General features: G+C 73.3%; 53 protein-coding genes (1 of these 53 cut by a window edge). 31 read left to right on the top strand and 22 right to left on the bottom strand.

Going from position 1 to position 55,829, the window contains the following annotated elements; translation table 11 throughout:
• Both ACIQOW_RS04345 and ACIQOW_RS04340 read right to left on the bottom strand, forming a co-directional pair.
• Positions 1-2,245: the 5' portion of an FtsX-like permease family protein gene (locus ACIQOW_RS04345; RefSeq protein WP_401079602.1), read on the bottom strand. It extends 149 nt beyond the left edge of the window; only the first 2,245 of its 2,394 coding nucleotides appear in the window; the start codon lies at positions 2,243-2,245; the stop codon falls past the left edge of the window.
• The gene (locus tag ACIQOW_RS04340; RefSeq protein WP_401079600.1) at positions 2,242-2,955 is read right to left on the bottom strand and encodes an ABC transporter ATP-binding protein; all 714 of its coding nucleotides are present in this window, start codon (positions 2,953-2,955) and stop codon (positions 2,242-2,244) included. Before ACIQOW_RS04340 ends, ACIQOW_RS04345 begins: the two co-directional genes overlap by 4 nt.
• A 276-nt stretch (positions 2,956-3,231) precedes the next feature.
• Between ACIQOW_RS04340 and ACIQOW_RS04335 the strand changes: the two genes are divergently transcribed.
• The 5 genes from ACIQOW_RS04335 to ACIQOW_RS04315 all read left to right on the top strand — a co-directional run bounded on the left by ACIQOW_RS04335 (position 3,232) and on the right by ACIQOW_RS04315 (position 8,769).
• Positions 3,232-4,683 (top strand): histidine kinase, encoded by a 1,452-nt coding sequence (locus tag ACIQOW_RS04335; RefSeq protein WP_401079598.1) that lies wholly within the window; start codon positions 3,232-3,234, stop codon positions 4,681-4,683.
• Positions 4,635-5,285, top strand: coding sequence for a response regulator transcription factor (locus ACIQOW_RS04330; RefSeq protein WP_188297832.1), 651 nt, complete (start codon positions 4,635-4,637; stop codon positions 5,283-5,285). Before ACIQOW_RS04335 ends, ACIQOW_RS04330 begins: the two co-directional genes overlap by 49 nt.
• Positions 5,286-5,664: 379 nt before the next feature.
• Positions 5,665-6,708 (top strand): isopenicillin N synthase family oxygenase, encoded by a 1,044-nt coding sequence (locus ACIQOW_RS04325; RefSeq protein ID WP_223244547.1) that lies wholly within the window; start codon positions 5,665-5,667, stop codon positions 6,706-6,708.
• Between the two features lie 86 nt (positions 6,709-6,794).
• Complete coding sequence (locus tag ACIQOW_RS04320) at positions 6,795-7,811, top strand: hypothetical protein (RefSeq protein ID WP_401079595.1); 1,017 nt, start codon at positions 6,795-6,797, stop codon at positions 7,809-7,811.
• A 148-nt stretch (positions 7,812-7,959) separates the two neighbouring features.
• Positions 7,960-8,769 (top strand): MerR family transcriptional regulator, encoded by an 810-nt coding sequence (locus tag ACIQOW_RS04315; RefSeq protein WP_401079813.1) that lies wholly within the window; start codon positions 7,960-7,962, stop codon positions 8,767-8,769.
• Between the two features lie 44 nt (positions 8,770-8,813).
• Here the strand turns inward: ACIQOW_RS04315 and ACIQOW_RS04310 are convergent, their stop codons facing one another.
• From ACIQOW_RS04310 to ACIQOW_RS04295, 4 genes are all read right to left on the bottom strand, one after another.
• Entirely contained in the window at positions 8,814-11,009 is a 2,196-nt protein-coding gene (locus ACIQOW_RS04310) for a 3-hydroxyacyl-CoA dehydrogenase NAD-binding domain-containing protein (protein WP_401079593.1), read from the bottom strand.
• A gap of 29 nt (positions 11,010-11,038) precedes the next feature.
• Positions 11,039-12,253 (bottom strand): acetyl-CoA C-acetyltransferase, encoded by a 1,215-nt coding sequence (locus tag ACIQOW_RS04305; RefSeq protein WP_401079591.1) that lies wholly within the window; start codon positions 12,251-12,253, stop codon positions 11,039-11,041.
• Between the two features lie 104 nt (positions 12,254-12,357).
• A complete protein-coding gene (locus tag ACIQOW_RS04300; protein WP_401079589.1) occupies positions 12,358-13,500 on the bottom strand; it encodes an acyl-CoA dehydrogenase family protein in 1,143 nt (380 codons plus the stop codon).
• 2 nt (positions 13,501-13,502) lie between these two features.
• Entirely contained in the window at positions 13,503-14,615 is a 1,113-nt protein-coding gene (locus ACIQOW_RS04295) for a CaiB/BaiF CoA transferase family protein (RefSeq protein ID WP_401079811.1), read from the bottom strand.
• A gap of 309 nt (positions 14,616-14,924) precedes the next feature.
• On the opposite strand from ACIQOW_RS04295, the gene ACIQOW_RS04290 reads away from it, so the two are divergent.
• The 10 genes from ACIQOW_RS04290 to ACIQOW_RS04245 all read left to right on the top strand — a co-directional run bounded on the left by ACIQOW_RS04290 (position 14,925) and on the right by ACIQOW_RS04245 (position 26,012).
• Positions 14,925-15,395 (top strand): hypothetical protein, encoded by a 471-nt coding sequence (locus tag ACIQOW_RS04290; RefSeq protein WP_401079587.1) that lies wholly within the window; start codon positions 14,925-14,927, stop codon positions 15,393-15,395.
• 19 nt (positions 15,396-15,414) lie between these two features.
• The gene (locus ACIQOW_RS04285; RefSeq protein ID WP_401079585.1) at positions 15,415-17,562 is read left to right on the top strand and encodes a hypothetical protein; all 2,148 of its coding nucleotides are present in this window, start codon (positions 15,415-15,417) and stop codon (positions 17,560-17,562) included.
• Between the two features lie 5 nt (positions 17,563-17,567).
• Positions 17,568-18,578 carry a hypothetical protein gene (locus tag ACIQOW_RS04280; protein WP_401079583.1) on the top strand — a complete coding sequence of 337 codons (1,011 nt, stop codon included), beginning with the start codon at positions 17,568-17,570 and terminating at the stop codon, positions 18,576-18,578.
• Between the two features lie 54 nt (positions 18,579-18,632).
• Positions 18,633-19,697: a hypothetical protein gene (locus tag ACIQOW_RS04275; protein ID WP_401079581.1), complete on the top strand. Its 1,065-nt coding sequence runs from the start codon at positions 18,633-18,635 to the stop codon at positions 19,695-19,697.
• A gap of 103 nt (positions 19,698-19,800) precedes the next feature.
• Complete coding sequence (locus ACIQOW_RS04270; protein ID WP_401079579.1) at positions 19,801-20,352, top strand: GNAT family N-acetyltransferase; 552 nt, start codon at positions 19,801-19,803, stop codon at positions 20,350-20,352.
• A gap of 81 nt (positions 20,353-20,433) precedes the next feature.
• Positions 20,434-21,396 carry a hypothetical protein gene (locus ACIQOW_RS04265; protein WP_401079577.1) on the top strand — a complete coding sequence of 321 codons (963 nt, stop codon included), beginning with the start codon at positions 20,434-20,436 and terminating at the stop codon, positions 21,394-21,396.
• A gap of 10 nt (positions 21,397-21,406) precedes the next feature.
• A complete protein-coding gene (locus ACIQOW_RS04260; RefSeq protein WP_401079575.1) occupies positions 21,407-22,705 on the top strand; it encodes a sensor histidine kinase in 1,299 nt (432 codons plus the stop codon).
• A 32-nt stretch (positions 22,706-22,737) separates the two neighbouring features.
• Entirely contained in the window at positions 22,738-23,454 is a 717-nt protein-coding gene (locus ACIQOW_RS04255) for a response regulator (protein WP_401079809.1), read from the top strand.
• Positions 23,455-23,593: 139 nt separating this feature from the next.
• Positions 23,594-24,250 carry a Pr6Pr family membrane protein gene (locus ACIQOW_RS04250; protein WP_401079573.1) on the top strand — a complete coding sequence of 219 codons (657 nt, stop codon included), beginning with the start codon at positions 23,594-23,596 and terminating at the stop codon, positions 24,248-24,250.
• 280 nt (positions 24,251-24,530) lie between these two features.
• On the top strand, positions 24,531-26,012 hold the full coding sequence (locus tag ACIQOW_RS04245; protein ID WP_401079571.1) for a S41 family peptidase: 1,482 nt from the start codon (positions 24,531-24,533) through the stop codon (positions 26,010-26,012).
• Between the two features lie 3 nt (positions 26,013-26,015).
• Here the strand turns inward: ACIQOW_RS04245 and ACIQOW_RS04240 are convergent, their stop codons facing one another.
• Positions 26,016-27,629: an ABC-F family ATP-binding cassette domain-containing protein gene (locus ACIQOW_RS04240; RefSeq protein ID WP_401079569.1), complete on the bottom strand. Its 1,614-nt coding sequence runs from the start codon at positions 27,627-27,629 to the stop codon at positions 26,016-26,018.
• Positions 27,630-28,191: 562 nt separating this feature from the next.
• Between ACIQOW_RS04240 and ACIQOW_RS04235 the strand changes: the two genes are divergently transcribed.
• The 4 genes from ACIQOW_RS04235 (at position 28,192) to ACIQOW_RS04220 (ending at position 32,608) form a co-directional block, all read left to right on the top strand.
• Entirely contained in the window at positions 28,192-29,403 is a 1,212-nt protein-coding gene (locus ACIQOW_RS04235) for a trypsin-like serine peptidase (RefSeq protein ID WP_401079567.1), read from the top strand.
• Positions 29,404-29,497: 94 nt separating this feature from the next.
• The gene (locus ACIQOW_RS04230; protein ID WP_401079565.1) at positions 29,498-31,135 is read left to right on the top strand and encodes an ABC-F family ATP-binding cassette domain-containing protein; all 1,638 of its coding nucleotides are present in this window, start codon (positions 29,498-29,500) and stop codon (positions 31,133-31,135) included.
• 104 nt (positions 31,136-31,239) lie between these two features.
• Positions 31,240-31,923, top strand: a complete 684-nt coding sequence (locus ACIQOW_RS04225) for a nitroreductase family protein (RefSeq protein WP_401079563.1) — start codon at positions 31,240-31,242, stop codon at positions 31,921-31,923.
• An 82-nt stretch (positions 31,924-32,005) separates the two neighbouring features.
• Entirely contained in the window at positions 32,006-32,608 is a 603-nt protein-coding gene (locus tag ACIQOW_RS04220; protein WP_188297815.1) for a GNAT family N-acetyltransferase, read from the top strand.
• Between the two features lie 47 nt (positions 32,609-32,655).
• Here ACIQOW_RS04220 and ACIQOW_RS04215 read toward each other — a convergent pair whose 3' ends face one another.
• Complete coding sequence (locus ACIQOW_RS04215; protein WP_401079560.1) at positions 32,656-33,609, bottom strand: aldo/keto reductase; 954 nt, start codon at positions 33,607-33,609, stop codon at positions 32,656-32,658.
• A gap of 581 nt (positions 33,610-34,190) precedes the next feature.
• On the opposite strand from ACIQOW_RS04215, the gene ACIQOW_RS04210 reads away from it, so the two are divergent.
• Together ACIQOW_RS04210 and ACIQOW_RS04205 are read left to right on the top strand one after the other, a co-directional pair.
• Entirely contained in the window at positions 34,191-35,702 is a 1,512-nt protein-coding gene (locus tag ACIQOW_RS04210) for a carbohydrate binding domain-containing protein (RefSeq protein WP_401079558.1), read from the top strand.
• Between the two features lie 152 nt (positions 35,703-35,854).
• Positions 35,855-37,258 (top strand): SDR family oxidoreductase, encoded by a 1,404-nt coding sequence (locus tag ACIQOW_RS04205; RefSeq protein ID WP_401079556.1) that lies wholly within the window; start codon positions 35,855-35,857, stop codon positions 37,256-37,258.
• A gap of 74 nt (positions 37,259-37,332) precedes the next feature.
• Here the strand turns inward: ACIQOW_RS04205 and ACIQOW_RS04200 are convergent, their stop codons facing one another.
• Genes ACIQOW_RS04200 through ACIQOW_RS04190 form a run of 3 tightly spaced genes read right to left on the bottom strand, consistent with a single transcriptional unit; the run spans position 37,333 to position 38,652 of the window.
• The gene (locus ACIQOW_RS04200; protein ID WP_401079554.1) at positions 37,333-37,761 is read right to left on the bottom strand and encodes a hypothetical protein; all 429 of its coding nucleotides are present in this window, start codon (positions 37,759-37,761) and stop codon (positions 37,333-37,335) included.
• The gene (locus tag ACIQOW_RS04195) at positions 37,743-38,048 is read right to left on the bottom strand and encodes a hypothetical protein (RefSeq protein WP_401079552.1); all 306 of its coding nucleotides are present in this window, start codon (positions 38,046-38,048) and stop codon (positions 37,743-37,745) included. The genes ACIQOW_RS04200 and ACIQOW_RS04195 overlap by 19 nt, the downstream gene beginning before the upstream one ends.
• A gap of 22 nt (positions 38,049-38,070) precedes the next feature.
• Positions 38,071-38,652: a TetR/AcrR family transcriptional regulator gene (locus ACIQOW_RS04190; RefSeq protein WP_401079550.1), complete on the bottom strand. Its 582-nt coding sequence runs from the start codon at positions 38,650-38,652 to the stop codon at positions 38,071-38,073.
• 130 nt (positions 38,653-38,782) lie between these two features.
• Between ACIQOW_RS04190 and ACIQOW_RS04185 the strand changes: the two genes are divergently transcribed.
• Positions 38,783-39,802: a hypothetical protein gene (locus ACIQOW_RS04185; RefSeq protein WP_401079548.1), complete on the top strand. Its 1,020-nt coding sequence runs from the start codon at positions 38,783-38,785 to the stop codon at positions 39,800-39,802.
• A 66-nt stretch (positions 39,803-39,868) separates the two neighbouring features.
• On the opposite strand, the gene ACIQOW_RS04180 is transcribed toward ACIQOW_RS04185, so the two are convergent.
• From ACIQOW_RS04180 to ACIQOW_RS04165, 4 genes are all read right to left on the bottom strand, one after another.
• Complete coding sequence (locus tag ACIQOW_RS04180; RefSeq protein ID WP_401079546.1) at positions 39,869-40,396, bottom strand: hypothetical protein; 528 nt, start codon at positions 40,394-40,396, stop codon at positions 39,869-39,871.
• 168 nt (positions 40,397-40,564) lie between these two features.
• A complete protein-coding gene (locus ACIQOW_RS04175; RefSeq protein WP_188297806.1) occupies positions 40,565-40,768 on the bottom strand; it encodes a hypothetical protein in 204 nt (67 codons plus the stop codon).
• A gap of 302 nt (positions 40,769-41,070) precedes the next feature.
• A complete protein-coding gene (locus ACIQOW_RS04170) occupies positions 41,071-41,406 on the bottom strand; it encodes a hypothetical protein (protein WP_401079543.1) in 336 nt (111 codons plus the stop codon).
• A gap of 240 nt (positions 41,407-41,646) precedes the next feature.
• The gene (locus tag ACIQOW_RS04165) at positions 41,647-42,183 is read right to left on the bottom strand and encodes an ATP-binding protein (RefSeq protein ID WP_401079541.1); all 537 of its coding nucleotides are present in this window, start codon (positions 42,181-42,183) and stop codon (positions 41,647-41,649) included.
• A 173-nt stretch (positions 42,184-42,356) separates the two neighbouring features.
• Between ACIQOW_RS04165 and ACIQOW_RS04160 the strand changes: the two genes are divergently transcribed.
• Positions 42,357-43,136, top strand: a complete 780-nt coding sequence (locus ACIQOW_RS04160) for a helix-turn-helix transcriptional regulator (protein WP_401079807.1) — start codon at positions 42,357-42,359, stop codon at positions 43,134-43,136.
• Positions 43,133-43,324, top strand: coding sequence for a DUF397 domain-containing protein (locus ACIQOW_RS04155; RefSeq protein WP_401079539.1), 192 nt, complete (start codon positions 43,133-43,135; stop codon positions 43,322-43,324). Before ACIQOW_RS04160 ends, ACIQOW_RS04155 begins: the two co-directional genes overlap by 4 nt.
• Positions 43,325-43,365: 41 nt before the next feature.
• On the opposite strand, the gene ACIQOW_RS04150 is transcribed toward ACIQOW_RS04155, so the two are convergent.
• The 3 genes from ACIQOW_RS04150 to def are packed head-to-tail and all read right to left on the bottom strand — an operon-like array spanning position 43,366 to position 44,776.
• Complete coding sequence (locus ACIQOW_RS04150) at positions 43,366-43,503, bottom strand: hypothetical protein (RefSeq protein WP_401079537.1); 138 nt, start codon at positions 43,501-43,503, stop codon at positions 43,366-43,368.
• A 23-nt stretch (positions 43,504-43,526) separates the two neighbouring features.
• Positions 43,527-44,195, bottom strand: a complete 669-nt coding sequence (locus tag ACIQOW_RS04145) for a class I SAM-dependent methyltransferase (protein ID WP_401079535.1) — start codon at positions 44,193-44,195, stop codon at positions 43,527-43,529.
• On the bottom strand, positions 44,192-44,776 hold the full coding sequence (def, locus tag ACIQOW_RS04140; protein ID WP_401079532.1) for a peptide deformylase: 585 nt from the start codon (positions 44,774-44,776) through the stop codon (positions 44,192-44,194). Before def ends, ACIQOW_RS04145 begins: the two co-directional genes overlap by 4 nt.
• Before the next feature lie 60 nt (positions 44,777-44,836).
• Between def and ACIQOW_RS04135 the strand changes: the two genes are divergently transcribed.
• On the top strand, positions 44,837-45,370 hold the full coding sequence (locus ACIQOW_RS04135) for a winged helix-turn-helix domain-containing protein (RefSeq protein ID WP_401079530.1): 534 nt from the start codon (positions 44,837-44,839) through the stop codon (positions 45,368-45,370).
• Positions 45,371-45,406: 36 nt separating this feature from the next.
• On the opposite strand, the gene ACIQOW_RS04130 is transcribed toward ACIQOW_RS04135, so the two are convergent.
• The 4 genes from ACIQOW_RS04130 to ACIQOW_RS04115 form a co-directional block, all read right to left on the bottom strand.
• Entirely contained in the window at positions 45,407-45,940 is a 534-nt protein-coding gene (locus ACIQOW_RS04130; protein WP_401079528.1) for a hypothetical protein, read from the bottom strand.
• Positions 45,941-46,063: 123 nt separating this feature from the next.
• Positions 46,064-46,999 carry a hydroxymethylbilane synthase gene (gene hemC, locus ACIQOW_RS04125; protein ID WP_401079526.1) on the bottom strand — a complete coding sequence of 312 codons (936 nt, stop codon included), beginning with the start codon at positions 46,997-46,999 and terminating at the stop codon, positions 46,064-46,066.
• 146 nt (positions 47,000-47,145) lie between these two features.
• Positions 47,146-49,452, bottom strand: coding sequence for an FtsX-like permease family protein (locus ACIQOW_RS04120; RefSeq protein WP_401079524.1), 2,307 nt, complete (start codon positions 49,450-49,452; stop codon positions 47,146-47,148).
• On the bottom strand, positions 49,449-50,174 hold the full coding sequence (locus tag ACIQOW_RS04115; protein ID WP_401079522.1) for an ABC transporter ATP-binding protein: 726 nt from the start codon (positions 50,172-50,174) through the stop codon (positions 49,449-49,451). The genes ACIQOW_RS04120 and ACIQOW_RS04115 overlap by 4 nt, the downstream gene beginning before the upstream one ends.
• 138 nt (positions 50,175-50,312) lie before the next feature.
• On the opposite strand from ACIQOW_RS04115, the gene ACIQOW_RS04110 reads away from it, so the two are divergent.
• The 6 genes from ACIQOW_RS04110 (at position 50,313) to ACIQOW_RS04085 (ending at position 55,643) form a co-directional block, all read left to right on the top strand.
• Positions 50,313-51,143, top strand: a complete 831-nt coding sequence (locus ACIQOW_RS04110) for a sensor histidine kinase (protein ID WP_401079520.1) — start codon at positions 50,313-50,315, stop codon at positions 51,141-51,143.
• Positions 51,144-51,154: 11 nt separating this feature from the next.
• Positions 51,155-51,856, top strand: coding sequence for a response regulator (locus ACIQOW_RS04105; protein WP_401079517.1), 702 nt, complete (start codon positions 51,155-51,157; stop codon positions 51,854-51,856).
• A 188-nt stretch (positions 51,857-52,044) separates the two neighbouring features.
• A complete protein-coding gene (locus ACIQOW_RS04100; protein ID WP_401079515.1) occupies positions 52,045-53,250 on the top strand; it encodes a cytochrome P450 in 1,206 nt (401 codons plus the stop codon).
• A 102-nt stretch (positions 53,251-53,352) separates the two neighbouring features.
• Entirely contained in the window at positions 53,353-54,510 is a 1,158-nt protein-coding gene (locus ACIQOW_RS04095) for a type III polyketide synthase (RefSeq protein WP_401079513.1), read from the top strand.
• Positions 54,510-55,094 (top strand): NUDIX hydrolase, encoded by a 585-nt coding sequence (locus ACIQOW_RS04090; protein WP_401079511.1) that lies wholly within the window; start codon positions 54,510-54,512, stop codon positions 55,092-55,094. Before ACIQOW_RS04095 ends, ACIQOW_RS04090 begins: the two co-directional genes overlap by 1 nt.
• 99 nt (positions 55,095-55,193) lie before the next feature.
• Positions 55,194-55,643, top strand: coding sequence for an SHOCT domain-containing protein (locus ACIQOW_RS04085; protein ID WP_401079509.1), 450 nt, complete (start codon positions 55,194-55,196; stop codon positions 55,641-55,643).
• Positions 55,644-55,829: the final 186 nt, after the last annotated feature.

Below are 55,829 nucleotides of genomic sequence, written 5' to 3'. Positions count from 1 at the left end.
CGAGCCCGGCGGCCCGGGCCATCGCGGGCATCACCTGGTGGTGCACCAGGACGCCGATCGGGACCCCGATCAGCCCGGCCACCAGTCCGCTGCCGCAGACCGAGGTGAGCACCATGCCGACGGTCTGCCGGGGCGACATCCCGAGCGCCTTGAGCACTCCGAGGTCGTGCACTCGCTCCCGGGTGTCCAGCAGGACGGTGTTGAGCACGCCGAGCCCCGCCACCACGGAGAGCAGCAGGGTGAGCGTGCCCGCCAGGGTGTTCATCGCCAGGACCACGATGTTGATGTGCTCCCCGCCGGGCTCGGCGCCGAGGCCCAACGGCTGCACGGCCTGGTCCAGCCCGTCGGTGTAGGCCTTCGTGTCGGTGCCCGGCGTGAGGTCGATGTGGAAGGAGAGCGCCTCGGCCTGGATCGTGCCGCCGAGCGGCGCCAGCGTGGCCCGGTCCGTGAACACCAGGTCATTGGTGGTCAGGACCTCTCCGGTGATCTTCGCCGGGGTGCTGCGGCCGTGGTCGGTGAGGGTGACGGTGTCACCGACCTTCGCCTGGTTGGCCCGTAGGTAGGCGGCGGCCACCACCACCTCGCCGGGGCCGTGGAACCAGCGGCCGGAGACCAGTTGGAAGCCGCTCCACGAAGCGTCGCCACTCAGTGCGACCACCTCCGAGCGCCCGGTGTTCCCGGCCAGGGCGACCGGGGTGGGGACGCTGCTGTACCAGGCCCGGGTGCCGGGACGGGAGTCGATGGCCTTGCCCACGGCCGCCTCGTCCACGTGGTCGACGGGTTTCGCGGCGCCCTCGATCGGGACCTGGACCAGCACCTTGCCCGCGCGGTCGGCCGTCAGGCCCTCCTGGAGCGAACCCAGCGAGAGCGTCAGGCCCACGCAGAGGGTAGCCCCGACCGTGCCGAGCACCACGGCGGCGGCGGTGGTCGCCGAGCGGCCGGGCCGGTTGAGCGGGGAGGCCAGGCCGAGGCTGAACGCCCGCGGCACCGGCAGCCGGCCGAACAGCTCCCGCGCCCGGTTCAACGGGCCCACCCCCGCCCCTACCCCCGTGCCCGGGCCGGCGGCCGCCCGCTTGGCCCCCGGGGCCGAGCGGCCGACCGCGAGTGCCTCCACCGTCCGCAGCCGTCCGGCCCGCAGCGCGGGTACCAGCGCGGTGCCCGTCACCGCTCCCAGCGCCACCACCGCGACCACGAGGTCCACCCAGACCGGGATGCCGAGCAGCCCGCCGCGCAGGGCCTTGCGAGCCAGCCCCAGGACCGGCACGGACAGCAGGTTGCCGAGGAACACCCCGAGCGCCGTGCCCACCCCGGCGGGGATCAGCGCCTGGCCGACGTAGGCGCGCGCCACCTGGGCCGGGGTGAAGCCCAGGGACTTGAGGATGCCGATCCGCCGGGTGGCGGCGCTGACCGCGCCGCTCACCACCACACCGATGATCAGCACCGACATGGCCAGACCGAGCAGCCCGAAGGCCGTGACGAACGGGACGAAGGTGGCGGCCGTCCGGTTCGCCTCCTCCTGGACGGGCCGGTAGGAGGTGGCCTCGGCGAGTGCCCCGGCCGGAACCGCGGCGGCCAGCGCGGCACGGCCGGCCTCCACCTCGGCGTCGCTGCCGGCGCGGGCGAAGCGGTAGAGGTACTGGGCGGCGGGCGTCGTGCCGGGCGCCGTCAGCCCGGCCACCTGTTCGGGGGCGACCCAGCCGGCCGCGCTCCAGGAGACCGAGGCCGCCAGGCCGACGACCCTGAGCGTCGGCCGCCCGGGCAGCTCCGGGAACTCCATGCTCTCGCCGACCGCCAGCGGGGAGTGCCCGTCCAGGAACACCACCTCGCCGGGGCCCGCGATCCAGCGCCCGTCGGTGATCCGCAGGTCGTCCAGCGGGCCGCTCGCGGCGCGGCCGACCAGCGTCATCGGCGGCAGCGGGCTGCCGGCCGGCGGGATCTCGTTGCCGGGGCCGGAGCGCGGCCGGACGGTGACCGCCTGATAGGGACCGGCCGAGGCCGCCACACCGGGCGCGTGGGCCGTCGCGGCGAGCTGCTCCGGGCTCGCCCTGGTCCGGTCGTACAGCACGTTGAGGTGGGCGCCGTGCTGGTCGGCGAAGGAGTGCCGGTACGGGCCCCGGGCGGCGACCAGCAACCCGAGCGCGAGGATGCACGCCGTCACGGACATCATCGTGGTGAGCACCATGACCACGGTCTGCACCCGCCTGCGGCCGACCCCGGCGCGCACCACCCTGCCGAGCGCGCTCATCGGCCACCGCCCGCCGCCGGCACGGCCGCCGTGTCCCGGACCAGCCGGCCGTCGAGCAGTTCGATCGTCCGGTCCGCGCAGGCCTCGGCGAGCGCGGTGTCATGGGTGACCAGCAGGATCGTCTGGCCCTCCGCGTTGAGCCCGCGCAGCAGGTCGCGGACGTCGGCGGCCGAGGCGGTGTCCAGCGCCCCGGTGGGCTCGTCGGCCAGCAGCAGCGGCGGACGGTTCATCAACGCCCGTGCCACCGCGACCCGTTGGCGCTCGCCACCGGAGAGCCGGCCGGGGAACGCCCTGGCGTGCCCGGCCACCCCCAGCCGCTCCAGCAGCTCCTCCGCCCGGGCGCGGGCCTGCTCCCGCCGCATCCCGGCCAGCTGGGCCGGGAGCATCACGTTGTCCGCCACGTTCAGGTCCTCCAGCAGGTTGAAGAACTGGAACACCATGCCGATCCGCCTCCGCCGGTACTCGGCCAGCCCGGCCTCGCCGAGCCGGTGGACGGGCACGCCGTCCACCTCCACCTCGCCCGCACTCGGGCGGTCGAGCCCGGCGATCAGGTTCAGCAGGGTGGACTTGCCGCTGCCCGAGCGGCCGAGCACGGCGAGCGCCTCGCCGGCCCCGACCTCCAGGTCGAGCCCGGCCAGGGCGGGGCGGGCGGCATCGGACCGGTCGTACGTCTTGCTGACGCCGCGGATCCGGATGATCGGCGCGTTCACAGGCCCTCCACGGTTCGGGGTCCGGCGCCGGGAAGCCCCGGGCCGGCTGACGGGACATCACGCTACGAATCGGCGGCGGGGTGTCGACAGCCGTCTGGACGGCCTCTGTGGGGTGTATCCAGATACACCCCGAACTGGGTGTTCAGGCCTAGAGCGCCGGGCGTCCCGGCGAGGCAGACTGACCCATCGAAAGACCGGAACCGGGGCCTCGGCAGGGCCTCGGCGCCGCGGTTCGAGGCCTCCGGACGGGGGCCGTGGAAGGGAAGGGGGAGCGTCGTGAACGTGGGAGTGCTGAACGGAATGGCCCTGCGGTTCGGCCGGGCCTGCGTGGACGGGGTGCGTGCCTGGTACGCGGTGACGCTGGCCGTGACGGGCCTCCTCGCGCTGCTGGCCGGGCCGGTCCTGCTGGCCACCGCGCTGTTCGGCCCGGACGAGCCCCGGCCGTTCTTCCACCCGGGCGGGCCGCTGATCCTGGCGGTGCCGATGGCGCCGGTCGCGCTCTGGGCGCTCTGCTGGGCCACCGGGGGCGGCGGCCGGGCGCTCGGCGCCGCGCTGTTCACCCCGGGCACGGTGGCGCTGCTGGCGACGCAGCTCTACGGCGGTGCGGCGCCCGGCGGCCGGTCCGTCTCGCTCTGGCTGGCGCCCTCGCTCCTGATACTCGGGCTGTTCGGCGCCCGCTGGAGCGCGACGGAGGGCAGGCGGATCGTCGGGAAGTGGAGCGGGCGGCCGATCCCGGTGCCGTACCGCCGTCAGCCCGGAGCCGGGCCCTGGCAGCGACTGCGGGCCGGCGGCTGGCTCGCCGACCCCGCGACCTGGCGGGACTTCGCCTGGACGCTGCTCACCGGTGCCGCCGTGCTGCTCACCGCCGCGGTCGTCCTGCTGAGCCCGGTCGTCTTCGAGATCTTCGGCCGGGACGGACGGTTCTTCGCACTGGGCGTCGTCTACGGGATGGGCCTGAGCGTCGCTCCGGCGGCCGCTCTGTGGGCCGCCCCGCCGGTCCTGCGGATCCACGAGAAGGCCGCCCGGGCCCTGCTCGGGCCCTCCCGGCGGACCGAACTCGCCCGCCGGGTCAGCCACCTCTCGCGGACCAGGGCGGACACCATCGACGCCGGGGCGGCCGAGCTGCGCCGGATCGAACGGGACCTGCACGACGGGGCGCAGGCCCGGCTGGTCGCACTGGGCATGCTGCTGACCGTGGCCGAACAGCTGAAGGAGGACCCGGACGCCCTCGGGCCGCTGCTGGCCGAGGCCCGGCTGTCCTCGGTGAAGGCGCTCGGCGAGCTGCGGGACCTGGTCCGCGGCATCCACCCCCCGGTGCTCGCCGACCGCGGCCTGGCCGACGCGGTGCAGGCGACGGCGCTGGACTTTCCGCTGCCGGTCAGCTTCAGCGGTGCCCTGCCGGGGCGGGCGCCCGCCCCGGTGGAGTCGGCCGCCTACTTCGCGGTGTCGGAGCTGCTGGCCAACGTGGTGAAGCACGCCGGTGCCTCGCACGTGTGGATCGAGATAGGGCACAGTGACGGGCTGCTGCGGATATCGGTCACCGACGACGGGCGCGGAGGCGCCGCCCCGTCCCGGGGAACCGGCCTCAGCGGAACCGAACGCCGACTGGCCGCCTTCGACGGGGTGCTCGCGATCAGCAGTCCGTCCGGCGGGCCGACCATCGTGAACCTGGAGATCCCGTGCGCGTTGTCATCGCCGAAGACCTCTTCCTCCTCCGGGACGGCCTGACCAGGCTGTTGGAGGCCAACGGCATGGAGGTCACCGCGGCGGTGGAGGACGGCGAGCAGCTGCTCGCCGCGGTGGCCGCAGACCGGCCCGACATCGCCGTGGTCGACGTCCGGCTGCCCCCGGGCTTCACCGACGAGGGCCTGCGGGCCGCGCTGGCGGCCCGTCAGGCCCACCCGGGCCTGCCTGTCCTGGTGCTGTCGCAGTTCGTGGAGCAGCTGTACGCCCGCGAACTGCTGGCCGGCAGCGGCACCGGCGGAATCGGCTACCTACTCAAGGACCGGGTGATGGACGGCACCCAGTTCATCGACGCCGTACGGCGGGTCGCCCAGGGCGGCACCGCCATGGATCCTGAGGTGATCACCCGGCTGCTCACCCACAACTCCTCGGCCGGCCCGGTCTCCACCCTCTCCCCGCGCGAGCGCCAGGTGCTGGGGCTGATGGCGGAGGGCCGGTCCAACGCGGCGATCGCCCAGCAGCTGGTGATCACCGAGCGGGCCGTCGCCAAGCACACCGCGTCGATCTTCGTCCGGCTCGACCTCCAGCCCTCCGACGACGACAACCGCCGCGTCCTGGCCGTCCTGGCCTACCTCAACAACCCCTGAGCGGGTCCACACCTCGGGGGGGAGCCACCAGCGCCCGGACCCCGCACCCACACCCACACCATTGCCCCACAAACCGGTGGATCACCGACAAATAGCGAGTGGCCTTCCGCTGCACGGGGCTCGCCCACCGCGGAACGGGTCAATTAGGCTGGTGGAGTGCTCATCCTTGTTCGCCGCCGCCACGTGGACCTGCTCCGCGTGACGACCATGTCCTGTCGACGCTCCGGCTGAACCTCGCGCCACCCACCCTCAGCGGCGGCCCCTGCCCGGCCGCCACCACCTCCCGGCTCCCGGAGCACCCGCCGCACCAGGCGGCTGCCCCGTCCCTCCCCGGTCGACCACCGGGCCCAGCCGGGACGAGACCCAGCGGATGTCACACATGACGCAGCAGTCCACGCCCATATCCGAAACCGGTACCGGCTCCACCCCGGCGGACGCCCTCCCGGTGATCGACCTCTCGCTCGCCGACGGCGGCCAGGACGACCGCCGCCGCCTGCACGACGAGCTCCGCGCCGCAGCCACCGGCGTCGGCTTCTTCCAGCTCGTCGGCCACGGCGTCACCCCGCAGGAGACGGCCGCGCTCGCCCGGACCACCCGTGCCTTCTTCGCCCTCCCCGAGGCCGACCGGCTCGCCGTGAGCAACCTCAACTCCCCCCACTTCCGGGGCTACACCCGTACCGGGGACGAGCGCACCGGCGGCAGCCAGGACTGGCGCGACCAGCTGGACATCGGCGCCGAGCTGCCCCCGCACGTCCCCGGCAGCGGCGAGCCCCCGTACTGGTGGCTGGAGGGGCCCAACCAGTGGCCCGAGGCACTCCCCGAGCTGCGCACCGCCGCGCTCGGCTGGATCGACCACCTCGGCCTGGTCGCCCGCCGTCTGCTGCACGAACTCCTCATCGCGATCGGCGCCCGCCCCGACTTCTACGACGACGCCTTCGCGGGCCACCCCCACCTGCGCCTCAAGCTGGTCCGCTACCCGGGCAGCGCCCCGGACGGCGCCGGACAGGGCGTCGGCGCCCACAAGGACTACGGCTTCATCACCCTGCTGCTCCAGGACACCGTCGGCGGCCTCCAGGTCGAACGCGCGGACGGCACCTTCCTGGACGTCCCGCCGCTCGACGGCGCCTTCGTCGTCAACCTCGGCGAACTGCTGGAAGTGGCCACGGACGGTTACCTCAAGGCCACCAGCCACCGCGTGGTCAGCCCGCCCGGCGCCCGCGAGCGCTTCTCCGTGCCGTTCTTCTACAACCCCCGCCTCGACGCCCACATCGAGCCGCTGGACTTCCCGCTCGCCCATCACGCCCCCGGCGCCACCGAGGACCCGGACAACCCGCTCTTCGCCGATTTCGGCCTCAACGAGTGGAAGGGCTACACCAGGGCCCACCCCGAGGTCACCCGCCGCCATCACGCCGCCCTCGCCTGATCCGAGCGGCACCTACCTGCCCCCCGCATCCATCCCACCCATCGCATCCGAGCGAGAAACACGACCGGCGCGCCCCCTGAACCCAGGTGGCGCGCCGGTTCGATGAGCCGAACCATCCTCACCCCCGGCAGCACCTGGTACCCGAGCGGATCGCCTTCCCCCTGGTCATCCACGCCTCCGTGGTGCTGCTGCTCCTCTCGGTGTCCCTCGGTTCGGCCCGGCTGCATCCACTGACCACAGCGGCGGTCGCATTCCTGCTCCCGCTCCTCCTGGGTACGCCGGCTCTCCTCCTGACCGCCCGCGACGGAGCCCCGCCCTCTCGTCGGAGCCTCCTGACGCGCGCGGCCTGCGGCTGGCTCCTCGGCTTCGGGCTCACCCTCCTCGGATTGCTGATGGAGTGGCGAACACCGAACGGCCTCGCGCTCTCCTGGGCGATGTTCGCCGCCTACCTCACCGGCAACGGGCTCCGTCTGCTGTTCCGCAACCTGTCGTGGAAGGTGACGGCCGTCTGGCTCCTCCCGGCACTGATCCCGCTGGCACTCTCCGTCCTGCCGGTCCCCGGGATCTCGCTGTACACCTACTACCTCGACCATTTCGGCTTCAGCCGGGAAGAGGTCTTCATCGCCGGGAGCTGGCAGTTCATCGCCATGACGAAGGCTCTCGTCGTCGCCGCGGGCCCCGTCGTCGTCCTGGGCCTCCTGGGGTACGCGCGGCACTTCCACGCGTTCCGGACCACGGCCGGGCTCTCGGTCGGCGTGTCCCTGTTGTCCATGGCCCTGGTGTTCACCATCGGTCTGCTCTGGGGCCAGGTTCTGAATCCGGCCACCCGCGCGGCCGTCACGGCCGAGACCGAAGTGACCGCCGGCCGGCAACCGACTCCGTACTTCGGTCTCGCACCGCGCCGGGTCTGTCTCCGTCCGGCCGATTCCCCCGCTCTGCCGTTCCAGGGGACGGCCGTCGAGGTCGCGCACCCGTTCGTCGCCTTCCCCGCGTCGGGCGACTGGATCAGACTCTGGGACTCCACCGACCGGCACACGGTCGTCGTGAAGCGGGAGCACTGGCAGCTCACCGAGTCCACCAACCGGATCTGCCCCGCGCAGTAACTGCGGTAACGGCGGTATGCGGTAGCGGCGGTAACCGCGGAAGCCGGTGCACGGCGCCGGGCTGCCCCTCCCCGTGGACCGGGGTCGCGCCGCGCTGTCACACTGCTGCTGTCACAGCAGGAGTGTGCCAGTGCGCGGGAGGCTGCAGATGGGGGAGCACGGCGGGGCGGGGGGCGGGATGCGGCTGACGGTGGACGAGTTGGCGGCGCGGGCCGGGGTGACGGTGCGGACGGTGCGGTTCTACGGGACGAAGGGGCTGCTGCCGCCGCCGGAGCTGGGGCCGCGGCGGGTGGGGCTGTACGGCGAGGCGCACCTGGACCGGCTGGGGCTGATCGAGGAGTTGCAGCGGCAGGGGCTGACCCTGGCCGCGATCGAGCGCTACCTGGCGCGGCTGCCGGAGGACAGCACGCCGCTGGACCTGGCGATCCACCGCGCGTTGGTGGCGTCCTGGACGCCGGAGACCCCCGAGGACGCCACCAGGGCCCAGGTGGAGCGGCGGGCCGGGCGGGGGCTGACGGAGGAGCAGGTCGAGCGGCTCGTCGCGATGGGGGCGGTGGAGCGGACGGCGGACCCTGAGGTGTTCCGGGTGGATCCCGGCCTGCTGCCGCTGGGCGTACGGATCCTGGACGTGCCGATTCCGCTGGGGACGCTGCTGGCCGCCCGGGCGGTGGTGCTGGAGCACAGCCGGGCGACGGCACGGGAGTTGCAGCGGCTGTTCCGCGAGACCGTGTGGAAGCCGTACCGGGAGAGCGAGCCCACGCCGGAGGAGCTGACCCGGATGCGGGCGCTGACGGACCACATCCAGCCGATGGTGGCCCAGGCGCTGGTCACGGCCTTCCAGCGCTCGCTCCGGGAGGAACTGGGCGAGGAACTCCGGGAGGAACCCGCCGAGGACCCGGGACAGGACGGCGAGGAGGGTGGGGCCGTACGGCGCACGGCCCCACCCCGGTCCGCGTAGTCCGCGGGTCAGGCCGCGGGTCAGTCCGCGGGTCAGGCCGCGGGTCAGTCCGCGGGTCGGTCCGTGAACGTCCGCCCCTCGGCCGCCACCCGCTCCAGCAGCGCCGGCGGCGCGAACCGCTCGCCGTACGCGGCGGCGAGTTCGCGGGCGCGGGCCACGAAGCCGGCCGGGCCGCCCTCGTACCCGTTGATGTACTGGAACACGCCGCCCGTCCAGGCCGGGAAGCCGATGCCGAGGATCGAGCCCACGTTGGCGTCGGCGACCGAGGTCAGCACGCCCTCCTCCAGGCAGCGCACCGAGTCCAGTGCCTCGCTGAACAGCATCCGCTCCTTGAGGTCCTCGAAGGGGACCTCGCCGCAGCCGTCGGCAGGAGCCCCGGAGAAGTGCTCCAGCAGCCCCGGCCAGAGCCGCCCGCGCGCGCCGTCCTCGCCGTACTCGTAGAAACCGGCGCCGCCGCTGCGTCCCGGGCGGCCGAACTCGTCGACCATCCGGTCGACCACCGCGTCCGCCGGGTGGGGCGTCCAGGTGCCGCCGACGGCCTCCACCGAGCGCCGGTACTCGTCGCGGATCTTGCGTGGCAGGGTGAGGGTGAGCTCGTCCATCAGGGAGAGCACCTTGGCGGGGTAGCCGGCCTGGGCGGCGGCCTGCTCGACGCTGGCCGGGTGGATGCCCTCGCCGACCATGGCGACGCCCTCGTTGAGGAACTGGCCGATCACCCGCGAGGTGAAGAAGCCGCGCGAGTCGTTGACCACGATCGGCGTCCTGTCGATCTGCCGGACCAGGTCGAAGGCGCGGGCCAGGGCCCCGGCACCGGTCCGCGGACCGCGGATGATCTCCACCAGCCGCATCTTGTCGACCGGCGAGAAGAAGTGCAGCCCGATGAAGTCGTCCTGGCGCCGGACGCCTTCGGCGAGCAGCCCGATCGGCAGGGTGGAGGTGTTGGAGCAGAGCAGCGCGTCGGGGCCGACCACGTCCTCGATCTCCTGGAACACCTTGTGCTTGAGCTCGGTGTTCTCGAAGACCGCCTCGATCACCGCGTCGCAGCCGGCCAGGTCGGCGACCTCGGCGGTGGGGGTGATCCGGGCCAGCAGTTCGTCGCGCTTCGCCACGGTGGAGCGCCCGCGCTCGACGGCCTTGTCCAGCAGCCCCGCGGAGTAGGCCTTTCCGCGCTCGGCGGCCTCGGCGCTCACGTCCTTGAGCACGACCTCGATGCCGGCCTTGGCGCAGGTGTAGGCGATGCCCGCGCCCATCATCCCGGCGCCGAGCACCGCGACCTTGCGGACCAGCCGCTTCTCGACGTCCTTCGGGCGCCCGGCACCGGAGTTGACCGCCTGCATGTCGAAGAACAGTGCCTGGATCATGTTCTTGCTGGTCTGCCCGCAGGCCAGCTCGGTGAAGTAGCGGGCCTCGACGGTCATCGCGGTGTCGACGTCCACCTGGGCGCTCTCCACGGCGGCGGCCAGGATGTTGCGCGGGGCCGGGTAGGGCGCGCCGTTGAGCTGCTTGCGCAGGTTGGCCGGGAAGGCGGGCAGGTTCGCCGCGAAGGCCGGGGTGGCCGAGGTGCCGCCGGGGATCTTGTACCCCTTGACGTCCCAGGGCTGGACGGCGGCCGGGTTGGCCTCGATCCAGGCGCGTGCCCGGGCGGTCAGCTCCTCGGGGGTGTCGGCCAGTTCGTGCACCAGCCCGTGCTCCAGCGCCTGCGCCGGGCGGTACTGGCGCCCCTGGAGCAGGAACTTCAGCAGGGCGTCGGTAATGCCGAACAGCCGTACCGTACGGACCACTCCGCCGCCACCGGGCAGCAGGCCGAGGGTGACTTCGGGCAGGCCGAACCGGCCGGCGGGGGTGTCGAGCGCGATCCGGTGGTGACAGGCGAGGGCGATCTCCAGGCCGCCGCCGAGCGCGCTGCCGTTGAGGGCGGCGACGACCGGCTTGCCGAGGGTCTCCAGGGTGCGCAGCGCGCGCTTGATCCGCAGCGACTTCTCGAAGACGGTGCCGGCGTCCTCGGGCCGGGCGGCGGAGAGGATCCGGAGGTCTCCGCCGGCGAAGAAGGTCTTCTTGCCGGAGGTGACCACCACGCCGCGCAGCGCGTCCCCGAGGTTCGCCAGCCGCTCGACGACGGCCTCGAAGTCGGCGGTGAAGGCCTCGTTCATGGTGTTGACGGACTGGGTGGGGTCGTCGAGGACGAGGGTGACCACGCCGTCCTGGTCCTGCTCCCAGCGGATGGTGGTGGTGTCGCTCATGGGGTTCTCCAGATCTGCGGGGAGGGACGTCAGATGCGCTCGACGACGGTGGCGATGCCCATGCCGCCGCCCACGCAGAGGGTGACCAGGCCGTAGCGCAGGTCGCGCCGCTCCAGTTCGTCGATCACGGTGCCGAGCAGCATCGCGCCGGTGGCGCCGAGCGGGTGGCCGAGCGCGATCGCGCCGCCGTTGACGTTCACCTGGTCGTGGCGGAAGCCGAGTTCGCGGATGAAGCGGAGCGCGACCGCGGCGAAGGCCTCGTTGATCTCGACCAGGTCGATGTCGGCGACGGTGAGCCCGGCCTTGGCGAGCGCCTTGTGGGTGGCCGGGGCGGGGCCGGTGAGCATGATGGTCGGCTCGGAGCCGGAGACGGCGGCGGAGACGATCCGGGCGCGCGGGCGCAGCCCGTACCGCTCGCCGACCTCGCGGTTGCCGATGGCCACCAGCGCGGCGCCGTCCACGATGCCGGAGGAGTTGCCCGCGTGGTGGACGTGGTCGATGGCCTCGACCCAGTGGTACTTCTGGAGGGCGACGGCGTCGAAGCCGCCGGCCTCGCCGATGGCGGCGAAGGAGGGCTTGAGGCCGGCCAGGGTCTCGACGGTGGTGCCGGGGCGGATGAACTCGTCGCGCTCCAGCACGATCAGGCCGTTGCGGTCGCGCACCGGGACGACCGAGCGGTCGAACAGGCCGTCCGCCTGGGCCTTGGCGGCGCGGGCCTGGGACTCCGCGGCGAAGGCGTCCACGTCGGTGCGGGAGAAGCCCTCGATGGTGGCGATGAGGTCGGCGCCGATGCCCTGCGGGGCGAAGTCGGTCTCGTACGCGGTCATCGGGTCGGCGAACCAGGCGCCGCCGTCCGAGGCCATCTTCACCCGGGACATCGACTCCACGCCGCCGGCCAGGACGAGGTCCTCCCAGCCGGAACGGACCTTGGCGGCGGCCAGGTTGACGGCTTCCAGACCGGAGGCGCAGAAGCGGTTCTCCTGCACGCCGGCGACGGTGTCGGGCAGGCCGGCCGCGATGGCGGCGATCCGGGCGATGTCGGAGCCCTGGTCGCCGACCGGGCTGACCACGCCGAGCACGATGTCGTCGATCGCGGCCGGGTCCAGCTCGGGGTGGCGGTCGCGCAGTTCGCGGATCAGTCCGACGACCAGGTCGATCGGCTTGGTGCCGTGCAGCGAGCCGGAGGCCTTGCCCCGGCCGCGCGGGGTGCGGATCGCGTCGTAGACGTACGCTTCGGTGGTCACGGTGGAACGCCTTTCAGCGGGTTTTCGGGGCAGCGGGCTTGAGTGGCGGGGGGCCTGCGGAGCAGGAGGCTTGCGGGGGGTCGCGAGGGGTCGTCGGGAACCGCTCAGCCGAGGATGGAGCGGCCGACGATCTCCTTCATGATCTCGGTGGTGCCGCCGTAGATGGTCTGGATGCGGCCGTCGGTGAACGCCCTGGCGACCGGGAACTCACTCATGTAGCCGTACCCGCCGTGCAGTTGGAGGCATCGGTCGGCGGTGCGCTTCTGCAGCTCGGTGGCCCACCACTTGGCCATCGAGGCGTCCGCCGGGGTGAGCGCGTAGCGGTTGTGCTCGGTGATGCAGCGGTCCACGAAGGCCCGGGTGACGGCGCACTCGGTGGCCAGTTCGGCGATCTCGAAGCGGACGTGCTGGAGTTTGGCGAGCGGCCGGCCGAACGCCTCGCGCTGCTTGACGTAGTCGGTGGTGATCTCGACCAGGTACTCGGCGCCGGCGATCGCCGACGCGGCGATGGTGAGCCGTTCCTGGGCGAGGTTCTGCATCAGGTGGACGAAGCCGCCATGCGGTTCGCCGACCAGGTTCTCCTTCGGCACCCGGACGTCCTCGAAGAACAGCTCGGCGGTGTCCTGGGCCTTCTGGCCGATCTTGTCGAGGTTGCGGCCCCGCTCGAAGCCGGGCGTGCCGCGCTCGACGGCCAGCAGGCTGAGCCCGTGCGCGCCGCCCTCCGGGGTGGTGCGGGCGACCACGAGCACCAGGTCGGCGAGGATGCCGTTGGAGATGAAGGTCTTGGCGCCGTTGAGCAGGAAGTGGTCGCCCCGGTCGACGGCCTGGGTGCGGATGCCCTGGAGGTCGGATCCGGTGCCCGGCTCGGTCATCGCGATCGCGGTGATCAGCTCGCCCGAGCAGAAGCCGGGCAGCCAGCGGCGCTTCTGCTCCTCGGTGGCGAGCGAGGTGAGGTACGGGCCGATGATGTCGTTGTGCAGGCCGATCGCCAGGCCGGAGGCACCGGCCCGGGCGAACTCCTCGGCCAGCACGGCGGCGTAGCGGAAGTCCGGGGTGCCGCCACCGCCGTACTCCTCGGGGACGGCGGTGCCGAGCAGGCCCTGCCGGCCGGCCGCGAGCCAGGCGGAGCGGTCGACGATGCCGGCTTTCTCCCAGCGGTCGTAGTGCGGCAGTACCTCCTTGGCGAGGAAGGCCCGCACGGTGCCCCGGAAGTCGTCGTGCTGCTCGGTGAAGATCTCGCGCTGCAACGCTATTCTCCTTGCTCTGCCGCGGGGTTGAGAGAGGGGACGCCCCAGTCGGCGGCCACCTCGGCGGTGTCCGCGCCCGGCCGGGCCGGCGGGCGGCGCAGGGCGCCCGGGGTGGCGGAGAAGCGCGGGGCGGGGGCCGGCTGGGTGACGCCGTCCGCCTCGACGTACGTCCCGCGCGCCGACAGGTGCCCGTCGGCGGCTGCCTGACGCATCGTCAGGACCGGTTCCACGCAGGCGTCGGAGCCGGCGAAGACGGCCTCCCACTCGGACCTGGTCCTGGTGGCGAAGCGGGCGGCGATCAGGGCGCGCAGTTCGGGCCGGCGGGCGAGGTCGTACTGGCCGGGCGCGTCCGGGCCGAGCTCCAGCAGCCGGGCGAACTCCGCGTAGAAGCGCGGCTCCAGCGCGCCGACGGCCAGGTGCCCGCCGTCGGCCGCCCGGTAGACGGCGTAGAACGGTGCGCCGCCGTCCAGCAGGTTGACGCCCCTGCGGTCCTGCCAGTGGCCGGCCGCGAGCAGGCCCCACAGCATGCTGCCGAGGTGCGCGGCGCCGTCCACGATCGCGGCGTCGACCACCTGGCCGGTGCCGGTGGCGCGGGCGTGGTGCAGCCCGGCGAGCAGGCCGACGACCAGGTAGAGCGAGCCGCCCGCGTAGTCGCCGAGCAGGTTGGCCGGGATGCCGGGCGCCTCCTCGGCACCTCCCGGCGCGGCCACCATCCCCAGCACCCCGGCCACCGCCGCGTACCCGAGGTCGTGCCCGGCGGTCGCCGCCCGGGGGCCGTGCTGCCCCCAGCCGGTCATCCGCCCGTAAACCAGCGCCGGGTTGCGCGCCAGACACGCCTCCGGCCCGACCCCGAGCCGCTCCGCGACGCCAGGCCGGTAGCCCTCGATCAGCAGGTCCGCCCGCTGGACCAGGTCCAGCACCCGCCCGGGGCCCTCCGGGGACTTCAGGTCGATCAGCACCGAGCGCTTGTTGCGGTTGCTGAGGTCGTACGCCGGGTCCGTCCCGAGCGGCGAGGGCTCCGGCCGGTCCACCCGCACGACGTCCGCCCCGAGGTCCCCCAGCAGCATCGCCGCGAACGGCCCAGGACCGATCCCGGCGAGCTCGACCACCCGCACACCCGCCAGCGGCCCCTTGGCCTCCGGCGCACCGCTCACGTCACCCACTGGCTGCTGAACCCTTCCGACGGGTTTGACAGTAAAGCTGTCACACTCGGGATGATAGGCAAGCGACCCGCCGGTAACAAGACCTCCGGGCCCGCGCCGAGTCGCCAATTCCCCCTCGGCCGAACCATGGTGAACCGCGCCGCCGCCCGCCCTCCGGACGCGACGGAGGGTGGGTGAGTGCACTGACGGACCACACCTGTACGGTCGTCATACCGCGGCGGAGGAACAACGCTCGGTGACATGGGGAGGAATCGCACACAGATGGTCAGCCCGTACTTCACCACGGGACCGGTCGCACCGGCCCCGGGCCCGACGCCGAGCGCGACGTCCACGTCTGCCGCGAAGTCGCCGTACGCCAACCCGGCTCCGGCTCCGACCCCGTCCCCGGCTCCCGGACCCGGCCCCGTCCTGGGCACCACCCGGCTGGACACCCCGCACGAGCTCAACGCCTCGGCCGGGATGGCCCGGCAGATCGCCACCGACCTGGACAACGCCAACGGCAAGGCCGGCCCCGGCGCGCACAGCCTCACCGAGTACGCGACCACCGCGTCGACCAAGATCCGCGGCTTCTCCTTCGGCGGCGCCCTCACCAGCAGCACCGAGCGGTGGATGCAGCAGTGCAAGACGCTGCACGACAAGCTCGGCACCACCGCCGGAAACCTCGACAGGACCCAGCAGTCCTACAGCGCCAACGAGACCAGAACCGCCGCCGACCTCCGCGCGGGCCAGTAGCAGGGAGGGGAACAGACAGATGGTGTCCTTCAAGGAACTGCACGAGGCCGACTTCGCCGCGGTCAACGACGCCGCCGAGGCGTGGTCCGGCGTCGCCAAGGCCCTCACCTCCCTGGACGGCCGGGTCGCCAAGGACCTCACCAGCACCGCGCAGCGGGCCGGCTGGAAGGGCGCGGCCGCCGACGAGGCGACCAGGACCCTGCAGGGCGTCGACAGCGACTTCAAGCAGGCCTCGGCCGTCGCCACCGCGCTCGCCGCGATCATGAAGACCGCCGCCGAGGACTTCGCCGCCGCCCGGCGCGACCTCGACGCGGCGCTCCACGACGCCCAGGGCGACAGCAGCCTGAGCGTCACCGCGGACGGTGCGGTCAACTGGACCGTGCCGAAGGAGTCGCGGAACGACCCCGAGGCCGAGCGCACGATCCGGGCCAACGCCCAGGCGCTGTCGGACCGGCTCGGCAAGGCCGTCGCCAAGGCCACCGCCGCCGACCAGCGGGCCACCGTCGATCTCCAGGCCGACATCGGCACCAGCACCACCGCCTTCAACCCCGCCCCGGGCGGCGCCGGTCCGGTCGCCGACGCCAAGCGGGCCACCGACCTGATGTCCAAGGCCGGCAGCCTCTCCGACGACCAGCTCAAGCAGTTGCAGGCCCTGATGGCCGCCAACGCGGAGAACAAGGACTTCTCCACCACGCTGCTCAACGGCCTCAACGCCGGCGGCAAGACCGGCCCCGAGGCCCTGCTGGAGTACAGCAAGGTCTACGACGGCCTGGCCCGCGGCAACCACAACGCCGCGGGCTACCAGGACGTCTACAAGAACCTGTCCGTCGCCCTGGCCACCGCCACCCGCGACGGCGGGATGGGCAAGGAGTGGCAGGACGGCCTGCTCGCGGCCGCCCGCCGCCCCGGCGGCTCGGCGGCCGGGTGGAACGACAACTACCCGGCGCTGACCTCGCTGATGGGCGCGGGCGGCACGTACGACAAGCCGTTCCTGCTCAAGGTGAGCAACGACCTGGTCGACTACGAGCGGAACAGCAAGACCAAGGGCGAGGAGCTGTGGGGCCCGGACTACTCCTTCAAGGTCCCCGAGGGCGACCCGCTGACCCCGCTGGTGAAGCTGATGAAGGACGACCCGGCGACGTCCCAGGAGTTCCTCGACCCGAGCCGCAACAAGAACCTGACGTACCTGCTCAAGGACCGCGTCTGGCTCGACGAGGACGCGGAGAACAGGCTCCCCGCCGAGGTCCTGCGCAGGACCTCCCACGGGATGTTCGGCGAGATGCTGCAGGCCGCGGCGACCATGCCCGACCCGAACGCGCCCCAGAATCCCGCCCTGCACGACAGGGCCAGCGCACGGATCATGGACGAGACGCTCAAGGCCCTCGGCGGGAACGACCCGAAGGACGCGTCGGTCACCACGGTCCTCCGCAGGCCGGTCGCCGAGATGCTCGCCGGCTACGCCCCCGACATGCACGAGGTCCTCAGCAAGGATCTGCAGAACCCGTCCCAGCCGAACGGGCTGACCGCCAAGCCGGAACAACTGCTGCGCGTGGTCCGCGGCACCCTGGAGGACCCGGAGAACTTCCAGATCATCCACCAGGCCGAGTCCCGGGAGATCGCCCGCCGCCTCGACGAATTCGGGGCCGACTCCTTCCAGCCCGACAAGACGGGGCGCCCGGACCACAAGCTCTCCGCTTTCACCCAGGAGTCCGCGAAGGCCCTCGGAGGTCTCGACGCGGCGTTCGCCAAGGCGACCGTCGACCACGCGGACGAGAAGAAGGCCGACATCGACTGGCAGCAGAGGATGAACTACCACTACCTCGGCACGCCCGCGAACGCGATCCCGCAGCTCGTCCTGCCAGGCATCTCGAACGTGGTGCCGCTGGGTGACATCGCACAGCGCCTCGTCGACGTCGGGACCGCCTCGTACGCGAACCAGGCCAAGGCGGAGATCGACACGAGCACGGCCACCGATGTGAGTTCCCGGTACTCGGCGGGACGGCACCAGCTGGACGCGATGATCGCGGAGAAGGCGAACCAGTACGGTGCCGGCGGCCAGAGCGCCGACGACACCGGCAGCATTCCGCACCACCTGATGCAGGGCGTGGAATCCTTCTACAACACCGGAATCGACACCGCTTACCACAGCGCCTACGGCAAGGCGTGAGCGCCGTGAAGACAGAGAAGACCGACCACGACAAGGAGTCCGGCGACCTCGGCGAGCCGCGCTCCCGACGGCGTCGCCCGCGGGCCGGAATCCTGGCGGCAGTGCTGGCCACGGCGGTCGGCGGCTCGCTGCTGCTGACGGTCAACCTGACCAACACCTTCGGACCGGACAGCGTGTGCGAGGGCGCGGTGAGCGCGGACGCGCTGAACGACGCGCTCGGGTGGGGCAGGGTCAGCGCGAAGACGTACGGCGACGGGAAGCTGGACACCCCGGGCGCGTCCTGCGTGGCGACGGTGAGCAACGGGATCTTCGGCAACGAACGGATCGTCGTCATCGAACTCCCCAAGGCCGGGGACCTCACCAGGTTCAAGGTCGACGCGGAGTCCCAGCTGTTCACCGCCGCGGCGAACGGGGGCGCGGCCGGCGCCGTGCACAAGTCGTCGTACGCCTTCGCGCTGTTCCCGGAGAGCTGCGACAAGGGCCAACGGGCCACGGTCAAGTCCGCTTCCTCCGACGCCCCGAAGCTCGCCGGGCTCGCCACCTCGGTGGCCAACCGTGTCGCGGCGCAGCAGGGTTGCGGCGGCACGCCGCTCCCCGCGCCGGGCCGGCTGGTCCCGGCGGGCACGGACCGCCCGCTCAACCGCGGCGCCGTGTGCGGCCTGCCGGGGCTGACGATGCCCGACACGCCCGGCGGCCCCGCCTACCAGGAGACCGTGACCACCGCGACCGATCCGCTGTGGGCCTGCAGCATCCACTCGGACGCGGACCTCAGGTCCTCGATCACCTTCCTCATCGGCACCGACACCCGTCTCGTCCAGCCGTGGACGCTCGACTCCAAGCCGGCGTTCGGCCGGGCCCAGTGGGTCGGACAGCACGAGGTGACGGCGACCTGCCAGGGGAAGCCCACCCGGTTCCGGTTCGAGGCGGACGGTTTCCGAGACCTCGTCGACAAGACGACCTGGGAGCGGTTCCTCACCGCCGGCGGCGAGGCGATCGGCTGCGAGCCGATCCTCTGACCGGTCCGGCCGACAGCACGGCACAGCACAGCACGACGAGGGAGCATGCGGGCGATGGGGAACGAGGGCGAGGACGGGGCCGTCGGCGGCCTCGCCGGGCGGGTCGACGCGGCGCTCGACCGGCGGGGGTTCACCACCTGGCCGCTGCGGGTGCGGGCGGCGGTCGCCGTGGCGGGGGTGGCGGCGGTCGCGGCCGGGGCGGGGACGTTCCTGGCGCACAACCTGACCAACGCGTTCGGGCCGGACAGCGTGTGCGAGGGCACGGTGAGCGCGGACGCGCTGAACGACGCGCTCGGGTCCGGCCAGGTGAGCGGCAAGATGACCGGTGACGGGCAGTTGGGCGACGGCACGTCCGACTGCACGGCGACGGTGAGTCACGGGATCTTCGGCAACGAGCGGCACGTCGTCGTGGCGTTCCGCCAGGCCCCGGACCTCGGCCCCTATCAGACCTCCTCCGGGGCCCGGCTGTTCGCCGCCTCGGCGAACGGAGGCGCGAGCGGAGCGGCTCGCGACGCATCGGCATGGGCGCTGCTTCCCGAGGGGTGCGGCGGCGGGTCGCAGGTCGAGGTCACGTCCTTGGGCGATGGCGGACCCGGTGCCGGGAAGCTCTCCCGCCTCGCGGTGGCGGCGGCGAACGGCCTCGCCGCGGACAAGGGGTGCGGGAAGTCCCCGCTCCCCGCTCCCCACGAGCTGTCGCGGGCCGGGCAGGAGCACGACCTGGATCCCGCCTCGGTCTGCGGCCTGCCCGGGTTCGCCGCGTCCGCCGGCGCCGGAGGAAAGAGCTACAAGGAGAGCGTGAACACCGCGTTCGACCCGTTGTGGGTCTGCCGGATCAGCACCGACCGGGGCAGCACCGCGATCTCCTTCTCCATCGCGACCGAGCCCCGGGTCCGCGGCCCGCTGCCCGAGAAGGACGCCTCGCCCGCGTTCGGCCGATCGCGTTGGGCCGGGGTCCCGATCACGAGGAGGGAAGTGGTGGCGACCTGCCAGGGCAGGCCGGCCTACTTCCGGATGGACTCCGACCTCACCGTCCGGGAACCGCTGCCCGGCACCGACGAGACGTGGAAGCAGTTCCTCACCGCCGGCGGCAAGGCGATCGGCTGCGAGCCGATCCTGTAGGGCCCGGTGCGGTCGGAAATGGGCGGGCGGAAATGGGCGGGCGGCCAATCGAGTAATAGTCTATCTTGCGATAGACCTATTACTCGGAACACGGGGACGCGCCATGACCACCACTGACCACACCTCCCGCACGACCGTCGCCGTCTCCGAGCGCCTCGTGCTGACGCGGCCGCAGGAGGGCGACGTGGAGGCGGTGTTCGCGATCCACGGTGATCCGGAGACCAACCGGTACAACCCCCACGGACCGCACCGGGACCGGGCGGCGAGCCGGGAGATGCTGGACGGGTTCGTCGCCGACTGGGTGCGGGACGGGGTGGGGTACTGCGCCGTCGCCACCAGGGAGGACCCGGGGACGGTCATCGGGTTCGCCGGGCTGTACCTGCACACGCTGGACGGGGAGCGGGTGTTCAACCTCTACTACCGCTTCCGGCCGTCCGCCTGGGGCCTCGGGTACGCGGCGGAGGCGGCCAGGGCGTCGATGGCCGAGGCGCTGCCGCGCTTCCCCGGCATCCCGGTGATCGCCCTGATCCGGGCCGACAACCTGCCCTCGCGCCGGCTCGCCGAGCGGCTCGGGCTGGTCGCCGACCCGGACGGCCGCACCGACGAGGAGGACCGGGTGATCCACCGGACGGCTCCGGTCACCGCGTCGGTCTGAGCCGGAGATCCCCCGCCCGGGGGAGGGGGATCGCGCCCCGGACGGAGGCCCCGGGGCGGGGCCCCGCGGGACCGTGGGGGCATGAGAACCAACGAGAACGTGGTGCGGGCCGGGGCGGCCTGGACGGCGGTGGCGGCGACCGTGCCGTACCTGACGCTGAAGCTGCTCTGGCTGACCGGACACCCGGTGGGGGTGGACGATCCCGGCGCGATGGACCGGCTGTGGCTGCTCAACCTGCTGACCTTCGGCATGGACGCGATCGCCGTGGCGCTGGCGCTGGCGTTCGTCCGGCCGTGGGGGCGGCGGGCGCCGGCCGGGCTGGTGGCGTTCCCGATGTGGGTGGCGACCGGGCTGCTCGGCACGATCCTGGTCGCGCTGCCGCTGTACCTGCTGAGCCTCCTGGTGCTCGGCCCGGAGCCCGCCGACCCGGAGGAACAGGGCCTCGGCGGCTGGGTCTTCCTCGTCGTGTACGGCGGCTTCGCCGTCCAGGGCCTGGCGCTGCTCACCGCCTTCGCCCTGTACGCCCGCCGGCGCTGGGCCGGGCTGCTGCGGGAGCGGATCGGCGACCTGCCCGACTCCCCCACCGTGACCGTGCAACGCGTCCTCGCCTGCGTCGCCGCGCTGCTCGCCGCGGGCGTCGCGGCGGGCCGGGCCTACTGGGCGCTCGGCGGCACCGCCGGACTGCCGCAGGTCATGGCGGAGGACCGGAACCGGGGCGTGGCGGTGATGAACGGGGTGACCGCGGTGATGGCCGTGGCCGCGGTGGCGGCGCTGCTGGTCCTCGTCTTCCGGATCCGTCCGGGGCGCCGGCTGCTGGTGCCGCTGCTGGTGGTCTGGACGGCGGCCGGGTCGCTGTTCGGCTGGGGCGGCTGGCAGTTGGTGGCCTTCGGAGCGACGACGACCCGGGTGACCGAGCTGCGGATGGCCGTGCCCGGGCTGACGCCCCTGGTGCAGACCGCCCAGGTGGTGGTGGCGGTGCTGGTCCTGGCGGTCGGAGCGATCGCGCTGACCGAACGGGCGGCCTCCGCCCGGCCGCTGCCGTAGAGTCACGCGGGTGATCACGGGGGTGAACGGGCGCCGGCGGCGCACCGCGGGAGTGGGCGGCCGCCTGCGGCGCACCGCGGGGGCGGCGGTCGGGCGGCGGGCCCGGCTGCGCTGGGTGCACCTGGTGCTGGGCGGCGCGCTGCTGATGCCGTACTGGATGCTGTCGGTGGTGCTGTTCGGGGCACTCAACCCGGACCAGTCCCCCGCCCGCCAACTGCTGCTGTACGTCCTGTCGTTGCTCACCTCGGTGCCGATGGCCGCCGTCACCGCGCTGGTGCCTGTGGTGCGGGGGCTGGAGGGCGCGACGGCACGGGCGCTGTGTTCGGTGGTCCGGCCGGAGGAGCTGGCCACCGGACCGGCCCGCTCCTGGGCGGCCCGGTGGCGCACCGCGCTCTGGTACGTGCTGCACGTCGTGTTCGGCGGGGTGGTCGCCGGGATGACGCTGGCCGGCACGCCGTTCGCGGTGGTGCTGGTCCTCGGTTTCTCGGGGACCGAGGAGTTCGTCCGGATGTGGGAGCGGCACCTCCCCTCCGTACCGGCCCTCGGCCCGGTCCTCGGCCTCGGGGTGCTGCTGCTGATCGTCGGCACCAACGCGGTCTGCGGAGCGCTGCTCGCCCGCTGGGCGCCCGCCCTGCTCGGCCCGACCCCGGAGGAGCGGGTGGCCGCCGCCGAGCGCCGGGCCACCGTGCTCGCCCAGCGCAACCGGCTGGCCCGCGAGCTGCACGACTCGGTCGGGCACGCGCTCAGCGCGGTCGGCATCCAGGCCTCGGCCGCCGCCCGGGTGCTGCGCAGCAACCCGGACTTCGCCGCCGAGGCGCTGGCGGCCATCGAGGAGACCGCCCGGGCGGCCGTCGCCGAACTGGACGCCGTGCTGGGGCTGCTGCGCGAGGAGGACCCGGAGGCCGCCGGCCCGGCCGGCCCCACCCTCGCGGGACTGGACGACCTGCTGCGCCAGCTCGGCCGCGCCGGAGTGGTGGTGGACGCCGAGCTGGCGCCCGGGCTGGCCGGCCTGCCCGAGCCGGTCTCCCGCGAGGCGTACCGGATCGTGCAGGAGGGCCTGACCAACGTGCTGCGGCACGCCGGGCTCGCCCGGGCCGGACTGCGGGTCGGGCTGGCCGACGGCCGGCTGGAGATCGAGCTGGCCAACCCGCTGGGCGCCGCCCGTCCGAGCCGGCCCGGCGGCGGGCGCGGGCTGCGCGGGATCGGGGAACGGGCCGCGGCCCTGCACGGCGGCAGCACCGCGGGGCCGGACGAGGACGGAACGACGTGGCGGCTGGCCGTCTGGCTGCCGGTGGGAGGGACGACGTGAACCAGGGCGGGAACGTGCGCGCGGACGAGGGCATGGACGAGGACGTGAACGGGGACGCGAACGACGGTGCGGCCCGGGGTGCCGACCGCATCCGGGTGGTGATCGCGGACGACGAGCGGCTGGTCCGCCTCGGCCTGCGGGTGGTGGTCGACAGCGAACCGGACCTCACCGTGGTCGGCGAGGCCGCCGACGGTGCCGAGGTCGTCCCGCTGGTGCGCGAACTGCGCCCGGACGTGGTGCTGATGGACGTCCGGATGCCCGGCATCGACGGCATCAGGGCCACCGAGCAGCTGGTCGGCGGGATGACCCCGCCGCCGCGCGTCCTGGTGGTCACCACCTTCGAGCACGACGACCACGTGTACGACGCGCTGCGCGCGGGCGCCGCCGGGTTCCTGCTGAAGCGGGCCCGGGCGGAGGAGATGGTGCAGGCGGTCCGGCTGGTCGCGCGCGGGGACTCGCTCCTCTTCCCGGCGGCCGTCCGCGAACTGGCGCTGCGTCACGGCGCGGACCGGCGGCGGGAGGCCGGGCCGGCGGAGCGGGGACCGATCGGGCGGCTGACCGAGCGGGAGGGGCAGGTGCTGCGGCTGATGGCCACCGGGCTCAACAACGGTGAGATCGCCCGGGAACTGGTGGTGAGCCAGGAGACGGTGAAGACCCACGTCGGCAGCGTGCTGGCCAAGCTGGGCGCGCGGGACCGCACCCAGGCGGTCATCGCGGCGTACGAGTCGGGCTTCGTGCTGCCGGGCTGACGCCCCACCCGGGTCCGGCGGCGGACGCGGCCCGGGCGTCGAACACGGATTCCCGTCCGGCCGGAACCAGCGAGTAGAGTGCGGTCTTTCCCCCGACGCCCGATACCTCCCGTATCGCCTGGAAAGAACTGGTGGCCGCATGAATGTCCGGACCCGCCCCGCGCTGTGGTGGCGCATGGGGATCGTGCTCTCGGCGGGCCTCGGCCTGACGCTCGGAACCGCGCCGCTGGTGTACTTCACCGTGCAGAGCAACGTGATCGTGTTCGGCTACTTCGTCGGCGCGGTGTACTGGATGACCAAGCGCGGCACCGTGGACGCGCCCGCGCCCCGACTGCGCGGCGCCGCCACGCTGTACATCCTGATCACCGGGCTGGTCTCGCACGTCCTGCTCGAACACGGCGCCAACCCACTGCCCGGGCTGGTCAGCGGGCCGGACAGGCTGGCGCACTGGTCGTCCTTCTTCCTGCACTACGTGACGCCGGTGATGGTGATCGCCGACTGGCTGGTGCTCAAGCCGCGCAACGCCGCGGCCTGGAAGGACATCCCGCTCTGGCTGGCCTTCCCGCTCGGCTACGCCGCGATCGTGCTCACCCGCAACGCGCTGTTCGACGACTACCCGCTGCCCTACCCCTACTTCTTCTTCGACCCGACCACCGAGGGCTACGGCTACGTCTGGGGCCAGATCGCCCTGCTGACCGTCGAGTTCGTGGTGCTCGCCGCGCTCGTCGTCGGGCTGGACAGGCTCGGGACACGCATCGCGGGCAGGCTCCGGCCGACGACCGCCACCCGGGCCTGACCCGACGGGGGACCGGTCCGGAAAAGACCCACGCGGAGCAGATCGCAACGACCACGGGGTCAAAGGCAGTTGGGCCCGCAGACGGCGGATTTCCACCCGCAGTCAAAACGGTCGCTGTCCAGACCGCCGGGGACCATTCCGCCCGGCTCCGATGCGCCCGGAGGAGTAAGCGGGTGCGGCTCGGCGGATGACGCCCGGGCGGCGGGGCCGGCCGTAGCGTCGACGGCAGCGGTGGCGGAGGGGTTCCGCGGGGGAGACCGGGGTTCGGCGGAGGCCGGAGATGACACGCAGGAACATGGGCAGGGCGGCGGCCGCGGCGGTGGCGCTCGCGACGGCGGTGGGGCTGGCGGCGCCGGGGGCGGCCGCCGCCCAGGGGGAACGGGCGAACCGGCTGGACGGGTTCTGGCGGACGGACGGCTACGGGATGGTGATCGCGGTCTCCGGTGACCGGCTGACCACCTTCGACGTGACCGCGCACGGCTGCGTACCGGGGTGGATCGCCGGGACGCGGACCGGGGCGCCCGGCCCGGACGGCACCATCCGGTACAGCGTGGGCAACCTCGGCCTGACGCTCACCCCCAAGGGCCGGAACCGGGCCGTGGAACACGAGGAGGGCGGGCTCGGCGGCAAGACGCTCAACCGCCTGGACGCCCTGCCGCCGCTGTGCGCCGGGCCCGCCCCGAACGACCCGCCCGCGGTCTTCGACCGGTTCTGGGAGGACTTCGAGGAGAACTACCCCTTCTTCGCCGCCAAGGGCATCGACTGGCACGCCGTCCGGGACGAGAAGCGGCGCACGATCACGGCGACGACGACCGCCGACCAGTTGCAGGCCGTCTTCACGGACATGCTCCGCCCGCTCGGCGACGCGCACACCGGGCTGGGCCGGGTGGTCGACGGGCATGCCAGGGAGGTCTTCAGCGGGCAGCGGCCGGGATCGACGGTGCTCACCGAGGAGCAGACCGGGCGGGCCCGGCAGGCCTCGGCCGCCCAGCTCACCGGCCCCGAGCAGCTCTTCGCCGACGGCCGGCTCGGCGTGGGCCGACTGCCCGGCGGCGTCGGCTACTTCCGGGTGAGCAGCTTCAACGACTACACCGACGGCGACTTCCGGAGCCAGGTCGACGAACTGGACCGGGCGCTGGACGCCCTGCTGACCGGGCCGGACCGGCTCACCGGCCTGGTCGTCGACGTGCGGCTGAACGGCGGCGGCTCGGACGCGCTCGGGTTGCAGATCGCCGCCCGGCTCACCGACCGCCCGTACGTCGCCTACCGGAAGGTGGCGCGCAACGACCCCGCCGACCCGACGAAGTTCACCCGGCCCCAGCCGATCACCGTCCGGCCCTCGGCGGGCGCGCGCTTCACCGGGCCGGTCGCGGTGCTCACCTCCTCGGTCTCCACCAGCGCGGCGGAGACCTTCACCCAGGCCATGACGGGCCGCTCGCCGCGGGTGCTCCGGGTCGGCGAGAACACCCAGGGTGTCTTCTCCGACATCATGATCAAGACGCTCTCGCCGGACTTCCTGGCCGTCCTGCCGAACGAGAAGTACCTCACCAGGGACGGCAGCACCTTCGACGGCCCGGGCATCCCGCCGGACGTCCGCACCCCCGTGTTCACCGCCGACGAGCTGGCCGCGCTCAGGGACTCGGCCCTGAGCACGGCCCGCCGGATGCTCGCCCAGGGCGCCCGGGGAGACCGGAACGCCCAAGGCGATCAGGGTGACCAGGCAGGCCAGGACGCCCAGGGCGACCAGGACCGGCAGCGGTAGGCACTACATCGGATCCACCGCCCGCAGTGCGCCGTCCAGCTCCAGCCACCGGGTGAGGCCCAGCCCCCGCAGGAACGGCAGGTCGTGGCTGGCCACGATCAGCGCGCCCCGGTAGGCGGCCAGCGCCTGGGTGAGCTGGCGGACACTGGCGAGGTCCAGGTTGTTGGTCGGCTCGTCGAGCAGCAGCAGCTGCGGCGGCGGGTCGGCCAGCAGCAGGGCGGCCAGCGTCGCGCGGAACCGCTCGCCGCCGGAGAGGGTGGCGGCGGGCCGGTCGGCCCCGCCGCCGCGGAACAGGAAGCGGGCGAGCCGGGCGCGGACCGCGTTGTCCCCGGCGCCGGGGGCGAACAGCTTGACGTTCTCCACGACCGAGCGCTCGTCGTCCAGCAGGTCGAGCCGCTGCGGGAGGTGCCGCAGCGGCACCGGGGTGGTGACCTCTCCTTCCAGCGGGGTGAGTTCGCCCGCGATGGTGCGCAGCAGGGTGGTCTTGCCGGCGCCGTTGCGGCCGACCAGGGCGATCCGCTCCGGCCCGCGCAGGTCGAGGTCGGCGATGGTGCCGTACGGCAGCCTGACCTTGTCCAGGGCGAGCACGGTGCGCCCGGCCGGGACGGCGGTGCGCGGCAGGTCGATCCGGATCTCGGCGTCGTCCCGGACGGCCTCCTCGGCCACGCTGAGCCGCGCCTTGGCCTCCTCCAGGCGCTCGGTGTGCATGCCCTGGAGCCGGCCCGCCGTCTCCTGGCCCTTGCGTTTGAGCATCCCGGCGAAGATGTGCGGGTCGTTGCGGGTGACCGAGCGCTTCTTGCCGTACACGGCGCTGCGCTCCAGCCGGGTGCGGGCCTCGACCAGGTCCCGCTTCTGGCGCTGGACGTCGGCCTCGGCGTTGCGGAGCAGCCGCTCGGCCGTCTCCTGCCGGGTGGCGACGGCGCGTTCGTACGCGTCGAAGTTTCCGCTGTACCAGGTGACTTCGCCGTCCCTGAGGTCGGCGATCCGGTCGACCCGGCGGAGCAGCTCGCGGTCGTGGCTGACGACCAGCAGCACACCCTTCCAGTCGGCCACCGTCTCGTAGAGCCGCTCACGGGCGGCCCGGTCGAGGTTGTTGGTGGGCTCGTCCAGCAACAGCACGTCGGGGCGGGCCATCAGCAGGGCGGCCAGCCGTAGCAACACCGCCTCGCCGCCGGAGAGTTCGCCGGTGGTGCGGTCGAGGCCGAGGCGGTGCAGGCCGAGCCGGTCGAGGGTGGCGCGGGCGCGCTCCTCGACGTCCCAGTCGTCGCCGATCGCGTCGAAGTGGCGCTGCTCCGTGTCGCCGGACTCGATGGCGTGCAGGGCCTCGCGGGCGGCGCGGATGCCGAGCGTCTCGTCCACCCTCAGGGTGGTGTCGAGCGTCAGCCCCTGGGGCAGGTAGCCGAGTTCGCCGTCGACCCGGACGGTGCCGCCGGTCGGGGTGAGTTCGCCGGCGATCAGCCGCAGCAGGGTGGACTTGCCCGCGCCGTTGAGCCCGATCAGGCCGGTGCGGCCGGTGCCGACGGCGAGCTGGAAGCCCTCCAGGACGGGCTTGCCGTCGGGCCACTCGAACGACAGCTCGGTGCAGAGGACGGCGGTGGTGGTGGGGTGTTGTGCCATACAGGCCTCCCGGGGGTGGTTGCCGAAGGGATGATGAGCAACACGGGGAGACACCGCGGGTGCGGAACCGGGCACGGCCGGAGGGGAACGAAGGGGTGGCGTCACGCAGAGGAGTGCCACGGGCCGTGACTGAGGTCGCACACTCGCGCACCGCGCGACGGCAGCAGGGCCTGCGCGGCGGGGGCGGTGTCCCGGGACCTCAGTAGAGCAACGGCCTTCTCCTTGTCTGGCTGATGACCCGGACCACGCTAGGCGCCCCGGTCCGCGCGGGCAAGCGGTTTTGCCGGCCGCCCGGCCGCCCGGCCGAGCAGGTCGAGCCGGTCACGGCAGTCACACCGGTCACGGCAGTCACACCGGCCGCGACGGACGCCCCCGGAACCCCCGCAACGGAGGCCGGGTGCCGATCCCGTGCCGATCCGGTGACGGCCCCGCCCCCGTCAGGGCCGGGTGTAAGGAGTTCCTTATCCGCATGGCAGACTCCTCACCTGCCATGCCTGCGGCCGAGTGGGGCCGCACCCGGGGACGGGCCGCATGGCGGTAGTCAACAGGGGGATTTGAACTCATGTCACCGATATCCCGGCCGGGCCGTGCCGTCCTGGGCGCCTCCGTCGCCGCGCTGACCATGCTGGTCGCGACCGCGTGCGGCCCCGACAACGCCGACCCCGCGATCACCGCGGCTCCCACCGTCGAGGCCAGCGCCTCCGGCAAGCCGGGCGCGGCTCCGATCAAGCTTCCGACGCTCGAAGAGCTGAAGACCTGGAAGCTGGAGGACTGGGACAAGTGGGCCCAGGCGAACGTGATCACCCCGGCGGTCAAGGGCTACTGGACGCTCCAGAAGCTGCTGGAGGCCAAGCCGAAGCCGCTGCCGCAGCCCGCGCCGGACGCGACCCAGCCGCCCGCCCAGCCCACCGGCGCCGCGCCGACGACCGGCACCCCGGCCACCACGCAGCCCACCGCCGCCCAGCCGGCCGGTCCCGACCAGCTGCCCGCCATGGTCCCGGCCAAGCCCGTGGCGCACCCGTTCCCGAAGAACACGCACGTCAACGGCAAGATCTTCTTCAAGGACGGCAACGAGGACTACGTGTGCTCCGGCACCGTCGTCTCCGACCCGGCCAACCCGGGCAAGAGCAACCTGGTGTGGACGGCCAGCCACTGCCTGCACGGCGGCAAGGGCAACAAGTACTACACCGACATCACCTTCGCCCCGGCCTTCAACAGCAACGGCGTGCTGAGCAACGGCAACCGGCAGGCCAAGCTGGAGGACGCCGAGCCGTACGGCGAGTGGACCGCCACCGCCGGCATGGTCTCGCCGCAGTGGGCCGCCGAGGCCGACCCGGAGAAGGGCGGCCCGTGGAGCCAGTACGACTTCGGCATCATCAAGGTCACCAACCCGAGCCCGGGCGGCAAGTCGCTGGAGGAGACCGTCGGCGGCTCCGTCCCGCTCTGGTTCAACGCCCCGCGTGACCAGGTCGGTGCGGTCAGCAACTACGGCTTCCCCGAGGGCAAGCCCTTCGACGGCGTCGAGCTGGAGCACTGCGACGGCGGCAAGCCGTCCAGGAAGACCGGCGACCCGAGCCGCCCGGCGATGCTGCTGATCGGCTGCAACATGACCGGCGGCAGCAGCGGCGGCGGCTGGTTCGCGACCAAGGACGGCAAGCCGGCCCTGGTCAGCGACACGTCCATCGGCAACGGCGCGAACACCTACGAGGCCGGTCCGTACCTGGAGGACGTGGCCCAGCACATGTTCGAGTACTTCTCGAAGAAGGCCAAGTGACCCGCTGAGCGGTGATCCCGGGGGCCGCGGCCGCGACGGCCGCGGCCCCCGCTTTTTCCGTCGTCCGGCCCGCTCCTCCTACAATCGACCCATCATGAGCGCGACACTCGTAGTCAAGGACCTCAGCGCCGGCCACGGCGAACGCACCCTCTTCTCCGGCCTGGATCTGGTGGTCGCCCCCGGCGACGTGATCGGCCTGGTCGGTGTGAACGGCGCCGGCAAGTCGACCCTGCTGCGGCTGCTGGCCGGCCTGGACACCCCCGAGGGCGGCTCGCTGCGGCTGAGCCCGGCGAGCGCCAACGTCGGCCACCTGCCGCAGGAGCCGGAGCGCCGCGAGGGCGAGTCGGTGCGCGACTTCCTGGCCCGCCGGACCGGCGTGACGGCCGCGCAGGCCGCCCTGGACGAGGCCACCGAGGGTCTGGTCGAGGGCCGGGCCGGGGCCGACGACGCGTACGCCACCGGCCTGGAGCGCTGGCTGGACCTCGGCGGCGCCGACCTGGAGGAGCGCGCCGAGGAGGTCGCCGACTCGCTCGGGCTGAAGGTCTCGCTCGACCTGCCGATGACCGCGCTGTCCGGCGGCCAGGCCGCCCGGGCCGGCCTCGCCTCGCTGCTGCTCTCCCGCTACGACGTCTTCCTGCTGGACGAGCCGACCAACGACCTCGACCTGGACGGCCTGGAGCGGCTGGAGTCCTTCGTCAAGGGCCTGCGCACGGGCACCGTGCTGATCAGCCACGACCGCGAGTTCCTGGCCCGCACCGTGACCAAGGTGCTGGAGCTGGACCTGCACCAGCAGCAGGTCAACCTGTACGGCGGCGGCTACGAGGCGTACCTGGAGGAGCGGGCGGTGGCCCGCCGGCACGCCCGCGAGGAGTACGACGACTACGCCGACACCAAGGCCGGGCTGGAGGCCCGCGCCCGGATGCAGCGCGGCTGGATGGAGAACGGCGTGCGCAACGCCCGCCGCAAGTCCTCCGACAACGACAAGAACGCGCGCGCGACGCGTGCCGAGTCCACCGAGAAGCAGGCCGCCAAGGCCCGGCAGACCCAGCGGATGATCGAGCGGCTGGACGTGGTCGAGGAGCCGCGCAAGGAGTGGGAGCTGCGGATGGAGATCGCCACCGCGCCGCGCTCCGGCTCGGTGGTCGCGACCCTGCGCGGGGCGAGCGTGCGGCGCGGCGACTTCGCCTTCGGCCCGGTGGACCTCCAGATCGACTGGGCCGACCGGGTCGCCATCACCGGTGCCAACGGCGCGGGCAAGTCCACGCTGCTGGCCGCCCTGCTCGGCCGGCTCGAACTCGACGGCGGCAGCGCCTCGCTGGGCTCCGGCGTGGTGGTCGGCGAGGTGGACCAGGCGCGCGGTCTGTTCCTCGGCGGGGAGCCGCTGTCGGACGCCTTCGCGGCCGCCGTGCCGGAGCTCTCGCCGGAGGAGGTGCGCACCCTGCTGGCCAAGTTCGGCCTCAAGGCGGTGCACGTCATGCGCCCGGCCGGCACCCTCTCCCCCGGCGAGCGCACCCGGGCCGCGCTGGCGCTGTTGCAGGCCCGCGGGGTCAACCTGCTGGTGCTGGACGAGCCCACCAACCACCTGGACCTGCCCGCGATCGAGCAGCTGGAGTCCGCGCTCGGCTCGTACACCGGCACCCTGCTGCTGGTCACCCACGACCGGCGGATGCTGGACACGGTGGCGGTGAACCGGCGCCTGGAGGTCGGGGACGGGCGGGTGCGCGAGCTGTAGGGCGGCGCCCCGCGGTTCCCCGCCGGCTCCCTGTCAGTCACGGCTCCTTCGGGATTGGTCTCTACCTCTTCCCGGAGGAGCCGTCATGTGCTGTGCTGTCCGCCATGGTTGACAGCACAGACAGCGCCGTGGCGGGGACGTCCCACCCGACCGTCCCGCTCACCCCCATGACGGTGCCCGCCCACGAGGCCGAGGCCCGCAGCAGGTCCTTCCACGACGTGATGGCCCAGCGCCGGACCGTCCGCGACTACTCCACCCGCCCGCTCCCGGAGGGAGTGGTCGAGTGGGCGGTCCGCACCGCGAACACCGCGCCCAGCGGCGCGCACGTCCAGCCCTGGCGGTTCGTGGTGATCACCGACCCGGAGCGCAAGCGGCGGCTGCGCGAGGCGGCCGAGACCGAGGAGCGCGAGTTCTACCGCCACCGCGCCTCGGCGGAGTGGCTGGCCGCGCTCGCCCCGATCGGCACCGACTGGCGCAAACCGTTCCTGGAGGACGCGCCGGCCGTGATCGTGGTGTTCGAGGTGCACAAGGGCCCCGGCTCGCCGCGCCCCTACTACACCAAGGAGTCGGTGGGGATCGCGGTCGGGCTGCTGCTGGCCACACTGCACCAGGCCGGACTGGCCACGCTGACCCACACCCCGAGCCCGATGAAGTTCCTCAACGAGGTGTGCGACCGCCCGGCGGAGGAGCGCGCGGCGTACGTGATCCCGGTCGGCTACCCGGCCGAGGGGGCGCGCGTGCCGGACCTGCGGCGCAAGGAGCTCGACGAGGTGATGGTCCGGCTCTGACGCGCCGGGCCGTGGCCGGGCGCGCCCGCCATCGGAGGGTATCCGATGGTGACAGGTCCCGGCCAAGGACATAATCGCCGCCATGAGCCGAGCACAGCCACGGTCCCGTGGCCCCTCCCCGCCGACGGCCGAGGTGACCGCCGGGCGGCCGCCGGAACGCCTGCGGCTGCCCGGCGGCCTCTGGCTGCGGCGCCGCCGCAGCACCCACGCGGCGGCGGTGAACCGGGCCGTCCACGCCAACCTGGACCACCTTCGGCCCTGGATGGAGTGGGCGGCCGAGGCCCCCTCCCGGGCGCAGACCGCCGAGCTGACCCTGGCCGGCGCCGCCGCCTGGGAGGCCGGCACCGACTTCATGTACCTGGCCGGCCTGGACGCCGAGCCCGACGACGTGATCGGCGCCTTCGGCCTGCACGGGCGGATCGGCCCGGGCGCGCTGGAGATCGGCTACTGGGTCGCCGCCGGGCACGTCGGCCGCGGCATCGCCACCGCCGCGGCCGGGGCGCTCACCGAGGCCGCGCTGGCACTGCCCGGGATCACCCGGGTGGAGATCCGCTGCGACCGGGCGAACGGCGCCAGCGCCGCCGTCCCGCGCAAGCTCGGCTACCGGCTGGACCGGGTCGCCGAGGTCGCCGTCCGGGCGCCGGCCGAGACCGGACGGCAGCTGGTGTGGGTGATGGAGCGCTGACCCCGCCGGTACCGCCCGCCACCCATGAGGCCGGTCAGCAGCGCCGGTCAGTAGCGCCCGCCGGTCGCGGCCGGCAGCGCGTCCAGCTCGGCCAGGTCCGCCGCCGAGAGCTCGACGCCCGCCGCGCCCACGTTGTCCGCCAGGTAGCGCGGCGTCCTGGTGCCCGGGATCGGGAAGACGTACCGGCCCTGCGCCAGCACCCAGGCCAGCGCGACCTGCGCGGGGGTGGCGCCGGTCCGCTCGGCGACCGCCCCTACCCTCCCGACCAGCTCCAGGTTGGCCTTCAGCGCGTCCTGCTGGAAGCGCGGCAGCCGGCGCCGGAAGTCGTCCGCGGGCAGCTCGTCGAAGGACGTGATGCTGCCGGTCAGGAAGCCCCGGCCGAGCGGCGAGAACGGCAGGAAGGCGATCCCCTGCTCCTCGGTGTACGGCAGCACCCCGTCCAGCGCGTCCCTGGTCCACAGCGACAGCTCGGACTGCACCGAGGCCACCGGGTGCACGGCCTGGGCCCGCCGGATCTCCTCGACGGTCACCTCGGAGAGCCCGATGCTGCGGGCCTTGCCGGCCGCGACGACCTCGGCGAACGCGCCCCAGGTCTCCTCGATCGGGACCGCGGGGTCGACCCGGTGCAGCTGGTAGAGGTCGACGTGGTCGGTGCCCAGCCGGCGCAGGCTCTCGTCGATCGAGCGGCGCACGTGCTCGGGCCGGCCGTCGCGCTCCTGCACGCCCCCGCCGCCCGGGACGATGCCCACCTTGGTGGCCAGGAACGCGCGCTCCCGGTACGGGCCGGCCAGCGCGGCGCCGACGACCTCCTCGTTGGTGTACGGGCCGTACATGTCGGCGGTGTCGATCAGCCCGACGCCGAGGTCCAGCGCCTGCCGGATCACCCGCACCGAGTTCTCGTCGTCCCGGTGCCGCGGGTCGTAGGCCCAGGTCATGCCCATGCAGCCGAGACCGATGACGCCGAGCTCCGGGCCGCCGGTGCCGAACGGGGCGTTGCGCATGAGAGTGCTCCCATCGTGGTTCGCGTGGTGGTTCCGCGTGGTGGTTCCGCGTGGTGGTGCGTGATCGACGCCCTCAGCTTTCACCTTGGAGTGCACTCAAGGTCAAGCCCGTTCCGCCGTCCCGCCGCCACCCAAGGCGTTCATATGGTCATCCATCTCCCACAGGGGCGCGAGCGGGGCGCGCACTTCCGGTTTCACCACCGGGTCCGAAGCTCCGGGCGTCAACCCACGGCATTCGGCCCCGGCCCTTTCACCCGGCCATCACCGGCCATCACCGGTGATCACCCGTCAAACCGGCGCACGAGAGCCCGCCGACCGCCCCCCGCACCTCCGGGCGCCGCCGGTCCGGTCTTGGCAGGGCCCGCCTCGACGGCCGACGCTCTGGTCACGGGTCAACCGTTCCTAAAACCTGCCTCCGGTGACGCGTCCGGGCCCGGGAAGTGCTTGACGTGCACAGCTGGTCTAGTCCAGTTTGATGCTCAGCACCGCGCTCTCCCCCGCACCGGACCACCCCAGGCCGCCGCCCGCACCGTGTCCCCCCTCGCGGCGCGGGCGGCTACCACGTCCCGAGAGGCACCCCCATGCCCAGCGCGCCCCTGCCCGCCCCCACGCACCGCCGCCCGGCCCGCCGGACCACCCTGCTGAGCCTCGCCGCCGCCACCGCGCTCGCCGCCGGCGGCCTGGCCGTCCTCGCCGGGAACGCCGGCGCCGCCGACGGCAACCTGCTCGCCAACGGCGGTCTGGAGAGCGGCGGGCTCGGCCCCTGGAGCTGCTCCGCCGACACCGGCGACACGGTCGGCTCCGGCGCGCACAGCGGGACGTACGCGCTCAAGGGGGCGGTGAGCGCGAGCGACACCGCGCAGTGCGGCCAGACCGTCAGCGTCCGGCCCAACACCGCGTACACCCTCAGCGCCTGGGTGCAGGGCCGGTACGTCTACCTCGGCGCCACCGGCAGCGGCCTCACCGACCCGGCCACCTGGACCGCCGGCGGCCCCGGCTGGCAGCAGCTGTCGACCGGCTTCACCACCGGACCTGCCACCACCAGCGTCACCGTCTACCTGCACGGCTGGTACGGGCAGGGCGGCTACCTCGCCGACGACATCGCCCTGACCGGCCCCGGCGGCGACCCGAGCACCTCGCCGCCGAGTCCGACCCCGCCGAGCCCGACCGGCACCCCCACCGGCACCCCCACCGGCACCCCGGCGCCGAACGTCGCGCTCCCGGTGGCCCCGTACATCGACATGGGCGCCTGGCCCACCCCGTCGATGCCCGACCTGGCCAGGGCCGGCGGCCTCAGGGGCTACACGATGGGCTTCGTCACCGGTGTCGGCTGCAAGGCCAGCTGGTTCAACGCCTACGACCCGCGCACCGCCTGGGCCAAGGACCAGGTGGACGCGCTGCGCGCGGCCGGCGGCGACGTCAAGGTCTCCTTCGGCGGCGCCGCGGGCACCGAACTCGCCGCCGCCTGCACGACGGTGGACTCCCTGTTCGCCGAGTACGACGCCGTGGTGAAGGCCTACGGCCTGCGCTACGTCGACTTCGACATCGAGGGCGCGGCCATCGCCGACACCGCCGCCAACGACCGGCGCTCCGCCGCGCTCGCCAAGCTCCAGCAGGCCCACCCCGGCCTGCGGGTCTCCTTCACCCTGCCCGTCCTGCCCGAGGGCCTGACCGCCGAGGGCGTCGCCATCGTCAAGTCCGCCCGGGACGCCGGGGTGAACGTCGACCTGGTCAACGTCATGGCGATGGACTACTACCGGGCCGGAACCGACTACGGCAACGCCGCCGTGCAGGCCGCCCAGTCGCTGTTCGGCCAGCTCAAGGCGCTCTACCCGGCGAAGACCGACGCCCAGCTGTGGGCCATGGTCGGCGTCACCCCGATGATCGGCGAGAACGACGACCACCAGGTCTACAACCAGGCCGACGCCCAGCAGCTGGTGGCCTTCGCCCGGCAGAACCACATCGGGATGCTCTCCTTCTGGGACGCCACCCGGGACGCCAACGCCTGCACCGGGGGCTCGCTGTCCAAGTGCACCAACATCCCGCAGCAGCCGTACGAGTTCGCGAAGATCCTCGGCCAGTACGCGGGCTGAGCCCACGAGCCGCCGCCGACCACCGGCCACCCGCCACCCGCCACCCGCCACCCGCCACCCGCCACCCGCCACCCGCCAGCGGAAATTGGCATCTCATCGTCCCGGGCCGTCGATTACAGTCCCTCCCACCTGTACGGCACGAAGGGGCGGACATGACGGTCCGGGACGACCACGACCAGCTGATCACCATCCGTCCGACGGGCGACGCCGCGAGTGCCGGCGACGTCACCGCCGAGGAACTCGCCGCGTTCAGCCGCACCCTCGGCAGGCTGCGTGCCCTCCCCTCCCACGACCGCACCCGGCTGCACGCCGAACGGCAGCTCAGCTCCTTCGTCATGGAGAGCCGCAAGCGGCGCCGCCAGGAGGCCCGGCAGGCCGTGCGGCAGGCCGACGCCGACCTGCTCGCCGCCACCGCGACCGGCGGCCGGACCCGCCGCGAGGACACCCCGCTGGCCGCCGCGGACGGGCCGGTCGGCGAACTGCTCACACCGCGCAGGTGCTACGTCTGCAAGCGGGCCTACCGCCGGGTCGACGGCTTCTACCACATGCTCTGCCCCGACTGCGCGGCCGACAACACCGCCCGCCGCGCCCTCGGCACCGACCTGCGCGGGCGCCGGGCGCTGCTCACCGGCGGGCGGGTGAAGATCGGCTTCCAGCTCGCCCTGATGATGCTGCGCGACGGTGCCGAGCTGACCGTCACCAGCCGCTTCCCGCAGGACACCGTCCGCCGCTTCCGCGCCGCCGAGGGCAGCGGGCAGTGGTGGGAGCGGCTCACCGTCGTCGGCATCGACCTCCGCGACCCGCGCCAGGTCCTGGGCCTGACCGAGCAGTTGCGCGCCGACGGGCGCCCGCTCGACATCCTGGTCAACAACGCCGCCCAGACCCTGCGCCGTCCGCCCGAGTCGTACGCGCTGCTGGCCGCGGGCGAGCGGGACGCGCTGCCCGCCGCCGACCGCCGGGCGATCGGCCACGCCCCCGGGTTCCGTCCGGCCACCGGCCTCACCCAACTGCCGTCCGGCGCGGGATCATTGCTGAACCTCACCGACGAGGCCGGGCTGCTGCCCGACCTCGCCCCGGCCAACTCCTGGTCCGCGAAGCTCGGTTCGCTCGACCCGGCGGAGGTCCTGGAGACCCAGCTGGTCAACGCGCTGGCCCCGGCCCTGCTCTGCGACCGGCTGCTGCCGCTGCTGCTGGCCTCACCGCGCCCCGCCCGCTACGTCGTCAACGTCACGGCGGTGGAGGGCCGGTTCGCCGTCCGCAACAAGACCGCCCGGCACCCGCACACCAACATGGCGAAGGCCGCGCTCAACATGCTGACCCGCACCAGCGCCGCCGAACTCGCCGGCCAGGGCGTGCACATGTGCGCCGTCGACACCGGCTGGATCACCGACGAGAACCCGGCCCCGAAGAAGGCCCACATAGCCGCCCAGGGGTTCCGCACCCCGCTGGACATCGTGGACGGCGCGGCCCGGATCTACGACCCGATCGTCCGCGGCGAGGCCGGGGATCCGGTGTCGGGGGTGTTCCTCAAGGACTACCGGGTGGCGGAGTGGTGAGACCCCGCCCGGGCCGTCATGACCCGGCCGCCCTCGCGGCTCAGCCGTCGTCATGACCCGGCCGCCGTCACCGCTCAGGTGTCGTAGCAGCCGTCCCAGGGGGCGTTGAAGCCCAGGCAGTCCGGGTAGAGCTCGAAGTGGACGCTCGCCCCCTCGCCGTCCTCCTCGTCCACCTCGTCCGGCTCGTAGTCCTCGCGGACCAGGCCGTACAGCTCACCGTCGACGTGCACGGAGAACGGCGCGATCGCGATGTCCCCGTACTCCCGACCGGGCAGCGCGTCGAGCCACTCCGCCAGCAGCCGCTCGGCCTCCGCGAGGTCCTCGGTGGAGCGCACCCGCGCGTCGAGGTGGCGGCCGGCTGCGTCGAAGCGGTGCAGGATCGCGCGGTAGCGGCTGCCGAGGCGGACGATCGACGCGAAGAACTGGCCGCCCTGCCAGTGGCCGATGGTGTCGGTGCGGTAGCCCGGCTCGTGGCAGACCGGGATCAGATCGGGAACGTCCATGGCCGTACCGTACGGGCGGTCTGTGACAACGCACGGTTCAGCGGCCGTGTGACCGAGCCGTCCGCGCGCAGGTACGGCAGCGCCGCCTGGAGCACGCGCACCTGCGGCCAGAACTTGGCGTCGAAGCCGGTCGCGAGCTCGGCGAGGTCGAGCCCGGCGAACGGGCCGGCGCCGGCCGCGCCGCTGACCTGCGCGCCTTCGTCGGCACCACCTTCGAGACCGCCCAGCGCGACACCACCGCCTCCGCACTGCGCACCGTCGCCCGCGAGGCCGCCCGTGACCCGCACCTCGCCGAGCTGATGCGGAGCTTCACCGCCGGCCGCGTAGCAGGGGCAGGTACACCTCGTCCACGATCTCGACCAGGACGTCGTCCGGCGCGGTCGGCACCCCGCGCACCACGAACTCGTTGCGCAGCAGCACCACCGCCACCGTCGCCACCCGGGGGTGCAGCGCCTCGGGGGCGACCTCGCCGCGGGCGACCGCACGCCCCAGGACGGTGAGCCAGGGCGCGGCCGCGGCGTCGCCGGACTGGTCCTGCAACTGCGCCAGGAACTCCGTCGCGCCGCCGGCCGCGGCCAGCAGCTCGCGCAGCACGGCGCCCAGCGGGGAGCTCCAGTGCCGGTTCGCCTGGCGCAGCAGTTCCAGCGCGTCGCCGCGCAGTTCACCGGTGTCCGGGAGCGGGGCGGCCTTCGCCAGCTGCTTGTACGCGGCGATGCCGAGCGCCAGCCGGTTGGGCCAGCGGCGGTAGATGGCGTTCTTGTTGGTGCCCGCGCGGGCGGCGACCTTGTCCATGGTCAGCCCGGCGTACCCGGCCCCGGTGATCTCCTCGACCGCGGCCCGCAGGATCGCCTCCTCCAGCGCCGCCCCGCGCCGCCGCGTCTGCCCGGCCATGCCCTCGCTCCGCCCGCTCCGCCAGCCGATACCGCCCGTACCCGCCCCATCCTTCTTGCCAGACCGGAGCGTCGGCAACTACGGTACTCGCCGTACCGTAAATGTCCTCTCGCCGGAAAGGCAGAAGAACATGCGTGCCAAGGGAATCAGCTACGACACCGGATTCGTCAGGGACGGTGCGTACTCCCGGACCTGGTTCGACTCGGAAGCCGTCGAACGCGAACTGCGGATCATCAGGGACGACCTGCACTGCACCGCGGTCCGCATCATGGGCGGCGACCCGGAGCGGATCGAACTCGCCGCCGGGCACGCCGCCGGCCTCGGCCTGGAGGTCTGGTTCTCGCCCTACCCGCTGGAGCTCACCGCCGACGCGATGCTGGAGCTCTTCGCCGACTGCGCCGACCGCGCGGAGCGGCTGCGGCGGCGCGGCGCCGAGGTGGTGTTCGTCACCGGCGCCGAACTCAGCCTGATGAACCCGGGCTTCCTGCCCGGCTCCACCACGGCCGAACGCGTCGGGCTGCTCACCCGGCCCGAGCGGCTGCGCGAGCACCTCGGCGCCGTCAGCGGCCTGGTCAACGCCTTCCTCGACAAGGCGGTGGCCACCGTCCGCGCACGCTTCGGCGGCCGCGTCACGTACGCCGCCGTTCCGCTGGAGCGCGTGGACTGGGAGCCCTTCGACCTGGTCTCGCTGGACCTGTACCGCTCCGCCGCGACCGCCGACCGCTTCGCCGACGGCGTCCGCGACCTGACGGCCCAGGGCAAGCCGGTCGCCGTCACCGAGTTCGGCTCCGCCACCTTCCGCGGCGCCGGGGACCGCGGCGCGCACGGCCTGGACATCGTCGAGTACCACGACGGCCGCCCGGCCCGCCTGGACGGCGTCCACGAGCGGGACGAGGCCGGACAGGCCGGGTACGTAAGGGAGTTGCTGGAGGCCTTCGACGCCGGCGGCGTCGACGCCGCGTTCGTCTTCACCTTCGCCCTCTACGACCACGTCCACCGCCCCGACGCCGACCCCCGCGACGACCTCGACCTCGCGAGCTACGGCATCGTCAAGACCTACGAGGACCGCCTGGGCAGCACCCACCCCGGACTCCCCTGGGACCCGAAGGAGGCGTTCTTCACCCTCGCCGAGTACTACGCCACCCACTGAGCGCGCACCCGTGCCGCGCGGGAGCCGGCCTGACCGACTCCCCGCGCGCACCAGCGGGGAACGGACTCACCCGACGCCCGGGCGCCGGCGGCGGTGATAGGACCAGGCGAGGGCGATGGTGACCGGACCCCAGAACATCGCCGTCGCGGTGCAGATCCGCCCCAGCAGCATCCACCAGCCGTTGCTGTAGCCGACTTCCGCGAACACGCCCAGCCAGCCGAGGGGCATGCCGTCGAAGAGGGCCACCAGGACGAGGCCCCCGAGCACCGCCGGGACGACCGCCGCGAGCGGCGGCACCCGGCGCCCGCCCAGCACGGGCACCCAGCGCGGGAACACCTCGCCCCAGCCGCTGACCAGCCCCAGGGTCAGGACCGTCAGCGCCTCGGTGAGCACGCTCAGGCCGATCACGTACGGGGCAGCCCACCAGACGTACGCCCCGGCGGCCGGGTCGACGGTTCCCATCCGGAGGTCGAACGCGAACGGCAGCCGCCACAGACAGTGCGGCAGCAGGACGAACGGGAGGGCCTTGGCGAGGCGCAGGGCCCATCGGGGAACGGGGCGTTCGGTGTCGCCCACCGGGATGTTCATCAGCATGCGTCCACGGTCCCGGGTGCCGCTCCCGCCCCGCGTCCACCGAGCGGCCCCACCGGCTCCCCCGAGCGAGCCAACCACCCCTCATCACAAGGGAGGAGACGGTCCGTCAGTGGCGGCCAACCGTTCCGGTGTGCGGCCCCCGGTCGGCGCCGGGGGCCGCGGCGGCGGTCAGCCGCCCATGCAGGCCTTCCACTGCGTGCGGGCGAACGCCGGGCCGCCGACCACGTAGTTGACGTCCCAGTTCGCGGTGCACTGTGCCGTCCTCGACGGCGGTACGGGAAGGGCGCTCGCCTGGGTGCCGGCAGCGAGGACGAACACGGGGGCCAGCACGGCCGCGGCGGCCGCAGTGGCGGCCAGTCGGCGGATCTTCATGGGTGGGGATCTCTCCTTCGAGGCGGCCGGGCGCTCCGGCGCGGCCCCGCACGGAGGACGTGCGGGGCGCAGGAGCCCGGCCGGAACGGTCAACTCCTGGGCCAGATCCTGGCAGTGCCCGATGCCCCGGGGACATCCCCCGAATCTGGGATGCCCCCGGCCCCGGCCGGTGGGTGTCAGGGCCGGACCGGCTCCCCCGCGCGGACGGCCCGCAGGCCGCGCTCGACGGTCTCCCGGGCCCCGCCAGTGGGGGACAACGGTGACGCGGTCGCTCCGGAGGGTCTCCGGGCCCGCTCGTCGTCCTACGGCTGCTCGAACACCTCGATGTCCTCCAGGACGGAGATGGTCACCGCGACGTCGAGCGGCGAATCCCAGTCGACGTGGAGCAGGAACTCCACGCCACCGGCCTCCACTCCCGCCACCCCGTGCGGGCCGATGTTCGTCACGTAGACGTTCGCGGCGCCGAGCAGCGGACGCCCGAGGGTCTTGGGGCCACCGCCGAGTCCGCCGAACTGGGGGGTGAATTCAGCCGCGGTGACGATCACCGCGGAGTCGAGGTCGATCACACCGTCCCAGTTCCAGTTCTTTCGGATCGTCCCCTGCTGGCCTCGGTAAAGGATGCGAAGTGAGCGGGCCATCGGTGAACTCCTCTCGCGAATTCCCCTCGCGCTGCGGCACGCAGACCGTCGTCGCGTTCCACTTCAAGTCAAACATCGAACGATCCGCGCGGCATCTCGACTGCCTCCGAAACCAAGGTGCCGATGACCAACTGGGCGGCGATTTCAGGGAGTAACCGCCCAAGGCAGGAGGAGTGGGAAGTCGGTGGGGCCGGCTTCCCACTCCTGGTGGTTGATCGGGGCGTGGGGGTATGGCGGGGTTCAGGGGGTGTCGGGGGTGGTGGCCGGATCGGTGGTGGGGGCCGGGTCTGGGAGGTCGATCTCGGCCCATACGGTCTTGGCGTTGGGCTGGCGGGGGATGGTGCCCCAGCGGTGACAGAGGGCGTCGACGAGGGTGAGGCCGCGCCCGGTCTGGGCGTTGGGGGTGTGGACGAGGGGGAGGACGGGGAGTCTGTCACCCCTGGGGTCGCTGATCTCGATGCGGAGGGTGGTGCCCCGGCGCACGGTGGTGGTGAGGGAGAGGTGAATTTCGAACCCGCGCCCCGAAACGCGTCCGTGCGTGATCGCGTTGGCAGCCAGCTCTGCGATGACCAGCAGGGCGCAGTGGAAGTGCTCGGTGTGGGTGGAGTCCAGCCCCCAGTCGGTGAGTTGACGCCTCGCCAGGCGTCGGCAGATGGCCGCACCCTTGGGGGTGGCGTTGAGGAGGGCGCTGTGGGACTGGGGGTTGCCGAGGGGATTTCGGTCGTCATGGGAATCAGGCGTGGCGGCGTGGACGTACGCTGGCCAGGAACTCGACAAGCACGGAGAGTGCCTGTGCGGGTGCGGACAGCCTTTTGTTTCGTGGCTCAATCACAGACGGGGTGGTCGCGATGGGTGCGGCGCGCAACAGCGAGTCGGGCGACGTGATGCGGACGGAGTTGCCGGAAGATCTGACGGAAGTCTCGGACTTCTTCCATGCGATCGGGAAGTAGATCAAGCTTCTACGGGAGCAGGCCGGACTGACACAGAAGCAGCTTGGCGAGCGGATCGGCTACGGCGAACAGTTGGTCAGCGCGGTGGAGCGCGGACTGCCGACTCCGCAGCCCGAGTTCCTGGTCGCGGTGGACAGGGCCGTCAACGCCGGCGGCCTGATGGCCATCGCGGCGGATGACGTGATGAAGGCGCGGGCCAAAGCGCGGTTGCGACACCCGGCCTGGTTCCGGGGCTACGTGAGCCTGGAGGACGTGTCGATCGAGACGCACGACTTCGCCACGCTCGATATCCCGGGGCTGCTTCAGACCGAGGCGCACGCGCGAGCGGTCTACGCGATGAGGCAACCGGCCCTGTCCGAGGAGGTGATCGAGATGAGGGTGGCGGCCCGAATGGCACGCCAGGAGGTACTGACCCGCTGGCCTCGGGGGATGTTCAGCTGGGTGATCGACGAGAGCGTGCTGCGCAGACCGCTCGGCGGTTGGGACGTGCATGCGGAACAGCTCCGCCACCTCCTGGAGATCGGTCGGACCCGTGGAATGGTCATCCAGGTGCTGCCGCTGGACAGAACCGAGCACGCCGGAATGGGTGGGCCGTTCATTCTGATCACCCCCAAAGGGCGGCCTCAGCATGGCTACATCGAGGTGCAGACGAGCAGTAGGCTGATCACTGATCCGGATGAGGTCCAGATCATGAACGCGCGCTACAACATCCTCAGGGCGCAGGCCTACAGCCCCGAGGAGTCCCTGGCCTTGATCGAGAAGATCCTGGGAGAACGATGAACGCCGAGTTGGCATGGTTCAAGAGCAGCTACAGCGGCAACGAGGGCGGTGCCTGCGTCGAGGTCGCCGACACCCCCGGCACCGTCCACGTGCGTGACTCCAAGGACAAGTCCGGCCCCCAGCTCACCTTCTCCCCCACCGCCTGGCAGGCGTTCGTCACCTTCGCCGCCACCACCGAGGCCGCCTGACCCTACAGATCCACTCTGTACGGGTCCGGGGCCGGCGCGCGTCAGCCGCTGACGCTCTCCTCGCCGTTCTCGATGTGGCCCACGAAGCGGCGCCGGTAGGAGGAGTCCCCGGTGACGGTGAGGGTGAGGTTGTCGGCGCCGCCCTTGACCGGAACGGTCTCGGCGGCAGCGCCGAGCACGTCGAAATGCCGCGGGAGGTGACTCAGCCGGTGACGGGGCGGCCGGCGGCAGGCGTGGCCAGCAGGCAGACGTAGGAGCGGTCGGCTCGCTGCGGGTGCGGCTGTTCGAGCCGGGTCGTGACGGTGAAGCCGGCCCCCTCCAGCAGCTCGACGAGGCGCGCCATCGGGACCAGGTGCGAGGCGTACGACACCGGGTGGCCGTACGCCCGGGCAGGGCGCAGCAGTTGGGCCTCGCCCGCGTGCCCGCCGAGCAGCAGGTGGCCGCCGGGCGCGAGGACTCGGTGGAACTCGGCGAAGAGTTCCGGCAGTTGGCCGGCCGGCGTGTGGTGGACGGAGTACCAGGCGAGGATTCCGCCGAGCGCGCCGTCCGGAAGGCCGAGGGCGGCCATCGAGCCCTGTACGTAGCGCAGTCGGGGATATGCCCGGCGGGCGAGGGCGACCATCTCGCCGGACACGTCGACCCCGAAGGCCGACAGCCCCAGGCCGGACAGGTACGCCGTCACCCGCCCCGGCCCGCAGCCGAGGTCCGCGACCTCGCTGCCGCCGGACTCCCGCACCAGCTCCGCGAAGGCGGCGAGCATCGCCCGGGACGCCGGGTCCATGCCCTCCGGCGGGACGACGAGGCGCAGGTAGTCGGCGGCGACGGTGTCGTACGACGCGCGGACGGCGGCGAGGTGGGCGGGCTCGGTCACCCGGCCGCCTTCGCGGCCCTGGCGGCGCGCTCGGCGAAGATCTTCTCCCGCCGGTCGGCGGTCTGCTTCATCATCCGCTTGCGGTCGCGGGCGGAGAGGCGGTCGATGTAGAGCCCGCCGTTGAGGTGGTCGGTCTCGTGCTGGAGGCAGCGGGCGAAGTAGCCGGCGCCCTCGATCGTGATGGCCTCACCGTGCTGGTTGACGCCGCGCACCACCGCGTGGGCCGGGCGAGCGAGCCGGGTGTTGGCGCCGGGGACGGAGAGGCAGCCCTCGGTCTCCTCGATCAGGGCGCGGCCCGGCTCCTGCTCCTCGACCACCGGGTTGAGGATGTGCCCGGTGTGCCGGACGCCGTCGTCGTCGGGGCAGTCGTAGACGAACAGGCGCAGGTCGACGTCCACCTGGTTGGCGGCGAGGCCGCAGCCGTCGGCGACGTGCATGGTGGCGAACATGTCGTCGATGAGCTGCGCCAGGCGCTCGCTGCCGAAGTCCTCCTCGGTGGCCGTCCGGCAGGTGCGGCGCAGGATCTCCTCCCCCACCTCGGTGATCCGCAGGACGGTCGGGGGTTCGCGCAGCTCGGACACGGGCGCTCCTTCGAGGGACTGGGCTTGCTGTCGACTTTGCAAAGTAGCAGACTTTGCAAAGTGACCGAAGACCTCGTCAGAACCGGGTCCCTGCCCAACGGCCCGCTCCCCGAGCACGCCGTCCGCACCGCGCTGCTGGAGCTGTTGGCCGAACGCGGCACACTCACTTCCACGGAGGCGGCCTCGCGACTGGGCTACAGCTCGGGCCTGTGCTCGTTCCACCTGCGGCAGCTGGCCCGGTACGGGCTGATCGAGGAGGCCCCGGCCGCCGACGGGCGGGCCCGGCCCTGGCGGCTGCCGACGGCCCGACAGGCCTTGCCGGAAGGCGAGTTCGGCGAGCTGGCCCGTGGTCTGGAGGACGAGAGCCACCAGCGCTGGCTCGCCCGGCGGGCCGATGCCCCGGCCGAGTGGCAGCAGGACGAGGCCTTCAGCGCCGTCGTCTACCTGACGCCCGAGGAGCTGACCGCCGTCGGCGCGGCCGTCCGGCAGGTGCTGGCCCGCTACCGGGACCGCGACACCGACCCGGCCGCCCGGCCCGCCGGGGCCCGTCCGGTCGCCGCCGTCGCCCGGCTCTTCCCGCTCCTCGACCGGTAACCCGACCGACAACCCGGCCAGCCGGACAGCCGCCGGTCAGACGGTGCGCGAACGCGCCCGCACCGCCCGTACCAGCGGCCCGGCGCCCAGCCCCAGCACCGCCCCCAGGGCGACCCCCTGCACCCCGTCCCAGACGTCCTGCACGTCGCAGGCCCGCCCGATCGCCGGCACCGCGTACTGCACCGCCGACACCGCGAACGGCAGCACCGCCGCGCCCAGCAGCGCCACCGCGGCCCGCCGCCGGGTGCCCGCCAGCGCGGCCGCGAAGCCGACCGGGGCATACGTCGCCAGCTTGATCCCGATGTGCCGGACGTGCAGCAGCTCGTACGGTGACCGCGGCCGGCCGCCCTCCGTCGCGCAGTGCCGGACGCCGCCCTCCGAGAGCTGGAACGCCTCCGGCAGCAGCGTCCCCACGACCACCCCGCCGAGCCCGAGCAGCAGCACGAAGCCCACCACCCAGTGGGCCCGCAGCAACCGCCCCACCGGCCGGTTCCACAGAGCCGCGGGCACCAGCGAGAGCAGCAGCCCGGGCCAGAACATCGGCATCCCGCCGAGCACCGAACTGATCACGCCTCAAACGGACGCCCCGAACACCCGCCCGGTTCTCACCGGGGCGGGGAAAACCGCCGGACGGTCACCGCCCGGTCGCCGTGCGGCCCGCCGACGCGGGATCAGTGCGGCAACAGTGCCGGATCAGTGAGGGATCGAGGAGATCAGCTCCTGCGCCCCCTGCCGCTTGAGCGCCAGCGCCACCGAGGTCCCGAGGTCCTCCGGGCTGAGCGCGCCCGCCCACTCGTGGGCGTCCAGCACCTGCTTGCCGTCCGGGGTGAAGACCCGGCCGCGCAGCGAGAGGCGGCCGTCCCGCTCCGCCCTGGCGTAGCCGGCGATCGGGCTGTTGCAGTGCCCCTGGAGCGCGTGCAGGAACATCCGCTCGGCCGCCGCCTCGCGCCAGGTCTCGTGATGGCCGAGGCCGGTGACCGCCTCGATGGTCGCGGTGTCGCCCTCGCGGCACTGGAGCACGAGGATGCCGGCGCCGATCGGCGGGCACATCGCCTCGATGCCGAGCACCTCGGTGATCCGCGCCTGCTCGCCGATCCGTTCCAGGCCGGAGAGGGCGAGCAGCAGCGCGTCGGCGTCCCCGGCCGCCAGCTTGGCGAGCCGGCTGTTGGCGTTGCCGCGGATCGGGACGCACTCCAGGTGCGGGTGGGAGGCGGCGAGTTGGGCGACCCTGCGGACGGATGAGGTGCCGATCCGGGTGCCGGGCGGGAGGGCGGCGAGCGGCAGGCCGCCGGGGTGGACGAGGGCGTCGCGGATGTCGTCGCGGCGCAGGTAGGCGGCGAACACGGTGCCGGCCGGCAGCGGGCGGTCGGCGGGCACGTCCTTGAGGCAGTGGACGGCGACGTCGGCCTCCCCGGCGAGCAGCGCGGCGTCGACTTCCTTGGTGAACGCGCCCTTGCCGCCGAGCAGGGCGAGATCACCCGTCCAGCGGTCGCCCGAGGTGGTGACCGGTACCACCTCGGTGCGCAGGCCCGGGTGCAGGGCGGCGAGTTCGGTGCGGACCCGCTCGACCTGGGCGAGCGCCATGGGTGAGGAGCGGGAGACGATGCGGATCAGCTCAGCGGTGGCCATGGCGCGATGATAGGCGCCCTCACACCGGGACCTGAGCACGCGTCAGCACAGTGCACGGGCGCGGCGGACCCGGGCGCGACAGGCCCGGACGCGGCGGACGGCCGGCCGGGTGCTCCGGCCGGCCGGCCGCGACCGCCGACGCCCGCTCACTCGTTGTGCAGCACCTCGGCGATCGGCAGCCGGGCCGCCGAGCGGGCCGGGACGAGCGCGCCGAGGACGGCGATCGCGACGCCGGCCACGGCGAGGCCGCTCAGCAGCGGGACGCTCCAGACGTCGATCGTCTCCTCCGTGAACACGATCGTCCCGACGTTCTCGACGATCAGCCGGTGGGCCACCACCCCGACCGGGATGCCGATGATCCCGCTGACCACGCCCTGCCAGGCCACCGAGGTGACCGTCATCGCCACCACCTGCCGGGGCGTCATCCCGATCGACTTCAGCATGCCGAGGTCCCGGCGGCGTTCGCGGATGGTGAGCAGCAGGGTGTTGAAGACGCCCAGCGCGGCGACCACCGACAGCAGCACCGTGAAGATCGTGGTGAAGGCGATGACCGCGGCGATCGGCCCGCCCAGGTCGGGGTCGAAGACCGAGGCCGAGAGGCTCGGGTCGGCGTCCGTGACCGCCTTGCGGTACGCCTCGGCGTCGGCGCCCCTGGCGAGCGTCACGTCGTACTCGACCACGTGCGGGTCGTCGGTGAGCGCGGCCCTGGTGGCGTCGTTGGAGGCGAACGCCCTGGGGTTTCCCTCGGCCTCCTCGCCGACGAGGGTGACGGCCAGCTGCCGCCCGTCCAGGAGCAGGGTGAGCTTGTCGCCGAGCTTGAGCCCGTGCTGCCGGAGGAAGGACGGGCCTGCCTCGATCTCGTTCGGGCCGGTGGCCGGGCGGCCGTTCACCACCGAGAGCCACTTGGCGCCGACGCTGTCGCCGCCGTAGAAGTCGGCGAACGCGGGCTGGGGGTGGCCGGCCAGCCCGACCTGGACCAGCCCGCGGGTGCTGACCCGCTCGGCCCCGGGGGCGGCGCGCAGCATGGCCTCGGTCTGGGCCGGGGTGAGCCTGGGCTCGGTCCTGTCGCCCGAGAAGTGGGCGGTCTGGACGTTGACGTGGGTGTGGCCGTCGGTGTGGTCCACCAGTCTGGTCAGGGTGCTGCTCAGGCCTGCCGTCATCGTCACGGTGACGACGCCGAGCACGATCGCCGCCATGGTCAGCGCGGTACGGGCGGGGCGGGCGAAGGGCTGGCCGAGGCCGAGGCTGACGGCTCGCGGCAGCCGGGTGCCGCTCAGCCAACGCTGAATCCTCAGGCCGCGGCCGTTGCGCGGGGCGCTGCCGGCCGAGATGGACTGGGCGGCGGAGAGCCGGTGGGCGCGCGAGGCCGGGAGCAGCGCGGCGAGGACCACCAGCAGCGGGACGCCGGCCAGGGTGGCGAGCGGCAGCCAGCCGGCGGGCTCGATCACGGCGGTACCGGTGACGATGCCGGAGAACGCCGACTTGAGGATCGGGTACGACGCCACCCAGCCGGCCGCCGTACCGAGGACGGTGCCGGCGACCGCGGGCACCGAGACCATGGTCAGGTAGACGGTGACCACCTGGCGCGGGGTGAAGCCGATCGACTTCAGCACGCCGATGTGCCGGTAGCCGGAGACGACCGCGCCGCTCACCACGTTGCCGACGATCAGCGCCGAGACGACCAGGCCGAGCACGCCGAAGACCGTCATCAGCGGCAGGTAGGCGTCGGCCCCCGCCGAGAAGGCGTCCTTGAGCACCAGGTACGACTGGGCGCTGGTGACCGCTTCCTCCGGCAGGCCCTCGGTGGCGGTGTCCATGGCGGAGGTGAGCCGCTGCTCGCTCGCGGCGTCGGTGAAGCGGTAGAGCATCTGCCGGCCGGTGGGGTGCAGGGCGGCGGCCTGCTCGGGGGTGACCCAGCCGCCGGCGCTCTGGCTCATGCTGGTGGCGAAGCCGACGATGGTGAGGTGGCGGCCGCCGCCGATGGGGATCCGGGAGTCCAGGAACGTCTCCGCCGCGCCTCCGAACAGCGAGTTGAGGACCACCTCGCCGGGTGCGGCGACCCAGCGGCCGGACAGCAGCTCGACCCGGTCCACCGGCCCGGCCCGGTCGGCCCGGCCGACCAGGGTCAGCGGTCCTGGCGGGCTGCCGACCCAGTCGGTGGGGATCTCCACCGTCGCCTGGTCGAACGGCCCGGCGGCCGCCTCGACGCCGGGCCGGCGGGCGGTGGCGGCCAGCTGCTCCGCCGAGGCCCTGGCCGGGTCGAAGGACGCCACGACGTGCGCGCCGTGCTGCCCGTCGAAGGCCTCGTCGAAGGGGGCCCGGGCGGCGCTGATCACCGCGAGGGCGAGCAGCACCGTCGTGGTGGCGCAGAAGACGACCAGGCCGATCACTGCGGTCTGCACCCGGCGGCGCTTCACCGCCGCCCGCGAGGCCCGCCACACGGCTCCGGTCATGACTGCGGCTCCAGCATCCGCTCGTTCGCCACGCGGCCGTCCGCCATCTCGACCAGCCGGCTGGCGCAGCGGGTGGCCAGGGCGGGGTCGTGGGTGACGATCAGCAGGGTCTGGCCGATCTGGTTGAGGTCGATCAGCAGGTCCATCACCTGCTCGCCGGAGCGGCTGTCCAGCGCGCCGGTGGGCTCGTCGGCGAGCAGCAGGGCCGGGCGGTTCATCAGGGCCCTGGCCACCGCGACCCGCTGGCGCTCGCCGCCGCTGAGGGTGGCCGGGTAGACGTCCTTGCGGTGGGCGACGCCGAGTTCGTCCAGCAGCTCCAGTGCCCGGCGGCGGGCCTGGCGGGCGCTGGTGCCGGTCAGCTGGGCGGCCAGGGCGACGTTGTCGAGGGCCGGGAGGTCGTCGATCAGGTTGAAGAACTGGAAGACCATCCCGATGTGGCGGCGGCGGAACAGGGCCAGCCCGTTCTCGTTCAGCGGCCCGAGGTCCTGGCCCTGCACCCGGACGGTGCCGGCGGTGGGCCGGTCCAGCCCGGCCACCATGTTCAGCAGGGTGGACTTGCCGCAGCCCGAGGGGCCCATCACGGCGACCGCCTCACCCGCGCGGATCCGCAGGTCGACGCCGTCGAGCGCCTTGGCGTCGCCGAACTCCTTGTGGACCCCGGACAGCTCGACGACGACCTGCGCGTCGTCCGGCCGGGTGGTCCCGTCGTGGTCGTTGCTCATGGTGGACGACCGTAGGCGCGGGGCCCGGCCGGTACGTCCCACCCCGGGTGTAACCGCGGACGGCCGTAGTACCGGGGATGTACGGGGGCGGCACCCCCGGATGATGTGGATCATGCCGTGACCTGGGAGGATGGTGCTGTGTGGGGAACGGGGTGGGAGTGGGCGGCCGTCGCGACGGCCGCTGCGGCGAGCACGGCGGCCGGCTGGCTGGCCGTGGCACTCGCCAGGGCGCGGCGGCTGCACCGGACGGCCGTCGGCGAGCGCGGCTGGCTGCTGGAGCGGGAGCGGGAGAGCGCGGCCAGGACCGCCGTGGACGCCGAACGGGCCCGGATCGCGGCCGAGTTGCACGACATCGTGAGCCACAACGTGAGCCTGATGGTGGTGCAGGCCGGGGCCGCGCGCGAGGTGCTGGCCACCATGCCGGAGGAGGCGGCGGCCGCGATGGCCGCGGTCGAGGAGGCCGGGCGGGGCACCATGACCGAGCTGCGGCACCTGCTGGGCCTGCTGGCGCCGGCGGCGGGCGGCAGCGAGGAGGCGCCGGCGGACGACTTCGCGCCGCAGCCGAGCCTGGGCCGGCTGAGCCCGCTGATCGACCGGTTCGCCTTCGCCGGGCTGCCGGTGGAGGTGCGGATCTCCGGCGAGCCGCGGCCGCTGCCCGGCGGCATCGACGTGACGGCGTACCGGATCGTCCAGGAGGCGCTGACCAACGCGCTCAAGCACGGGGACGGGGTGACGGCGGAGGTGACGGTGCGCTATGCGGACCACTACCTGCGGGTGGAGGTGCTCAACAGCGGTCCGAGCGTGCTCTCCGGCGGGGCCGCCCCCGCGGCGAGGCCGCCGGACGGCGCCGGACGCGGGCTGATCGGCCTGCGCGAGCGCGTCGCGGTGTACGGCGGGGACCTGGACGCCAGGCGCCGGCTCGGCGGCGGCTTCCGGGTCCGCGCCCGCATCCCGCTGGACCGGCCGTGACGGAGGGAACCATGGAGCACGAGCAGCAGCGGGAGCGCCGCCCCCGGGTGGTGATCGCCGACGACCAGGAGCTGGTCCGCACCGGCTTCCGGATGATCCTCAACGCGCGCGGCATCGACGTGGTCGCCGAGGCCGCGGACGGCGCCGAGGCGGTGGCCGCCGCCGTGCTGCACCGCCCGGACGTCGCGCTGCTGGACATCCGGATGCCCGGCACGGACGGCCTGGAGGCCGCCCGGCGCATCCTGGCGCAGGTGCCAGGATGCCGGGTGATCATGCTGACCACCTTCGACCTGGACCACTACGTCTACGCCGCGCTGTCCGCCGGGGCCAGCGGCTTCCTGCTCAAGGACGTCACCTCGGCCCATCTCGCCGCCGCCGTACGGCTGGTGGACACCGGGGACGCGCTGCTCGCCCCCTCGATCACCCGGCGCCTGGTCGAGCGCTTCGCGGCGGGCGCCCCGCGCCCGGCGCCCGGCAGCGAGGGCCCGCCGCTGCACCGTGACCTCGCGCCGCTCACCCCGCGCGAGGCGGAGGTGCTCGCGCTGCTCGGTCGGGGGCTGTCCAACACCGAGCTGGCGCGCGAACTGACGCTCAGCGAGTCGACCGTGAAGACCCACGTGGCCCGGATCTTCGCCAAGCTCCACCTGCGCGACCGGGCGCAGGCGGTGGTGCTCGCCTACGAGACCGGGCTGGTCGCCCCGGGTGGCGGCTGACCGTCAACATCCGCCCCTGTCACCTCAATTCGCGTGACTATCATCCGAATCTCACTCCTTGGAGTTAAATCTTCACCAAATTCCCCTTTTTGCCATGTCATGGGGCACTATCTGCATGTCCACGCCCGAACAGCTACCGACACCTCGGGCGCCACCACCCGGCATGACGAGAACACTTGGACCGGCCCGTGACCACCACCGCCCCCGTGTGGGACTGCCCCTTCCACCACACCGAAGGCCTGGAGTTCGACCCCCTCCTGAAGCGGCTGCTCACCGAGGACCCGGTCGCCAGGATCCGGCTGCCGCACGGCGAGGGCGAGGCCTGGCTGGCCACCCGCTACGAGGACGTCAAGGTGGTCACCACCGACCGCCGGTTCAGCCGCGCCGCCGGCATCGGCCGCGACCTGCCGCGGATGACGCCCGCCCCGATCGCCCAGGCCGAGGCGATCAACCTGATGGACCCGCCCGCCCACAACCGGCTCCGCCGGCTGGTCGCCCAGGGCTTCACCAACCGTCAGGTCGAGCGGCTGCGCCCGACCACCCAGCGGACCGTCGACGGCTACTTCGACGAGATGACCGAGCACGGCGCCCCCGCCGACCTGATGCACTTCCTGGCCGCCCGCCTCCCGCTCACCACCATCTGCGACCTGCTGGACATCCCCGCCGCCGACCGCACCGAACTGCGCGGCCACGCGGTGGCGATGATGCGGATGGGCCCCGGCAGCCGGGACGGCCAGGAGGCCGCCAAGACGGCGCTGCGTGCCTACTTCGCCGAGCTGACCGCCGCCCGCCGGGCCCACCCCGGCGAGGACCTGATCAGCGCCCTCGCCACCGCCCGCGACGGCGACGAACTGCTGGACCCGGGCGAGCTGACCGTGATGGCGATGGTCCTGCTGGTCACCGGCCACGACACCAGCACCTACCAGCTCGGCAACATCACCCACACCCTGCTCACCCACCCCGAGCAGCTCGCCGAGCTGCGCGCCCGGCCCGGGATGCTGCCCCGGGCGCTGGAGGAGCTGCTGCGCTTCATCCCGTTCCGCCAGGGCGTCGGCATCGCCCGGGTCGCCACCGAGGACGTCGAACTGGGCGGGGTGCTGATCCGGGCCGGCGAGGCCGTGCACGTCTCCTACCTCACCGCCAACCGGGACCCGGCCTTCTACGAGCGCCCCGACGAGCTGGACCTCGACCGCGGCGCGCCCACCCACATGGCCTTCGGGTACGGCCAGCACCACTGCCTCGGCTCGCACCTGGCACGGATGGAGCTCCAGGTCGCCATCGGCACCCTGCTGCGCCGCTTCCCCGGCCTGCGGCTCGCCGTCGATCCGTCCGGACTCGACTGGGAGTCCGGCTCGATCTGGCGCTTCCCGCGCACCCTGCCGGTGGCCTGGTAGCCGGCCCCCTGCCGCCGGGCTCCCCGGCCCGCCGCCGCGCGGCGCCCGTACCGTTCCACGCATCCACCGGCCTGCCACCAGGCCCCCAGGGAAGACCCACCCATGGCAACTCTCTGCCGCCCGGCGATCGCCGTGCCCGAGCACGTCATCACCGTCGAGGAGACCCTCGACCTGGCCCGCACCCTGCACGCCGGCCACCCCCAGCTCGGCCTGGCCCTGCGACTGATCGAGAACACCGGGGTGCGCACCCGGCACCTGGTCCAGCCGATCGAGCGGACGCTCACCCACCCGGGCTTCACCGTCCGCAACGAGACGTACGAGCGGGAGGCCAAGCGGCGCGTCCCCGAGGTCGTCGAACGCGCCCTCGCGTACGGCGAGTTGACGGCCAGGGACATCGACCTGCTGGTCTACGTCTCCTGCACCGGCTTCATGATGCCGTCGATGACCGCCTGGCTGATCAACACCATGGGCTTCCGCCCGGACACCCGCCAGGTGCCGATCGCCCAGCTCGGCTGCGCGGCCGGCGGCGCCGCCGTCAACCGCGCGCACGACTTCTGCCGCGCCTACCCCGGCGCCAACGTGCTGATCGTCGCCTGCGAGTTCTGCTCGCTCTGCTACCAGCCGGCCGACCTCGGCGTCGGCTCGCTGCTCTCCAACGGCCTGTTCGGGGACGCGGTCGCCGCCGTGGTGGTGCGCGGACACGGCGGGCACGGCGTGCAGATCGAGCGCAACGGCTCGCACCTCGTCCCGCACACCGAGGACTGGATCTCGTACGGGGTCAAGGACACCGGGTTCCACTTCCAGCTGGACAAGCGGGTGCCCGGCACGATGGAGATGCTGGCGCCGGCGCTGCGCGGCCTGGCCGGGGAGCACGGCTGGGACGTCTCCGGGCTCGGCTTCTACATCGTGCACGCGGGCGGCCCGCGCATCCTGGACGACCTGTGCCGCTTCCTGCGCCTGGAGCCGGCCACCTTCCGCTACAGCCGGGCGACGCTCACCGAGCGCGGCAACATCGCCAGCGCCGTGGTGTTCGACGCGCTGGCCAGGCTGTTCGCCGACGGTGGCGTGCCCGAGGGCACCACCGGGCTGATCGCGGGCTTCGGACCAGGCATCACCGCCGAGATCTCGCTGGGCAGTTGGGTCGGCACGCCGGCCGAGGGGGCGCGCCCGCGCCGCCCGCGCGCCATCTCCACCGACGACATCGCCCTCGTCCATCCGACCGCCCCCCGCCGTTTCCCGGCCGGCACTACGATCACCTGATGACCGACACCACGGACCGCACCGACGCCTCTGCCAGATCCGTCGAACTCGCCGCCCTGTTCCCGTCGTTGCACGCGCCGCAGTACTGGAGCTGGGGACGGTTCGACGCGCAGTTCTCCACCGAGCTGCCGCCGGACGCGCTGGTCACCAACATCCACCTGGTCGGCTTCGCGGACGGCGAGGTGGTGCTCTGCCGGGACGACCGGGACCACTGGTTCCTCCCCGGCGGCACCCGCGAACGGGACGAGAGCGTCGCCTCCTGCCTGGACCGCGAGCTGCGGGAGGAGGCAGGCGCCCGGCTGCTCGGCGAGCCGGGCTGGCTGGGCGCGCACCGCTGTCGCACCGAGGACCCGCTGCCGTACCGCCCGTGGCAGCCGCACCCGGAGAAGGCCTGGCTGTGGGGCTGGGGAGAGGTCGCGCTGGACTCCGCGCCGACCAACCCGGCGGACGGCGAGCAGGTCGTCGAGGTCCGCGCGATGCCGCCCGCCGAGGCCCAGCGGCTGCTGCTGACCGGGCACGAGGCCTGGTGGGGCGAGCTGGTCGCGCTGGCGGTGGAGCTGCGCCGGCGGGCCGGGCAGGCCTGAGGCCACCCTCCTCCGCCGGTATTCCCACCCGGGCGGAAGATCACTGGAACAGCCCAACAGCATCGAGCTGTGTCTGTTTTGCGGTGATATGACTCGGCCATGGACACCAAACTTCTGGCCGTGGACTACCCGGCGCTCCACATCTTCTGGACGATGCTGGAGCTGTTCCTCTGGATCCTCTGGTTCTTCCTGCTGTTCAAGATCATCACCGACATCTTCCGCAGCGACGACCTCGGCGGCTGGGGCAAGGCCGGCTGGCTGGTCCTGGTGATCGTCCTGCCGCTGATCGGCGTCCTCGCCTACCTGATCGCCCGCGGGCAGTCGATGGGCAAACGGGACGTCGCACAGGCCCAGCGCTCCGAGGCCGCGTTCAAGGCCTACATCCGGGACGCCGCCGGGGCCGAGGACGGCGGTGGGGGCGGCGTCGCCGGCACCGGCGGCGCCGGCCGGAGCCACGTCGACGACCTGGCGAAACTGGCGGACCTGAAGGAGCGGGGCGCCATCTCCGACGAGGAGTACCTGAGGGCCAAGGAGAAGCTCCTGTCCTGACGGCTCCTGACGGCTCCTGACGGAGGCGGACGGGACGGGCCGGCCGGGACGGACGGCACCGGGGCACGACGCGGCCGGGGGCGGGGGGGGGGGGCCGCCCCCCCCCCCCCCCCCCCCCCGCCCCGACCGGCGCGCCCCCCCCCCCCGCCCCCGGCGCCCCCGCCCCCCGTGGCGCCCCCCGGCAGG

The organism is Kitasatospora sp. NPDC091335, assembly GCF_044757205.1.
Classification (GTDB): Bacteria; Actinomycetota; Actinomycetes; order Streptomycetales; family Streptomycetaceae; genus Kitasatospora.
The sequence above is the reverse complement of the archived record's forward strand: the minus strand, read 5'-3'. Positions and strand labels throughout refer to the sequence as shown.

What these genes read in the sequence shown, in the direction of transcription:
- ACIQOW_RS04325 (WP_223244547.1), top strand. Translation starts at nt 5,665, where the DNA reads ATGACGCAGCAGTCCACGCCCATATCCGAAACCGGTACCGGCTCCACC.
- ACIQOW_RS04315 (WP_401079813.1), top strand. Translation starts at nt 7,960, where the DNA reads ATGGGGGAGCACGGCGGGGCGGGGGGCGGGATGCGGCTGACGGTGGAC.
- ACIQOW_RS04310 (WP_401079593.1), bottom strand. Translation starts at nt 11,009, where the DNA reads ATGAGCGACACCACCACCATCCGCTGGGAGCAGGACCAGGACGGCGTG.
- ACIQOW_RS04290 (WP_401079587.1), top strand. Translation starts at nt 14,925, where the DNA reads ATGGTCAGCCCGTACTTCACCACGGGACCGGTCGCACCGGCCCCGGGC.
- ACIQOW_RS04285 (WP_401079585.1), top strand. Translation starts at nt 15,415, where the DNA reads ATGGTGTCCTTCAAGGAACTGCACGAGGCCGACTTCGCCGCGGTCAAC.
- ACIQOW_RS04275 (WP_401079581.1), top strand. Translation starts at nt 18,633, where the DNA reads ATGGGGAACGAGGGCGAGGACGGGGCCGTCGGCGGCCTCGCCGGGCGG.
- ACIQOW_RS04270 (WP_401079579.1), top strand. Translation starts at nt 19,801, where the DNA reads ATGACCACCACTGACCACACCTCCCGCACGACCGTCGCCGTCTCCGAG.
- ACIQOW_RS04265 (WP_401079577.1), top strand. Translation starts at nt 20,434, where the DNA reads ATGAGAACCAACGAGAACGTGGTGCGGGCCGGGGCGGCCTGGACGGCG.
- ACIQOW_RS04255 (WP_401079809.1), top strand. Translation starts at nt 22,738, where the DNA reads ATGGACGAGGACGTGAACGGGGACGCGAACGACGGTGCGGCCCGGGGT.
- ACIQOW_RS04250 (WP_401079573.1), top strand. Translation starts at nt 23,594, where the DNA reads ATGAATGTCCGGACCCGCCCCGCGCTGTGGTGGCGCATGGGGATCGTG.
- ACIQOW_RS04245 (WP_401079571.1), top strand. Translation starts at nt 24,531, where the DNA reads ATGACACGCAGGAACATGGGCAGGGCGGCGGCCGCGGCGGTGGCGCTC.
- ACIQOW_RS04240 (WP_401079569.1), bottom strand. Translation starts at nt 27,629, where the DNA reads ATGGCACAACACCCCACCACCACCGCCGTCCTCTGCACCGAGCTGTCG.
- ACIQOW_RS04235 (WP_401079567.1), top strand. Translation starts at nt 28,192, where the DNA reads ATGTCACCGATATCCCGGCCGGGCCGTGCCGTCCTGGGCGCCTCCGTC.
- ACIQOW_RS04230 (WP_401079565.1), top strand. Translation starts at nt 29,498, where the DNA reads ATGAGCGCGACACTCGTAGTCAAGGACCTCAGCGCCGGCCACGGCGAA.
- ACIQOW_RS04225 (WP_401079563.1), top strand. Translation starts at nt 31,240, where the DNA reads ATGGTTGACAGCACAGACAGCGCCGTGGCGGGGACGTCCCACCCGACC.
- ACIQOW_RS04220 (WP_188297815.1), top strand. Translation starts at nt 32,006, where the DNA reads ATGAGCCGAGCACAGCCACGGTCCCGTGGCCCCTCCCCGCCGACGGCC.
- ACIQOW_RS04215 (WP_401079560.1), bottom strand. Translation starts at nt 33,609, where the DNA reads ATGCGCAACGCCCCGTTCGGCACCGGCGGCCCGGAGCTCGGCGTCATC.
- ACIQOW_RS04210 (WP_401079558.1), top strand. Translation starts at nt 34,191, where the DNA reads ATGCCCAGCGCGCCCCTGCCCGCCCCCACGCACCGCCGCCCGGCCCGC.
- ACIQOW_RS04205 (WP_401079556.1), top strand. Translation starts at nt 35,855, where the DNA reads ATGACGGTCCGGGACGACCACGACCAGCTGATCACCATCCGTCCGACG.
- ACIQOW_RS04200 (WP_401079554.1), bottom strand. Translation starts at nt 37,761, where the DNA reads ATGGACGTTCCCGATCTGATCCCGGTCTGCCACGAGCCGGGCTACCGC.
- ACIQOW_RS04190 (WP_401079550.1), bottom strand. Translation starts at nt 38,652, where the DNA reads ATGGCCGGGCAGACGCGGCGGCGCGGGGCGGCGCTGGAGGAGGCGATC.
- ACIQOW_RS04185 (WP_401079548.1), top strand. Translation starts at nt 38,783, where the DNA reads ATGCGTGCCAAGGGAATCAGCTACGACACCGGATTCGTCAGGGACGGT.
- ACIQOW_RS04180 (WP_401079546.1), bottom strand. Translation starts at nt 40,396, where the DNA reads ATGCTGATGAACATCCCGGTGGGCGACACCGAACGCCCCGTTCCCCGA.
- ACIQOW_RS04175 (WP_188297806.1), bottom strand. Translation starts at nt 40,768, where the DNA reads ATGAAGATCCGCCGACTGGCCGCCACTGCGGCCGCCGCGGCCGTGCTG.
- ACIQOW_RS04170 (WP_401079543.1), bottom strand. Translation starts at nt 41,406, where the DNA reads ATGGCCCGCTCACTTCGCATCCTTTACCGAGGCCAGCAGGGGACGATC.
- ACIQOW_RS04155 (WP_401079539.1), top strand. Translation starts at nt 43,133, where the DNA reads ATGAACGCCGAGTTGGCATGGTTCAAGAGCAGCTACAGCGGCAACGAG.
- hemC (WP_401079526.1), bottom strand. Translation starts at nt 46,999, where the DNA reads ATGGCCACCGCTGAGCTGATCCGCATCGTCTCCCGCTCCTCACCCATG.
- ACIQOW_RS04120 (WP_401079524.1), bottom strand. Translation starts at nt 49,452, where the DNA reads ATGACCGGAGCCGTGTGGCGGGCCTCGCGGGCGGCGGTGAAGCGCCGC.
- ACIQOW_RS04115 (WP_401079522.1), bottom strand. Translation starts at nt 50,174, where the DNA reads ATGAGCAACGACCACGACGGGACCACCCGGCCGGACGACGCGCAGGTC.
- ACIQOW_RS04105 (WP_401079517.1), top strand. Translation starts at nt 51,155, where the DNA reads ATGGAGCACGAGCAGCAGCGGGAGCGCCGCCCCCGGGTGGTGATCGCC.
- ACIQOW_RS04095 (WP_401079513.1), top strand. Translation starts at nt 53,353, where the DNA reads ATGGCAACTCTCTGCCGCCCGGCGATCGCCGTGCCCGAGCACGTCATC.
- ACIQOW_RS04090 (WP_401079511.1), top strand. Translation starts at nt 54,510, where the DNA reads ATGACCGACACCACGGACCGCACCGACGCCTCTGCCAGATCCGTCGAA.
- ACIQOW_RS04085 (WP_401079509.1), top strand. Translation starts at nt 55,194, where the DNA reads ATGGACACCAAACTTCTGGCCGTGGACTACCCGGCGCTCCACATCTTC.